The following is a 55,256-nucleotide window of genomic DNA, read 5'->3' on the forward strand; positions in this document are numbered from 1 at the left end:
GGAGCGCTTCGGTTTCGATCCTGCGCTGGAATGGCACGCCGAGCTGGTGGAGGCCGACGGCAGCGTGTTCGTGGTGCACCATCGCGGCGCGCGCGTCGGTGAAGTGCGCTGGTCGCTGCTCGGCCGGCACAACGTGCTCAACGGGCTCGCTGCGCTGGCCGCCGCGCATGCGGTAGGTGTCGAACTGGCCAGGGTGATGCCGGCGCTGGCCGCGTTCCGCAGCGTCAAGCGCCGCCTGGAAGTGATCGGCCAGGCACGCGATGTCACCGTCTACGATGACTTCGCGCATCACCCCACCGCGATCCGCACCACCCTTGAGGGCCTGCGTGCGAGGGTTGGTGAAGCCCGCATCGTGGTGGCGATGGAACCGCGCAGCAATTCCATGCGGCTGGGCGCGCATGCGCAGGCGCTGGCCCCGTCGCTGGACGGTGCCGATGCCGTGGTGTTCCTGCACCGCCCCGAGCTGGCCTGGGATGCGGCCGGCGTGATCGCGGCCGTGCGAGGCGACGCGTATGCCGTGCCGGATACCGATGCGCTGCTGGCCCGCCTGGACGCGATCGCCATGCCCGGCGACCACGTGGTGTTCATGTCCAATGGTGGCTTCGACGGCGCGCCGCGGCGCTTCCTGGCACAGCTGCAGCCGTCCTGAGCGGGCCTGGCCATGACCGACACCGCGTCACTGCCCCTGTTCCCGCTGCACACCGTGCTGCTGCCCGGCGCCGCGCTGGGCCTGCGCGTGTTCGAGCGGCGCTACCTGGACATGCTGCGCGAGTGCAGCCGCGCAGGTACGGCGTTCGGCGTCTGCATGATCCTGCAGGGTGAGGAAACCGGCGCCCCCGCGGTGCCGGCCGCCTACGGCGTGGAGGCGCGGATCGAGGATTTCGACGTGGGCGCCGATGGCGTGCTGGTGCTGCGCCTGCGTGGCCAGCGTCGCTTCCATGTCGATCGCACGCGCGTGCGCGACAACGGGCTGATCATTGCCGAGGTGACCTGGTGTGCGGCCGACAGCGACGATGAGCTGCAGCCCGAACATGCGCTGATGGCGACCGTGCTTGAGCACATCATCGAACAGGCAGGTGCCGCGTTTGCTCCGGTCAGCCCGGCGCAGATGGAGCAGGCCAGCTGGGTCGGCTGGCGCCTGGCTGAGCTGCTGCCCCTGGAGGATGCGCAGCGCCTGCAGCTGCTGCAGCACGATGACCCGCACCAGCGCCTGCAGGCGTTGCTGGACTGGATGCCGTAACGCGGGGCGAGCGAGGCCCCGCTGCACGAACGGCCGGGATGATCCCGGCGCTGCCTCATTCGGCCGCGGGCATGCGCACGCGCAGCACCGGCATCTGCGTATCCGGATGGGTGTCGACCTGCTGTGGCAGGCCATCCAGTGCCTGGCGCACTGCATTGAGCGAGGGGTCGATGCCACGCATCGGGCGCCACATCCCGATCAGATTGAAGTGCTGCTGGTAGTGCAGGGTCTGCGCACTGCCGAGCCACAACGGCTCATCCACCGGCGCTGACAGACGCGCCGGTGCCGGCCACAGGCGCAACGCGAACATCTCGTTGGGGGCATTGCCGGCGCGCAGCATCAGCAGCGATTCGACCTGCGTGTCCAGGGTGGCTGGCAGGACCGGCACCTTGTCCTTGTCCGACGACTTGTCGAGCATCAACAGCGCCTGCTCCCAGCCGGCCTGCGGCTGAACGCGCCAGCCCTGGCTTTCCAGGCGGCGCTGCAGCGGTGGCAGCGGGCCGGCCACCTGCACATCCAGCGGCCAGCGCTGGTCGTCATCGAATTCATTGCGGCGCGAGGGCAGGTGCTGCCACTCGGTCGTCCACCAGGCCTGTGCATCCAGCGGCGCCGGGCTCGGCTGCGCCGGTTCGAAGCGCGCCAGTTTCACCGGGATGTTGCGCGGGGCGTACCAGAGCGCGGCCACGGCGAAGGTACCGTAGAACAGCCACGCCACCGGCTTGACCCAGAACGAGCGGTTGAAGCGGCGGCGGTACGCGATGCCGAGCACCAGCAGCCAGAACAGGCCGAACAGCATGCCGCCGATCACATCGCTCAGCCAATGGGCGCCGAGGTAGATGCGGGCGAAGCCGATCAGGCTGACGATGATGCCCGACAGCAGGTAGGGCCACACGCGGGTGCGGCCGGGCAGTTCGCGCGCGATCAGCACGGCGAAGAAGCCGAAGGTGATCGTGGCCATCGTTACCGAGACCGACGGGAAGCCGAAGCCGCTGCTCGCATCCGGCGGCCGGACCACGTCCACGGTTGCGCCGAGCAGCTTGCACAGGGCCAGGCCGAAGGCCAGCGCGGCCAGCCAGTGACCGGCCGCCATCCAGCGCCGGCGCCAGACCAGGTAGCCCATGCCGGCGGCCGTGGCCGGCAACAGGACCTGCCAGGCGCCCAGCGAGGCCAGCGCGGCCATCGGGTAATCGGCCAGCGGATTGCGCAGGGCCAGCATGGCGTGGTGCACGGCCAGATCGACCCGCAGCGGTTCGCCATGGGCGACCACCGCCATCAACAGGGCGAACCAGCCCCAGCCAAGCAGCAGCAGCATCACCGCCAGCATCGCCAGGGGCACCGATTCACGCCGCTGGGGATCGAACACCGCCACCGAGTAACGGCCCAGCGTTGGATGGCGCTGCGACCAGTTCAACAGCATGGCCAGCCAGCTGTCCATGCGCGAGGCCGACCAGCGGTAGCCGTACAGCACGATCGCCCAGACCAGGCCCATGATCACGCCGAGCAGGCCCAGCACCATCACCAGCCGGCCGGCAACGGCGGCGACCGCGTCATACGCCTCGCCGAGCACCCAGCCGGGGGCCAGGAACAGCACCGCCCAAGACAGGCTGGCGATGCCACTGGCCTGGAAGTAGCGCGAGAGCGGCATCTTCATCATGCCGGCGATGGCCGGCACGAACGGGCGGATCGCGCCGACATAGCGCGCCACCAGGATGCTCTTGAACGCGTTGCGGCGGAACATCGTCTCGCCGCGGTCGAGCAGCTGCGGATACTTGCTGAAGGGCCAGAAGCCGCGCAGGCGATCCCCCCAGCGCCGGCCTACCCAGTAGCTGATGCCGTCGCCGGCAAACGCGCCCAGCGCTGCGCAGGCCACCGCGTACGGCCCGGAGATCTGGCCCAGGCCGATGAACACACCCACGGCGAACAGCAGCGGCAACGCGGGCACGATCGCGCCCAGCACGATGACCGCATCGCAGAAGGCAATGAGGAAAATGACCGCACCGGCAAGCACGGGGTGAGCTGAGATCCACGCAAGCGTGGCATCGATCCATGACGAGTCCATCGGAGGATTATAGGGGGGGCAAAGTGACTGACTGCCGGCCAGCGGCGGGCAATGTGCGGCATCTGCAGTGAATGAGCGCGATCAGCCGCCTAGAATGGCGCCATGACACGCCCTGCCGATCCCGCCCCGACCGCCCTCAAAGCCGACAGCTTCGGCCGCATCCTGCTGATGGAGCAGGACGGCCAGCGCTTCGTGCGCCGTGATCTGGAGGCCACCCCGTGGTGGCTGCGCCTGCCGGCATGGTGGCTGGCCCGGCGCGAGGCGCGCGCGCTGGCGCATCTGGATGGGATGCCCGCCACGCCGCGGTTGCTGGGCTGGAACGGGCGCTGGCTGGACCGCAGCTTCATGGCCGGCGATGCGATGTACCAGCGTCCGCCGCATGGCGACCTTGCCTATTTCCGTGCGGCGCGCCGTCTGCTGCAGCAGGTCCATCGCCACGGCATCGCGCACAACGACCTGGCCAAGGAAGCCAACTGGCTGGTGCGCGAAGACGGCTCGCCGGCCCTGATCGATTTCCAGCTGGCGGTGATCGGCAATCCGCGCTCACGCTGGATGCGCCTGCTGGCCCGCGAGGACCTGCGCCACCTGCTCAAGCACAAGCGCATGTACTGCCGGCCGTCGCTGACGCCGGTGGAGAAGCGGCTGCTCAAGCGCACCTCGTGGGTGCGTGACCTCTGGTTCCGCACCGGCAAGCCGGTCTACCGCTTCGTCACCCGCAGGATCCTGCACTGGGAAGACAACGAAGGGCAGGGCCCCAAGCCGTAGCAGGGGCCGATGCCTGGCGCTCAGCGCAGGTCGAGGATCTGCTTGCCGGTGAAGCGGCGTTGCGCGTCGAACTCGTAGGCGACCCGCAGCATGCCCTCGTCCGCGCAGGCATGGCAGGTGCGCAGCGGCGTGCTGTAGATCAGGCGCAGCCCGCCGTTGGGCAGCGCTTCACTGCCGCTGGCCTCGGCGGGGGCGAACGGTGAGGCGTCCGGGTGCGCATCAAGGAAGGGTTTGACCGTTGCATCGGCGCGCGACATCTCCGGCAGGACATCCGCATCCACATCCACGGTATGCCCGGCACTGTCGACCAGCAGCGTGCCTTCATTGGTATTGGCACGGAACGGGTACTCGATGGTGGCAATGCCCACGCCGTCCTGGTCACGCCATGCGCTGACGTAGCCGGGATTCCCCTGCGCGCCCAGCTGATGGGCCGCGGCGATCGCCTGCGGGCTGGCCTTGGCCGCCTGCATCGCCTTGGACAGGCAATCATCGGCAACCGGCGCCTGGCCGCGGCAGGCGTCCACCTCGCCGTCCCAGATCGCCGCTTCGCTGAAGGGGGAGGCGCCGCCGGCCGTACCGGGAACGGTGGCGGCCGCCTGCACAGGGGCGGTGGACGGGTCGCCGGCGGGCTGGCAGGCAGCCATGGCCAGTACCAGCGCCAGCGCGGTCAGGGGAAGGCGGATCGCCGTCATGTCGCTCATTCCATGCAGAACGTGAATGCCCAGTATCGACGCGGCGCATGAATCCGGTGTGTGCGCCGGGGCGGCATAATGCCGGTTAACTGCAATCGCATCGAAGGAATCCGCGCATGGCCAGTCTGCAAGGCAAGACCCTGTTCATCACCGGCGCCTCGCGCGGCATCGGCCTGGCCATCGCACTGCGTGCTGCACGGGACGGGGCCAATATCGCCATCGCGGCCAAGTCCTCGGTGCCCAATCCCAAGCTGCCCGGCACCATCCACAGCGCAGCGGAGGCGGTCACCGCCGCCGGCGGCCAGGGGCTGGCGCTGAAGTGCGACATCCGCGAAGAAGACCAGGTGCGTGCGGCCGTCGCCGCCACCGTGGATACCTTCGGTGGCATCGACATCCTGGTCAACAACGCGAGCGCGATCTGGCTGCGCGGCACGCTGGACACGCCGATGAAACGTTTCGACCTGATGCAGCAGGTCAACGCGCGCGGCAGCTTCCTGTGCGCGCAGGCCTGCCTGCCGCACCTGCTGCAGGCACCCAATCCACACATTCTCACCCTCGCGCCGCCGCCAAGCCTGGACCCGAAGTGGTGGGCGCCGCATACCGGCTACACGCTGGCAAAGATGGGCATGAGCTTCGTCACGCTTGGCCTGGCCGCGGAGTTCGGGCCACAGGGCGTGGCGGTCAATGCGTTGTGGCCGCGTACCGTGATCGCCACTGACGCAATCAACATGATTCCCGGCGTGGACATCGGCGGCTGCCGCACGCCGGCCATTCTTGCCGATGCCGCACACGCGGTGCTGACCCGCGAGGCGGCCGGCTTCAGTGGGCAGTTCCTGCTGGATGACGAGGTGCTGGCGCAGGCCGGCATCACTGATCTGAGTGGCTATGCCGTCGATCCGTCGCGTCCGTTGATGCCCGATCTGTTCCTGGATTGACGCGCGCGCGGTGCGCGCCGCGTGCGCGATGACAAACGCTGCACAGGCCGGGCTGCTATGGTGCGGGCCCCAAATCGTATGGACACATGCATGTCATTCCGCACACGGACCGCACCGCTCGCCGCCGCCATCGCCTTGATCAGCCTGCTCGGCGCCTGCAGCAAGGGCCCGGGCAGCGTTGCCGATACCCAGGGCGTGGAAAAGGTGAACGCCTACATCGCCTGCTTCAACGCCGTTGAACAGCCGATCCACGAAGGCTTCCAGCAGTACATTGGCTGGATGCAGGATCCGGAGGCTGGCCCGACCGGCAATGAGAAGCAGGTGCGTGGGCCGGGCACGGTGTTGTCGCATCGCGTGGAGGCGTGCAACGCCCCGATGGTCGCCGCGCTGGCGATGACGCCGGCCGAGCCCGAGCTGGATCCGGCGGCGAGCGCTTACCAGAAGACGTTCGTCGACCTGTACGCCCTTATCGAGCAGGCCGACCGTTACTACAGCCGCGAGGACTACCTGCGCGATGACCATGCCGGGATGCGCAGCCAGCATGCCCCGCTGATGAAGGCCTACACGGCGTTCTTCGACGCAGGCACCGCGCTGGACGCCGCGCTGGAAAAGCGCGAAGACGAACGCCGTGCGGAACAGCTCAAGGAGATTGAAGCTTCCGAAGGCCGCTCGATGGCGTACTACCAGATCAAGATTCTCGGTGATGGCAAGCAGCTCACGCAGCTGCTCAACAGCGAGACGCCCGATCTGGCGGTGGCACGCACCCAGCTCGCGGCGTTCCAGGCGCTGCTGCAGCAGGCGCAGGATGACAAGATCGGCAAGGGCGATGCGATGTGGGGGCACGTGGAGCGCGCCGCCGATGCGCTGGCCCGCGATGCCGGCCGCCGTATCGAGCGCGTCGAGTCGAAGAAGCCGTATACCCGCAGCGAGCAGATGCTGATGGAGAGCGGTGGGCGGATCAGCAACCCGCAGGGCTCGGCCGAAGCGTTGCTGGCCAGCTACAACGACCTGGTCGACATGAGCAACCGCCTGGCGCGGACCAGCGGCGCGCGTTGAGTGATCGCGCGGCGGGCTGCCTGGCGGCCCGCCGCAAGCATCAGACGTTGAAGACCGGTGGCAGTTTTTCGCCGCAATGGCGGCAATGCACGGCGTCCGGTTCGTGGCCTTCCAGCCCGCAATGCGGGCAGCCGCGCGCATCACGGCGCGCGGCATGCTCGGCATCGCGCATGGTGTTGGCCAGTTCGGCGGTGTAGATGCCGGTCGGCACGGCGATGATGCTGTAGCCGATCAGGATCAGCACCGAGGTGACAAAGCGGCCGAGCACGGTCTGCGGCACGATGTCGCCGAAGCCCACCGTGGCCATGGTCACCACCGCCCAGTACATGCTGCTGGGGATGCTGGTGAAGCCGTGGTTGGGGCCTTCGATCACGTACATCATCGTCCCGGCGATGATGGTGATGGTGATCACCGTGAACAGGAACAGCAGCACCTTGCGGCGGCTGCGCCACAGCGATTCCATCAGCACGCCGCTTTCTTCGATGTAGCGGGTCAGCTTGAGGATCCGGAACACCCGCAGGATGCGCAGCGCGCGCACCACCAGCAGGCTCTGCGCGCCGGGGATGAACAGCGACAGGTAGGTGGGCAGGATCGAGGCCAGATCGATGATGCCCCAGATGCTGAATGCGTAGCGCAGTGGGCGTTTGACCACCACCAGCCGCAGCAGGTACTCGGCGGTGAATACGATCGTGAAGCCCCATTCCAGCACGTACAGCCAGTCGGCGTAGGCTGCATGGAAGCGCTGCACGCTGTCGAACATGACCACCACCACGCTGGCGATGATCGCGTAGACCAGCAGCAGGTCGAAATTGCGCGAGGGCCGGGTGTCGTGGCGGTAGATGATGTCGAACCACTGGCGGCGCCAGCCGGTCTCGGTGGCGGGGTTGAGCTGGGGGGCGGTGAACGGTCGCATGGGCCGCATTGTGCCCCACCGGCCCAAAGCGCGAGAATGGGATCTTTCCTGAGGCCCTGACTGCCATGACCGCCGCTGCCACCGATCCGCTGTTGTCCCTGTCGCATTACTACCTGCCGGTCTACAAACCGCGCCAGGTGGTGCTCGAGCGCGGCCAGGGCGCGCGCGTCTGGGACAACCAGGGCCGCGAGTTCATCGATCTGGCCGCCGGCATTGCCGTGTGCGGCCTGGGCCACAACGATCCGGACCTGAAGGCGGCGCTGATCGAGCAGGCCGGCAAGCTATGGCACACCAGCAATGTGTTCTACAGCGAGCCGCCGCTGCGCCTGGCCGAGGAGCTGGTCACCGCCTCGCGCTTCGCCGAGCGCGTGTTCCTGTGCAACTCCGGCGCCGAAGCCAATGAGGTGGCGATCAAGCTGGTCCGCAAGTGGGCCTCTTCGCTGGGCCGCCCGGCGCACCAGCGCGTGATCGTGACCTTCCGCGGCAGCTTCCACGGCCGCACGCTGGCCGCGGTCACCGCCACCGCCCAGCCGAAGTACCAGGAAGGCTACGAGCCGCTGCCCGGTGGCTTCCGCTATGTCGACTTCAACGACGAGGTCCAGCTGGAAACCGCGATGGCCGCCGGTGATGTGGCCGCGGTGATGCTGGAGCCGATCCAGGGCGAGGGCGGCGTGATGCCGGCCAAGCCGGGCTTCCTGCAGCGCGTGCGCGAGCTGTGCGACCAGCACAACGCGCTGGTGGTGCTCGATGAGATCCAGGCGGGCATGGGCCGTACCGGCACGTTGTTCGCGCATTGGCAGGACAACATCAAGCCGGACATCGTCACCCTGGCCAAAGCGCTGGGCGGCGGCTTCCCGATCGGCGCGATGCTGGCCGGCCCGAAGGTGGCCGAGGTGATGCAGTTCGGTGCCCACGGCACCACCTTCGGCGGCAACCCGCTGGCCGCGGCTGTCGCCCGCGTGGCGCTGCGCAAGCTGTCCTCGCCGGAGATCGCACACAACGTCAGCCGTCAGTCGCAGGCGCTGCGCGATGGGCTGGGCAGGATCAACGACGAGTTCAAGGTGTTCAGCCAGGTCCGCGGTCGCGGCCTGATGCTGGGCGCGGTGCTGGACAAGGATTTTGCCGGCCAGGCCGGTCCCATCCTCGACCACGCCGCCGAGCACGGCCTGCTGACCCTGCAGGCCGGCCCGGACGTGCTGCGTTTCGTGCCGTCGCTGAACATCACCGATGAAGAAATCGCCGAAGGCCTCAAGCGCCTGCGCGCGGCGGTGCAATCCTTCATCGCCTCGCGATAACCAACAGCGGTAGAGCCGACCGTTGGTCGGCTCTACGCCAGGGCGTACCGCTTCAACACCTTGCCGATGCTGCGACTGTCGGTGGCGGTTTCCGCCCGCAATCCTGCCTGACGCGCACCGCGCACGTTGGTGAACAGGTCATCGACGAACAACGTGCGCCCGGCGCGTGCGCCCAACAGCGCCATCGCCTGCACGAACACGGCCGGGTCCGGCTTGCGAGCGCCCAGCGCGCCGCTGCACAGGATGCGCCCGCGCAGCGCTGCGGCAAGGGTGGGCAGGATGCGCGGGATGGTGTCCACCATCAGCGCGCCATTGTTGGTCAGGATCGCGATCGGCATGCGGCGTGCAACCTGTTCGATGCGTTCGATGACCCCGGCCTGTGGCATGGACGCGGCGATGCGGGCGTCCTGCCACTGCGTGATGCTCACCGTGCTGCCCAACGCCGCGCCCAACTGTTGCAGGTACAGCGTGCTGTCCAGGCCGGCGTCATGCTGCTGCTCCAGGCCACTGTCGAACAGGGCGGCGTGCACCTGTGCGACGCTGCAGCCGGTGCTGGCGGCCAGGTGACGCACGCGCAAATGCCGCGCATGGCGCACCAGCACGCCATCGAAATCCAGCAGCAGCCCCTCCACGGCATCGGTCATCGCGCACTCTTGTCCGGGTCCAACGCTGACCGTACCGCAGTCGGGGCGCTTGCTGCGACATCGCGTCGCAGGCCGGGCGTGGGCACGGACTCTAGAATCGCGTGGACTGTTCGATGGAGATCGCCGTGAAACTGCTTGCCCCCGTGTTGCTTGCCGGCCTGATGCTGGCCCCGGCCGCCCATGCGCGCGTCTGCGCGATCGCCATCGACAGCACCGACCAGATGAGCTTCAGCCAGAAGGAGATCAAGGTTGCGGCGGACTGCACCCAGGTGAAGCTGACCCTGCGCCACACCGGCAAGCTTGCCGCGACCGCGATGGGCCACAACTGGGTGCTGACCCGCACCGCGGATTACCAGCCGGTGGCGATGGCCGGCATGCGCACGACCTTGTCCGACAGCTACCTGCCCAAGGGCGATGCGCGTGTGCTGGCGCATACCCCGGTGATCGGGGGCGGGCAGACCACCAGCGTCACCTTCTCGACCGCGAAGCTGGCCAAGGGCGGCGACTACACGTTCTTCTGCTCGTTCCCGGGGCACTTCGCGATGATGAAAGGCCGATTTCTGTTCGGCTGAGCGCCGAAGCCGGCCGGTGGACGGCGTGACGACCAACGGTCGTCACCTACCCGGGGTGATCGGCACGCACGCTGTGACGACCAACGGTCGTCACCTACCGCCTCCGATCAGCCTTTGACGACCTTGAAGGCTTCGCGCGCGGCCTCGATGGTCGCATCGATGATGCTGTCGTCGTGGGCGCTGGACAGGAAGCCGGCCTCGTATGCCGAAGGGGCCAGGAACACACCGCGCTCCAGCATCGCGTGGAAGAAGGTGTTGAACGCGGTGATGTCGCACGCCGTCGCCTGGGCGTAGGTTTCCACCTTCTGGTCGGTGAAGAACAGGCCGAACATGGCGCCGACCTGGGTGGTCGTCACCGCCACGCCGGCCTCGGCCGCCGCGGCTTCCAGCCCGGCGCAGAGGCGCGCAGCGGCGGCACTCAGGCGATCATGGAAGCCCGGTTCCTGCACCAGTTCCAGCATCGCCAGGCCCGCGGCCATCGCCACCGGATTGCCGCTGAGCGTGCCGGCCTGGTAGATCGGGCCAGCCGGGGAAATCTGCGACATCAGCTCGCGGCGGCCGCCATAGGCACCCACCGGCATGCCGCCGCCGATGATCTTGCCGAAGGTGGTCAGGTCCGGGGTGACGCCGTAGTGCGCCTGCGCGCCGCCGAGGGCCACGCGGAAGCCGGTCATCACTTCATCGAAGATCAGCACCGTGCCGTACTGCGTGCACAGCGCGCGCAGGTGCTGCAGGTAGCCCTCGCGCGGCGGGATGCAGTTGGCGTTGCCGACCACCGGCTCGATGATCAGGCCGGCGATGTGCTCGCCCTGTTCGGCGAACAGCGTGGTGGCGGCCTCGAAATCGTTGTAGGGCAGGGTCAGGGTGAGTTCGCTCAGGCCGGCCGGGACGCCCGGTGAGGTCGGCACGCCCAGGGTCAGCATGCCGCTGCCGGCCTTGACCAGGAACGAATCGCCGTGGCCGTGATAGCAGCCTTCGAACTTGACGATGCGGCTGCGGCCGGTGGCGCCGCGCGCCAGCCGGATCGCCGACAGTGTGGCCTCGGTACCGGAGTTGACCATGCGCACCATCTCGCAGGACGGCACCAGCCGGGTCAGCGTTTCGGCCATGGTCACTTCCGCTTCGCACGGCGCACCGAAGGACAGGCCGTTGCCGATCGCCTGCTTGACCGCCTGGCGCACCGCGGTGTGGTTGTGGCCGACGATCATCGGGCCCCAGGAGCCGACGTAATCGATGTAGCGGTTGCCATCCACGTCGTACAGGTACGCGCCATCGGCACGCTGCACGAAGAACGGCTCGCCGCCGACCGACTTGAACGCGCGCACGGGCGAGTTGACGCCGCCCGGCAGCAGTTTCTGGGCGCGGGTGAACAGGGCGTGGGACTGGTCGTGGTTCATGGGGTGTCCTGGGTCTTACGGAAACTGGGCGAGGAAGGCGCGCTGGGTGGCAACCGGATCGGGGGCGGCGAAAATGCCGCTGACCACGGCCACCAAGTCGGCGCCGGCCGCGATGATGGGACCTACATTGTCCGGGCTGAGCCCGCCGATCGCCACCCGCGGCACGCCCAGTGCGGCGCTTTGCCGCAGCAGGTCCGGCGTGGCACGGCTGGCGGTGACCTTGGTGGTGGTGGGGAAGAACGCGCCGAAGGCCACATAACTGGCCCCTTCGGCCACGGCACGCGCGGCATTGGCCAGCTGGTCGTAGCAGGACGCGCCGATGATGGCGTCGGGGCCCAGCAGGGCGCGCGCCGCGCCGATGTCGCCGTCGGTGCCGCCCAGGTGTACGCCAGCGGCGCCCACGGCATGGGCCAGTGCCGGGTCGTCATTGATGATCAGTGGCGCGCCGTGCGGCGCGCACAGCGCCTGCAGCGCGGTCGCCTGCTCCAGGCGCAGGGCGGCATCGGCGGTCTTGTTGCGGTACTGCAGCCAGGTGGCGCCGGCCGCCAACAGCGGCGCGGTGCGCGCCAGCAATCGTGCGGTATCGGGTTCGTCGGGGGTGATGAGGTAGACGCCGCGGGGCGGCGTGGGGGCTGAAGCGTGATTCATCAATGGCTACCGGTAGCGCAACGGGAGTGGGACAATGAGCGCTGTCAGCTCTTGTCCTGCCGTGATTATCCGATGACCGACGCTACCGCCACCACCTTCCGCACCTGGATGTGCGTTGTCTGCGGCTTCCTGTACCGGGAAGAAGACGGGTTGCCGGAAGAGGGCATCGCCCCGGGCACGCGCTGGGAAGACATTCCCGATACCTGGACGTGCCCGGACTGTGGCGTGACCAAGGACGATTTCGAGATGGTCGAAGTCGACTGAGGCCGGGCCGGCGCCGCGTCATGGCGCCTTTCAATGCAGGCGCGGCACCGCGCCACCCAGGCTGACCAGCTTCTCGCGCACGTACTGGGCGTCGCTGGCCTTGGCATTGCGCTTGAGGTACAGCCCCAGGTCGTTGCGCGCGCCCGCCTCGTAGTCCAGCTGCAGGTAGGCCATGCCGCGGTCGCGCAGCGCATCGTCCTGTTCGGGCGCCAGTTTCAGCAGGCGATCGGCACTGCGTGCGGCACGGTCCCATTCACCCCGTTCCACATAGACCCCATGCAGGTTGCGCAGCATCCGCATCAGGATCGCGCGCGCCGGGGCCGGGTCCAGAATCTGTGCCAGCACATCGTCGTCGGGCACTTCACCGCCCAGGTGCGAGCGGGCGCGTTCGCGCAGTTCTTCCACGCCGAGCGGGCGGCCGCCGTTGAACGGGTCCATCACCAGTACGCCGTCGTTGAGCGGCAGGCGCACCAGGAAATGGCCGGGGAAGGACACCCCGTCCAGCGGGATGCCGAGCCGGCGCGAGACTTCCATCTGCACCAGCGCCAGTGAAATCGGGTTGCCCAGGCGGCGCTCGAAGACCTGGTTCAGATAGCTGTTGCGCGGGTCGTAGTATTCGCCATGGTCGCCGCTGTAGCCCAGTTCGTCGAACAGATGGCGGTTGACCGCGGCGATCTTCAGCGGCCACATGTCGATCGTGGCGATCTCGGTGCGCAGGTGGTCGGCGTGGCTCTGCAGGACCGCGTCGTAGACGGCAGGGTCCAGGTCCGGGTATTCGTCCCGGGCGATCAGCAGCGCGGTCGGCAACAAAGGCAGCGCCTCGTCATCCAGCTCGGCCAGCGATTCCCACGTCGGCAATGTGATCTGCCCCTGCATGGGACAAGACTGGCGACAAACGCGCCGCGATTCAAGGGCGCGGCGCGTTTATCGGGTCCCTTTTATTTACCGTCGGCGATGCCGGGGCCGAACTTCAGTTCGGTACCGTCCTTGAGCGCCATCTTTTCGGCCTGACCGGCATTGAGTTCCAGCACGTAACGGGCCGGCTCGCTGCTGGGGTAGGGCGGGCAACGGTCACCGGCCGAGCACGGCGGCACGTCACGCTGCTGGCTGACCAGGCGGCGCTGTGCATCGAAGTACAGGATGTCCAGGGCGATCTTGGTGTTCTTCATCCAGTACGCCTGCAGCTCTTCGCGTTCATGGATGAACAGCATGCCGTGGTCCTCCGGCATCTGGTCGCGGAACATCAGCCCGCGGGCGCGGGTGTCGTCATTGGTGGCCAGTTCAACGTGGTAGCGGTTGCCGTCCAGCTCCACCCAGTGACGGGCGTTGGTGCTGGCACAGCCGGCCAGGGTGAGCAGCAGAAGCAGGGGCAGCAGGCGCGACAGGGACATGGGATTGCCTCGTTGGGGGCAGCCGGCGCGGGCGCCGGCCACGGGGGTCAGATCACGACCGGCGGCTCGCCGCCGATGATCACCACATCGGCCGGGCGGCGCGCGAACAGGCCGACGCTGACCACGCCGGGCAGCTGGTTGAGCTCGCGCTCCAGCTTGACCGGATCGGTGATCTCCAGGTGGTGGATGTCCAGGATCACGTTGCCGTTGTCGGTGACCACGCCCTCACGCCAGGCCGGCTGGCCGCCGGTCATGTCCATGATGCGGCGGGCGACCAGGCTGCGTGCCATCGGGATCACTTCCACCGGCAGCGGGAACCTGCCCAGCACCTTGACCTGCTTGCTCGGGTCGATGATGCACACGAAGCGCTCGCTGGCCTCGGCGATGATCTTCTCACGCGTCAGCGCGGCGCCGCCGCCCTTGATCAGGTTCTTGTTGCCATCGCATTCGTCGGCACCATCCACATACAGCGAGAGGTTGCCGGTGTGGTTGAGCTCGAGCACCTCGATGCCGTGCTGCTTCAGGCGCGCGGTGCTCTGGTCCGAGCTGGAGACAGCGCCCTTGATGCGGTGCTGGATCCTGGCCAGGGCGTCGATGAAGTAGGCAACGGTGGAGCCGGTGCCGACGCCGACGATCATGCCGTCTTCGACGTATTCGATGGCTTTTTCAGCGGCGAGGCGTTTGGCTTCGGACATGGCGGGCAACTCTTGGAGGAAAGGGAATCAGTGCTTTTCCAGCGACAGCAGCAGCTTCCACTGCGCGGCGGTCACCGGGAGGATGGAGAGGCGGTTGCCGCGCGCGGTCAGCGGGAAACCTTCGCCCAGCGCATCGGCGTGCAGCTTGATCTCGTCCAGCGAAATGGTGTCGCGCAGCTTGCGCTCGAACGCCACGTCCACCAGCATCCAGCGCGGTTCTTCGCGGGTCGCCTTGGGGTCGTAGTAATCGGACCTGGGGTCGAACTGGGTGTCGTCCGGGTAGGCCTCGCTGGCTACCGTGGCCAGCCCGACAATGCCCGGCACCTTGGTGTTGGAGTGGTAGAACATCACCCCGTCGCCGACCTTCATGCCATCGCGCATGAAATTGCGCGCCTGGTAGTTGCGGACGCCGTTCCAGGGCTCGCGGCCCACGCGCTGCAGATCATCGATGGAAAAGGCGTCCGGTTCGGACTTCATCAGCCAGTAGCGCTTGCGTGCGGTCATGCGGAGTCTTTGATTACGGTAGGTGCCGACCGTTGGTCGGTACGCAGACAAGGGTGGAGACGTCGGTGCAGATCGCATCCACCGCGACGTCCCACGGTTGCACCGGCAGGTCATCGACCTGCTGGACCGAGAAGCCGACCCCGACCAGCCACGGTGGCGCCGGGCGCTGGTGGCGGAATGCGAAGCTGCGATCATACCAGCCGCCTCCCATCCCCAGCCGGCGGCCCTGCGCGTCGAAACCGACCAGCGGCGCGACGACCAGCGCCATCTGTTCCGGCGCGAGCGTGTCGTCCAGCGACAGGTCGGGTTCGGGAATGCCGAAGCGGTTGGCGGTCAGCGCCTGCCCCGGGCGCCATGGCGCGAAGCGCAGCGTCTGCTCGTGCAGCACCGGCAGGCAGTAGGTCAGGCCGGCGGGCAACTGCATCTGCCAGCGGTGCAGTGCGATCTCGCCATCCATCGCCCAGTACCCGGCAACATGCCCCTGGGCAGGCGCAAACGGCAGGGCGAGCAGGGCATCGGCCAATTGTTCGGCGGCGGCCAGGCGCACGGCGGCGGGGAGATCGCGGCGGCGTTGGCGCAGCTGCAGGCGCAGTGCGGAGCGCGGGTCGGTCATGCCTGGGTCCGGAGCGTGCGGAGGAAGCGGATAAAACAAGAGCGACGTCCCAGGGGAACGCCGCTCTTGCTGGAATATTGCATTCTCCGCCGTGACGATGCATGCGAAACGACCTTGAACCCGGGGTTCAAGTGGGTACGCTGGGGTTCCATCGGGCTTCCCGCTACAAGGCGGACTTGCACTCCCGGCGCCGTCGCGCACCCGTGGTCGTAATTAAGGGACAAGGCGAATGTTTGCACACGCCGTCGTTCACAGCAGAGAACGCGACGAGGATTATAGCCTTCTTGGGCAATTCGACCAGTCCGTTCGTCGGTCGAATTGCACATCAATTCAGATCGATGAAGGCCACGCGATGTACGTGTGCAATCGAATGGCGTGGAACCACGACCGTGGATCACCCGGCGCTGTCGAACGCCCGGTCCAGGCGGCGGTTGAGATCGCTCAGCGTCTGCTGCAGCGCGATCGCCTGGCGGGCGTGCTCATCGCGCAGCTGCTGCAGCTCATGGGCCAGGTTCAGCGCGGCCAGCACCGCGACGCGGTCCACGGCGGCCATCCGGTTGCTGCCCCGGATCTCGCGCATCTTGGCGTCCAGCAGCCGGGCGGCGGCGGTCAGGCTCTCCCGTTCCTCCGCGCCCACGCCGACCGTGTATTCACGGTCCAGGATGCGGACACTGACCGGTTCGGTCTGGCTCATGTGTGCTGCTCCAGGGATTTGAGGCGGGTGATCATCGCTTCGACCCGGGAGCGGGCCTGCTCGTTCTTGGCCAGCAGCTGGGAGCGCTCGGCCACCAGTTGTTCCTGCTGATGGCGCAGGCTGCGGTTCTCGTCGGCCAGGCGCTGGTTGCGCTCAAGCAACGCCTCCACGCGGGCAGCGAAGGCCTGCAACTGGGCGATGGCGTCGGCGGGTTCCATGACCGGCACGATAGGCAAGGGCGGACGGGGCGGTCAAGCGAATAATGACGGGGCCTGGGGGCGGTCGCCCCCGGGGTGCCGGGGCCGGCCGCGGGGACGGCCATCGCAACCCGGCGGACACGGGTGGATTGGTACACTGTGGCGCTCACAAACCGTAGCCCCAAGATGACCGAACTCCCGAGTGTCGACGACGTAAACCAGGCCAGCCAGGCCCTGGGCCTGGGCGCCAGCGCCGCTGAACTGCACGGTGGCCTGTGCGGCTGGCTGTCTGCCGGCGGTGCGCCGGTGCGTGAATGGCCTGCCCGCGTGCTGGCCGATGACAACCTGCCGACCCCGGCCGAGGGCGATGCGTTGGCACGCCTGCTCGATGCCAGCGTGGCGCAGCTGGAAGACCGCGATTTCGCGTTCGAACTGCTGCTCAGCGATGCCAGCGACACCGCCACCCAGGCCGATGCCCTGTTCACCTGGGCGCGTGCGTTCCTGGGCGGTTTCGGGCTGGGCTCGGGGCAGAACCGCCCGGCCTTGTCCGAAGAGGGTGACGAGGCGCTGACCGATCTGGCCAAACTGGCGCAGGCCTCCAGTGAAGACTTCGAAAGCGGCAACGACGATGACGAAGACGCGCTGGCCGAGATCGAGGAGTTCATCCGCGTGGCGGTGCTGCTCCTGCACGGCGACTGCGTCATGGCGGCGCGCCATCGGCAGCGCCTGAACTGAGATGGATATCCGGCAGCTGACCGGCATCTCCGCCGCCGAATACACGCGTCGCCGCCAGCAGTTGATGGAGATGGCCGGCGACGACGCGATCCTGGTGCTGCCGGCCGCCGCCGAGCGGGTGCGCAGCCTGGATACGCATTACCCGTTCCGGCAGGACTCCGATTTCTGGTACCTGAGCGGCTTCCCGGAGCCGGAGGCCGTGCTGGTGCTGATCCCGGGCCGTCGCCATGGCGAGGTGATCCTGTTCTGCCGCGAGCGCGACGCCGACCGTGAAGCCTGGGATGGCGCGCGCGCCGGCCAGGAAGGGGCGGTCTCGCAGTACGGCATGGACGATGCGTACCCGATCGACGATCTGGACGACATCCTGCCCGGCCTGCTGGAAGGGCGCTCGCGGGTGTACTACCACTTCGGCCGCGATGCCGAGTTCGATCTCAAGCTGATCGGCTGGGTCAACCGCGTGCGTTCGCAGGTGCGGCATGGCGCGCAGCCGCCGCATGAATTCCTGGAACTGGGCCACCTGCTGCACGAACAGCGGCTGTTCAAATCCACGGCGGAAATCGCCGTGATGCAGCGCGCTGCCGATATCAGCGTGCAGGCGCATCGCGCCGCGATGCACGCGGCGCGGCCGGGCATCCACGAGTACGAGCTGCAGGCCGACCTGGAGCGGGTGTTCCGTGCCAATGACGCGTGTGCGGCGTACAGCAGCATCGTCGGGACCGGTGCCAACGGCTGCATCCTGCATTACCGCGACAACAACGCGCGCTCGCAGGACGGCGAGCTGGTCCTGATCGATGCCGGTGCCGAGTACCGCGGGTACGCCAGCGACATCACCCGTACCTTCCCGGTCAACGGCCGCTTCAGTGCCGAGCAGCGCGCGCTGCATGATCTGGTCGGCGCCGCGCAGGCCGCGGCACTGGCGCAGGCGCGCCCGGGCAATGCCTATGAGGCCGGTCATCTGGCTGCGGTGGAAACCCTGACCGAGGGGCTGCTGCGGCTGGGCCTGCTCAAGGGCACGCTGGAAGAAAACATCGCCGAAGCGCATTACCAGCGTTTCTATCGGCACAAGACCGGGCACTGGCTCGGCCTGGATGTGCACGACGTCGGCGATTACCGGTTGGCGGGCGATTCGCGGATGTTGGAGCCGGGCATGGTGTTCACCATCGAGCCGGGGCTGTATGTCTCACCGGACGACCGCAGCGTGGAAGCGCGCTGGCGCGGTATCGGCATTCGTACCGAAGATGATGTGCTGATCACCGAGGACGGCCATCAGGTGCTCACCGCTGCGTTGGCGCGCAGTGCCGATGAGATTGAAGACGAGATGGCCAAGCGCTGATCCGCTTCAGGGTGCAGCCACCGCATGGGTGGCTGCGCGGTGCAGCCACCCGGTAGTGCCGGCCGCTGGCCGGCTCCTCATGAAATCCCGGCATCCTGGGGAGCCGGCCAGCGGCCGGCACTACCGCGATGTCGCGCAGGTGCCGACCGTGGGTCGGCACCTGCATGTCCGCTCAGCTGGCGGACGCGAACACCGGGCGGGTCAGGTTGTCGGCATCGCCTTCGGTGCACAGCACTTCATCCTCGATGCGCACGCCGCCATACGGGCGGAAGAAATCCACGCGGTCCCAGTTGATGCTGGCCCCGTGGCCGGCCTGCTTCACTTCGTCCAGCAGCATGTCGATGAAGTACACGCCCGGTTCGATGGTGACCACCATGCCCGGCTCCAGCACGCGGGTCATGCGCAGGTACGGGTGACCCTGCGGGCGCTCGATGCGGCCACCGCGGTCGCTGGCCGCGAAACCCGCCACGTCGTGCACCTGCAGGCCGATCAGATGGCCCAGGCCGTGCGGGAAGAAGGCCGCGCTCACGCCGGTGGCCAACGCTGCTTCCGGCGAGACGTTGAGTACACCGAAGTCCTTGAGGATGCCCATCAGCGACAGGTGCGCATCGATGTGCAGCTGCTTGTAATCCACCCCGGCGCGTACGCCCGCGCCCATCGTCTGCTGGGCCGCGTCCACCGCGTCGATGAGGGCCTGGAATTCGTCGTGGCCGCCGGCCGCATAGGTGCGGGTGATGTCACTGGCGTACCCGTAGGCACTGGCGCCGGCGTCGATCAGGAAGCTGCGCAGCGGGGTCGGCGCGCTGCGGCCCAGGTCGGTGTAGTGCAGCACTGCGGCATGCTCGTTGAGACCGATGATGTTGCCGTACGGCAGCTCATTGGCGTCCTGGCCGACCGCCCGGCAGTAGGCCATGTGGATCTCGAATTCGCTGGCGCCGGCGCGGAAGGCCGCCTCGGCGGCACGGTGACCGCGCACGCCCAGTCGCTGCGCTTGGCGCATCAAGGCGATTTCATAGGGGGTCTTGTAGCCGCGCTGCCAGTCTAGGTAATCGATGACCGGCGCCGGGTTGTTCGGCACGAACGCGCCCAGCGCGCTCTGCGGCTCGCCGAGAATCGCGCAGCGGGCCGCGTCCTTGGGCAGCAGTGCCAGCGCATCGTCGGGTTTGCGGATGATCTCGATATCGACATGCTCGACCCACCAGCCGTTCGGCGCATCCGGCACTACGTGCCAGTAGTCGAACGGCTGGTAGAAGATCACTTTCGGTCGTTGGCCCGGGGTGTACACCAGCCAGCTGTTGGGCAGCTTGGTCAGCGGCAGCCACGCCTTGAAGTTCGGATTCACCGCGTACGGGTAGTCGCGATCATCGAAGGCCTGGTAATGCTGGGTGCCGCTGGGAATCACCAGATGATCGAAGCCGCCACGCGCGAGCGCTTCGTCGGCGCGCTGGCGCATGACGCTGGCGTGGTGGGAATACAGGGCGCCGAGGTCTGGCTGGTTCATGGCATGAAGCTCGCTGGCAGTGCGGAATGCAGCCTTGGATTCTGCCGCAATCCGCCCGCGGGCGCTGTGCCGGAACCGGCGCTCAGACTGCCGAAGTTTCCTCGGCGATCCAGTGGCGCAGCTGTTCGCGTGCGTCGCGTGCCAAGGTCAGGAAGCGGAAACCCACCCAGGCCTGGCCCGGCGCATGGGTCTGCTCGCTCCAGAGCAGGTGCACGCCCACGTCGATCCGCAGTGGCTCTCCCTGCGGGCCGGGAATGGCGAAGTGCAGCTGGTACAGCGCGTCTTCGTGCATCGGTACCGAGGCCAGCATCAACATCCCGGTTTCGGAGACATTGCCGAGCCGGCCGATCACGGTCTCGGCCATCAGGTCGGTGACGGGCACCAGCTCGGTCACCTGGCGGCGCGGTGCACGGCGGGTATCGGGCGTGGTCATCCAGCGTTCTCCACGGGGCTGCCGGCGAGCGAGCGCAATGTGCGCAGGGTGGCCTGCCAGGCGCGGTCGATCAGCCGGCCCTTGTCTTCGGTGACGATCCGCACCTGGCCGTGCGCCATCAGCCGGGCCAGTGCGTCCAGCGAATGCTCGCCAACCTTCTGCCCGCGCTGATTGACGAACAGGGCGTTGTCGGTGATCAGGCTGTACCACGAGAGCCGCTGGCGGCGGACGTCGCCCTGCTGGTTGGTGGTGAACTCGAACCAGGTACCGAACGGCAGTGTGCGCAACTGGCGATAACAGTCATCTTCCGCGGTGCTGCGCGCGAGCGGGGCGACCTTGCGCGGGTCGCTGGCGTCGGCCTGTTCGCCCAGCCGGGTGCGCGCGCGCAGGCGCGCGGTGAGTTCGGTGCGCGAGCTGCTGTCGTCCCCGCCGCCCGGCGTGGACAGGCGACGCGCGATCGCGGCCGCTTCATCCTGGTGATAGCCGACCTGCAGCAGGGCGGCCTCGACCTGGTTGCCCAGCGCGTCATCGCGCGCGCCTGCGCCCGGGGCCAGGCAGGTGACCTCGGCGATCCGGGTGGTTTCCTGCTGGCGCTGCTGCCACTGCGGCGAGGTTTCGCCGTTGCGCAGCAGGGTCAAGGTCAGCACATCCGACCACGCCTGCTTGAGCAGCGCCTGCACGAAGCGCGGGGGCGCGGCCTGCGTGCACAGCTGCTCGATGCTGGCACTGGCCTGCTGTTTGGCCGCCTCCAACCGTTCCTTGCCGCGGGCGGCTTCGACATGACGACGCTCGGCCAGCTCGGCCTTGTGGGCCAGCGCGCGAAAGTGCTGCTGGATCTCTTCATTGGCGGTGTCGAACACCGCCACATCGCCGTCGTAGTCGTTCACTACCTGGTCGACCGCGTGGCCGAGCTTCTGCACCAGCAGCGGGTCCACGTCCTCCTCGCCCAGCCAGTTGGCACCGGCCTCGGCGACGGCGTTGAGCAGTTCCCGCGCCGGGTGCTGGTCGCGCACGAAGAAGGCCGGATCGGTCAGGGCCGCGCGGGCCACCGGTACCTGCAGGCGGGTCAGCAGGTCGGCGGCCACGGCCTCGGGCCGCACCTCGCGCTGGATCTGCCCGTACAGCATGTCGAGCAGGTCGAAGGTGTCGCTGTCCTTGACGGTCAGGGCCGCGTGCGCGCCATGGTCGGCGCGGACCTGGGCGAGCAGTGCGTTGTGGAGGTCGGCCATGCTGCGGCGGGCGCCGCCGGGGGGAATGGCCTGGCTCTGCAGGCGCGCCAGCGTGGCATGCACCGCTTCGGCGGGAACCGCCAATGCCGGTGGGGCGTCCGGGGCGAGAAACGCGTTGTCGGCGGCGGGCGTGGGCGCGCCGGTCGTCGCGGCGACAGCCTGTGCGGCCATGGCATCGCCGCCCGGCACGGTGCCGGCGGCGTGCGCCTGGCGGGCGGCACCGAGCATCTGGTGCAGGGCCGACATCGCCGGTGCACCGAGATCGGTTGCCGCAGGCGGGGCGCTGGTGGCTGGCGCCGATGCAGACGTGGCGGCTGCTGGACCTGGCGCTGCTGCGTCGCCGTTGGACATGCCATGGGCCGGCCCAGCGGCCGGCGGCACCATTGCCGCCTGGGTCATCGCGGCCCAGCCCGCGCTGGGGGCGCTGCCGTTCCAGGCGGTCAAGGGCCGCGCGGCGGCGCCGCCGCGCGCGCCGGGCAGGCCGCGCTCGGGCCCGGTGATGATCCGGCGGGTGGTGGCCGAGCGCGTCAGGTACGGGGTGTAGACCAGCCCGGGCAGCACGCCTTCGTGCGCGAGCAGGATGTTGGCGCGCTCCAGCAGTTCGCCCAGCCGCTCCAGCAGTTGGCGGTCGAACACGCGGTACAGCGCCAGCTGTGTTTCCAGCCCGAGCGCGAACTGCTCGCCCAGCTCGCGCACGATCCGGCACAAGGCCTGGGGGCCGAACGGCAGGTCATCGACATCGAAGGCCGGGCCGGCGGCAAGCACGCCGAAGCGCTGGCCCAGCAGCTGCAGGGCGGTGGCCGAGCGCTGGGCCTCGCGGCGGATGATGTCCACCAGCACGATGTCGCGGTCCACGTCGGTGTCGTTGACCAGGGTCAGCGCGGTCGCCGACACGGACACCTCGGTTGGCACGATGCGCTGGGTATGGCGCGGGCCGCGCAGGGTGGCCAGGCGGTCACCGAGGGCGTCCAGGAAGCGCGGGCCGAACTGCGCGTTGACCTCGTGCAGCTGGCGGGCCTGGGCGAAGATGTCGGCCTGGATCTGGCTGTTGCGCGCGCGCTCGGCGTCGCGGAACAGCTCGCGCTCCAGTTCCACGATGGTCAGTCTGAGCGGTGTGGTGAGGGTCTGTACCGCCAGCCCGTGCAACGCGGCCAGCAGGCGGCGCACGCGCGGTGGTGCGGCCACGTCCGCAAAGCGCGTCATGTCGGGCTGGGACGACGAAAGTGCGGGCGCAGACATCCGATGTGCTTCCAGCTCCCCTGAGAACACGGAATCTAACGGTTTCGCTGGATGCCTGCCATAACGGCCCGTCGGGAGGTCTGGCGCCGGCCAGCGGCCGGCACTACCGGGGCGTGTGGGGAGCCGGCCAGCGCGTGGGGAGCCGGCCAGCGGCCGGCAGTACCGGGGTGTGGGGGAGCCGGCCAGCGGCCGGCACTACAGGGGGGCGTCGTGCCTTCAAGGCAGGAACAGCTCGACGACATCGTTGGTGAAGCGCCGGCCCAGTTCGGTCGGGGTGGCGCGATCGCCGCTGACGGTCATCCAGCCGTTGGCCACGGCCACGCCCAGCGGCGCGGCGATCTGCGCGCGGCCCAGGCCGGTGCGCGATTCGAAATCCTTGAGCCCGAAACCCTCGTGCAGGCGCAGCAGGTTGAGCATGTACTCGAACGGCAGGCGTTCGGCGCTGATCACATCGTCCCCACCGATCGAGGCCAGGGTGCCGGCAGTGTCCATGAAGGTCTGCGGATGCTTGTGCTTCCATCGGCGCAGCACGTGCTGTTCGGCACCGCTGCTGATCTTGCCGTGCGCACCGGCGCCGATGCCCAGGTAATCGCCGAAGCGCCAGTAATTGAGATTGTGCTGGCTCTGCTGGCCCGGCTTGGCGTAGGCGCTGACTTCGTACTGTGCGTAGCCGGCCTCGGCCAGCAGGCGCTGGCAGTGCTCCTGGATGTCCCACGCCGAATCCTCGTCGGGGATGCCCTGCGGCGGCCGCGCGAAGAACACGGTGTTCGGTTCCAGCGTGAGCTGGTAGTGCGACAGGTGCGTGGGCTGCAGCGCGAAGGCCCGTTTCAGATCATGCTCGGCCTGGGCCAGCGTCTGCTGCGGCAGCGCGTACATCAGGTCGATGTTGAAGTTGTCGTAGCCGGCGTCCTGCGCCAGTTTCACTGCGCGCTCGGCCTCGCCACTGTCGTGGATGCGGCCCAGGCGCTTGAGCGCCTCGTCGTTGAACGTCTGGATCCCGAAGCTGATCCGGTTCACCCCGGCGGCGCGGTAACGATCGAAACGGCCATGCTCGGCGGTGCCCGGGTTGGTCTCCAGGGTCACTTCCAGGTTCGGCGCGAAGCGCAGCCGGGCCGAGGCTGCCTGCAGGAAGCGGTCGATCGCTTCGGGCGGGAACAGGCTCGGCGTCCCGCCACCGAAGAACACGCTGCTCACCACGCGTCCCCAGACCAGCGGCAGATCCTGGTCCAGGTCGCGGATCAGTGCGTCGATGTAGGCATCGAACGGCAGTTCGCCCTTGGCCGCGTGCGAGTTGAAATCGCAGTACGGGCATTTGCGCACGCACCACGGCAGATGCACGTACAGCGCCAGCGGCGGCGTCACCAGCCGCGGGGCGGGGTCGTGATCGCCGGCGCAGGCTTCGCCGGGCAGGTGGGAGCAGTGGTCGTGTGACATCAGAGCAGGGCGGGCAGTTTCTGCTTGAGCAGCTGCAGTGCCTTGGCGCGGTGACTCATCGCGTTCTTCAGGTCCGGCGCCATTTCGGCCGCGGTCTGGGCCAGCACCGGGTCCAGGAACAGCGGGTTGTAGCCGAAGCCGTGGCTGCCACGCAGTTCGTCGAGGATCACGCCTTCCCAGCTGCCTTCGCAGATCAGCGGCTGCGGATCATCGGCATGGCGCAGCAGCACGATCACCGCGTAGAAGCGGGCCGTGCGGCGTTCGGCCGGCACCTCGCGCATCGCCTCGAGCAGTTTGGCGTTGTTGGCCGCATCGTTGGTCGGGCTGCCGGCATAGCGCGCGCTGTACAGGCCGGGCGCGCCGTCGAGTGCGTCCACGATCAGGCCGGAGTCATCGGCCAGCGCCGGCAGGCCGGTGCTCTGGCAGGCGTGGCGTGCCTTGATCAGCGCGTTCTCGACAAACGTCAGGCCGGTTTCCGGCACGTCGCTGACGCCCAGCGCGCCCTGTGCCACGATCTCCAGCGGCAGGCCGCCGAGCATGGCCTGCAGTTCCTTCAGTTTGCCGGCGTTGCCGCTGGCCAGTACCAGTTTCATTGCTTGGGCTCCAGCAGGTCCCACGTGTTGCCGTACAGATCGCGGAACACCGCGACCGTCGCGTAGACCTCTTCGCGTGGGGTTTCGAGGAAGACCACGCCACGCGCGGTCATTGCCGCGTGGTCGCGCCAGAAATCATCGGTGTTCAGGAAGAAACCGACCCGGCCACCGGTCTGGTTGCCGATCCGCGCGCGCTGTTCGTCGTTGCTGGCGCGTGCCAGCAGCAGGGCTGCCGCGTTGCCGTCGGCCGGACCGACCACCACCCAGCGCTTCTCGCCCTGGTCGATGTCCTGGAGCAGGCTGAAGCCCAGCGCGCCGGTGTACCAGGCGATCGCCTCGTCGTAGTCGGCCACCACCAGGGTAGTCAGGGCGATGCGACGGTTCATGCCTGGGCCAGGGCCGCCTGCTGGGCGGCGAACAGATCCTTGATGCCCTTTTCGGCCAGTGCCAGCAGCGCATCCAGTTCATCGCGGCGGAAGGCATGGCCTTCGGCGGTGCCCTGCAGTTCGATGAAGCCGCCGCCGTCGTTCATCACCACGTTCATGTCGGTATCGCAATCGCTGTCTTCGGCGTAGTCCAGGTCCAGCACCGGGGTGCCGCGGTACACGCCCACCGACACCGCCGCCACCGCGCCGAAGATCGGGTTGCGCTTGATGTCGCCGCGCTTGATCAGGAAGTTCACCGCATCCACCAGGGCCACGTAGGCACCGGTGATGGCCGCGGTGCGGGTGCCGCCATCGGCCTGCAGCACGTCGCAATCGAGCGTGATGGTGCGCTCGCCGAGCGCGCCGCGGTCGATGCAGGCACGCAGGGTACGGCCGATCAGGCGCTGGATCTCCAGCGTGCGGCCACCCTGCTTGCCGCGGGCGGCTTCGCGGTCGTTACGGGTGTGGGTCGAACGCGGCAGCATGCCGTACTCGGCGGTCACCCAGCCTTCGCCCTTGCCACGCAGGAAGCCCGGCACGCGGTTTTCAACGCTGGCCGTGCACAGTACGCGGGTCTGCCCGAAGCTCACCAGGACCGAGCCCTCGGCGTGACGGGTGAAGGCGCGCTCGATGCGCACTTCGCGCAGCTGGTCGGCCTGGCGGCCGCTGGGACGGGAATCAGTCATGCTCAAGTTCCGGTAAGACGGGGGATGCGGGGCCACGCCCGGGCCAGAGACCGGCGGGCGAGGAGGCTCTAAGGAGACCGCTAGGGTACCATTTGCACTTTGAGAGCACCGGAAACCCGCATGATTCGAAGCATGACCGCCTACGCCAACGGCGAGCGCGCCACCCGCTGGGGGACGCTGGCCTGTGAGCTGCGCTCGGTCAACCACCGGTTCCTGGAGGTCGGCGTGCGCCTGCCTGAAGAACTGCGTGCGTTGGAGCCGCAACTGCGCGAGCGCGTCGCTTCGCGCTGCAGCCGCGGCAAGATCGATCTGGTCATGCGCCTGCGTGCGCCGGACGTCACCGGTGCCCTGGTGGTCAACGATGCGCTGCTGGGCCAGCTCGGTGAGCTGGCCACCCGGTTGTCCTCCGGCTTCCCCAGCCTGCAGGTGAGCTTCACCGAACTGCTGCAGATGCCGGGCGTGATGCAGGGCGAGGCAGTGGATGCCGCCGCGCTGCATGCCGAGGCCCTGGCCCTGCTGGATACCGCCCTGGATGGCTTCGTGGCCGCGCGCGAGCGTGAAGGCGACAAGCTGGCCACCGCGATCCAGGAGCGTGTGGACAGCATCGAGCGCATCGCCGCGGAGGTCACCACGCTGATTCCGCTGATCCGTGAAGGCCAGCGCACCAAGCTGTCGGCCCGCCTGGCCGATCTGCCGCACCCGGTCGATCCCGGCCGTGCCGAGCAGGAGCTGGTGATGTGGCTGCAGAAGCTGGACGTGGATGAGGAACTGGACCGCCTGGGCAGCCACATCGCCGAGATCCGCCGGGTCTTCAAGCAGCGCGAGCCGGTCGGCCGCCGCCTGGATTTCCTGCTGCAGGAATTCAACCGCGAGGCCAACACGCTGGGCTCCAAATCGGTGGACAGCCGTACCTCCAATGCCGCCGTCGAGCTGAAGGTGCTGATCGACCAGATCCGCGAACAGGTGCAGAACATCGAATGAGCAGCCAGACCCCTCCGGCCGCCGAGCCCGCGCGCGGCACCCTGTACATCGTGGCCGCGCCCTCCGGGGCCGGCAAGAGCAGCATCGTCAACGCCACCCTGGCCCGTGACCCGCAGATCGCGCTGTCGATCTCGTTCACCTCGCGCGCCACCCGCCCGGGTGAGATCAACGGCGAGCACTACCACTTCGTCAGCGCCGCCGAGTTCGAAAAGATGATCGCCGCCGGTGACTTCTTCGAGCATGCCTGGGTACATGGCGACTGGAAGGGCACCGCGCGGCAGTCGGTCGAGCCGCAGCTGGCGGCTGGCCAGGACGTGCTGCTGGAGATCGACTGGCAGGGCGCGCAGCAGGTCCGCCAGCTGGTGCCAGGCACGGTCACCGTGTTCATCCTGCCGCCGTCCAAGCAGGCGCTGCAGGACCGGATGCGCAAGCGCGGGCAGGACAGCGAGGCGGTGATCGCCCAGCGCCTGGCCGCCGCGCGTGAAGAGATGCTGCACTTCAACGACTTCGACTACGTGATCGTCAACGAGGTCTTCGAGACCGCGGTGGACGAGCTGTGTGCCATCTTCACGGCCAGCCGCCTGCGCCGGGAAGCCCAGAAGGTCCGCCACGCGGGCCTCATCCAGGCCCTGCTGACCCAGGACCCGGCCACAACTGACTGATTCTCAACGGGGTGCTAGCCGGTTGGCTTGATTTTGTCCAGCCCTGGCCGGTACAATCCGTCCCCTTTCCCTCATTCGATTGAGCAGCCCTCACCGGCTGCCGGGAGCCCGCATGGCCCGCATCACCGTAGAAGATTGTCTGGAAGTCGTGAACAACCGTTTCGAACTGGTCATGATGGCGTCCAAGCGCGCCCGTCAGCTGGCCAATGGCGTCCAGGCCACCCTGGACAACAGCGAAACCGAAGACAAGCCGACCGTGCTGGCGCTGCGCGAAATTGCCGCCCGCAAGATCGACAACGCCCTGATCGACGAAGTCGAGAAGGCCGAGCGCGAGCGTGCCGAGCGTGAAGCACTGGAATGGGCCGCTGCCGAAGTCGTCGCCGACGAAGACATGTCCAAGAACGACGACTGATCGCCTCGCGCGTCCGTTGTTGTTGCTGCGAACAGCCCGCCGTTTGGCGGGCTGTTTCGTTTGGGCCGCCGGTGGATCCGGTGCAGGCGTGTTGTTGCAGGTGAAACTCCCTGTTCAGGGGTTTGCCGATATCACGCCGCTGGCATAGTCTTTGAGCATGAACCCAGGCCCCACTGCCAAGGTCGCCACGCCCGCCGGCGCGGCCGTACCCGATTATGTCCTCCAGCTTGAGCGCGCAGCGCACTATCTGCCGCCCGACCAACTGCCGCTGCTGCGCCGCGCCTGGGAAGTAGGCGCCGCCGCGCATGCCGGCCAGACCCGCAAGTCGGGCGAGCCCTACATCACCCATCCGGTCGCCGTGGCCCAGGTCCTGGCCGAGCTCGGCCTGGACGTGGAGGCGCTGATCGCGGCGATCCTGCACGACACCATCGAAGACACCCCGCTGACCCGCGAAGAGCTGGCCGCCGAGTTCGGCGAGGCCGTGGCCGAGCTGGTCGACGGCGTCACCAAGCTGGACAAGCTGAAGTTCCGCGACCGCCAGGAAGCGGCCGCCGAGAGCTTCCGCAAGATGCTGCTGGCGATGTCGCGCGACCTGCGCGTGATCATGATCAAACTCGCCGACCGCCTGCACAACATGCGTACCCTCGGCGCGCAGAGCCGCGAGGCGCGTGGCCGGATCGCGCGCGAGACGCTGGAAATCTACGCGCCCATCGCGCAGCGGCTGGGCATGAGCCTGGTCAAGAGCGAGTTGCAGAACCTGGGCTTCAAGGCGCTGTATCCGTGGCGCCACGCCATTCTGGAAAAGCACATCCGCAGCCAGCCGGTGGTCCGCCGCGAGGCGATGGCGCAGGTGGAGGTGCAGTTGAGCCAGCGCCTGGCCAAGGAAGGGCTGGAGCACCGCCTGGTCAGCCGCATCAAGACGCCGTGGAGCATCTACAACAAGATGCGCGACGAGAACAAATCCTTCGATCAGGTGATGGATGTGTTCGGGTTCCGGTTGGTGGTGCGCAACGTGCCCAACTGTTATCACGCGCTGGGCTCGGTGCATGCCACCTTCAAGCCGCTGGACGGTCGCTTCCGCGATTTCATCGCCATCCCCAAGGCCAACGGCTACCAGTCATTGCACACGGTGTTGTTCGGGCCATATGGTTCGCCGATCGAGGTGCAGATCCGCACCGAAGAGATGGACCTGATCGCCGAGCGCGGTGTGGCGGCGCACTGGACGTACAAGTTCGGTGGCGATTCGCCCAACAGCGCGCAGAGCCGTGCGCATGCCTGGATCGTGGAACTGATCGATTCCCAGCGCGCCGCCGGTTCGTCGCTGGAGTTCCTGGACAACGTCAAGGTGGACCTGTTCCCGGACGAGGTCTACCTGTTTACCCCGAAGGGCAAGATCCTGGCCCTGCCGCGCAACTCCACCGCGCTCGATTTCGCCTACGCGGTGCACACCGATGTGGGCAACATGGCCGTGGCCTCGCGCGTGGACAAGAAGCTGGTCCCGCTGCGCACCAAGCTGGTCAGTGGCCAGACGGTGGAAGTGATCACCGCGCGCTCGGCCACGCCCAAGCCGCAGTGGCTGGAATTCGTGGTCAGTTCCAAGGCGCGCACCGCCATCCGCCACCAGCTCAAACAGCTGGAGCACGAAGACGCGGTCCAGCTGGGCCACCGCATGCTCGACCGCGCGCTGGAGGCGATGGACAGCTCGCTGGAGCGCCTGCCGAAGGGGCGCCTGGATGCCTTCCTGGCCGAACACCGCTACCCCCGCCTGGAGGCCCTGCTGGCCGAAGTGGCGCTGGGCAACTGGATGCCCAACCAGGCCGCGCAGGCGCTGATGGCCTACGCCGAGCTGCGCGGTGGGGCGCATTCGAAGCATTCGCAGGAGAAGATCCTGATCAATGGCAGCGAGCGCGGCGTGGTCAGCTTCGCCAACTGCTGCCAGCCGATCCCGGGTGACGACATCATGGGCTACCACACCGCCGGCAAGGGCATCGTGGTGCACCGTCTGGATTGCCCGAACCTGGCCGAGCTGCGCAAGTCGCCCGAGCGCTGGGTGCCGATCGGGTGGGATACGACGGTGTCGGGTGATTACGACACGTCCTTGATCGTGGAAGTGGAGAACGGGACCGGCGTGCTGGCCCAGTTGGCGGCGGCGATCGCGCAGAGCCATTCGAACATCGAACGGGTCGATTACCTGGATCGCGATTTCAATGCGGCGGTGCTGGCGTTCAATATCCAGGTGCGTGATCGGAACCATCTGGCGGAAGTGATGCGGCGTCTGCGGCGGTTGTCGGTGGTGCAGTCGGTTCGCCGGCAATAAACCGCGTTCCGCGGGGCGATGATGGGCCCCGGCGCTCTTGGCGCACCACCGGAGTAGAGCCGACCGTTGGTCGGCTACCGTGCACCGCGCGGCGATGATCGGCTCCAATGCCTCATCGCCGGGCAATGGGCACACCCCCGGGGGTAGAGCCGACCGTTGGTCGGCTGCTCGCACACCGCGCGGCGATGATCGGCTCCAATGCCTCATCGCCGGGCAATGGGCACACCCCGGGGTAGAGCCGACCGTTGGTCGGCTGCTCACCCACCGCGCGGCGATGATCGATATGGTCGGCCAGCCGACCAACGGTCTTCGTCATTTTCCGGCCAGCCGACCAATCGTCTTCGTCATTTTCCGGCCAGCCGACCAATCGTCTTCGTCATTCTCCGGCCAGCCGACCAATCGTCTTCGTCATTTTCCGGCCAGCCGACCAATCGTCTTCGTCATTTTCCGGCCAGCCGACCAACGGTCGGCTCTACCAGAGATTGCGGCTTCGATTGCGGCTTCGGATGCTTCTCGGGGAGGGCGAGTCCGGCGGTACAATGGTGGGCCCATTTTTGTCCCCCTGGAGCTTCCATGTCCCGTCAGATCATTACCAGTGCCAAGGCCCCGGCGGCCATCGGTCCGTATTCGCAGGCTGTGCGTGCCGGCAATACCGTGTATTTCTCGGGCCAGATTCCGCTGGATCCGGCCACCGGTGACATCGTGGGTGAAGGCGATATCGAGGCGCAGGCGCGTCGTGCGTTCGACAACCTGAAGGCCGTGGCCGAAGAGGCCGGTGGCTCGTTGGATCAGATCGTGCGCCTGGGCCTGTACCTGACCGATCTGGGCGAGTTCGCGAAGGTCAATGCGGTCATGCAGGATTACTTCAAGGCGCCGTTCCCGGCACGTTCGACCATCGAAGTGGCGGGTCTGCCGAAGGCCGCCAACTTTGAAGTCGATGCGGTGATGGTGCTCGACCAGGCCTGACGTGGCACGGTCACGGGCTCCTGCACCGGCACCGGCCCTGGCCGCGGCCGGGGAAGCATCGCTGTCGATGCTTCCCGGGATCGGCCCGGCGGTGGCCACCAAGCTCGAGGCCCGTGGCCTGTCCTCGTTGCAGGACCTGTGGCTGCACCTGCCCCTGCGTTATGAAGACCGCACCCGGCTGACCACTATCGCCCAACTGCAGCCCGGCGTGGCCGCGCAGGTGGAAGGGCGGGTCAGCGCGGTCGAACGCGGCTTCCGTGGCCGCCCAGTGCTCAAGGTCGCCATCGAAGACGACTCCTACGGCACCCTGGTGCTGCGCTTTTTCCATTTCCGCTCGCAGCAGGTGTCGCAGTTCGCCGTCGGCGCGCGCATCCGCTGCTATGGCACCGCCAAGCCCGGCCATACCGGGCTGGAGATCGTCCACCCCAGTTACCGGGTGATGGGCGTCAACGACGATGACGATCTTGGCGACAGCCTCGACCCGGTCTACCCGGCCATCGAAGGCGTCGGCCCGGCCACCCTGCGCAAGTTCATCGGGCTGGCGTTGGACCGGTTGCCGGAAGAATCCACGCTGGAACTGGTGCCGCCGGGCTGGCTGTCCGGCATGGGCCTGCCGTCGCTGCGCAGCGCGCTGCTGACCGTGCACCGGCCGCCGCCGACGGCCGACTTGGCCGCGCTGGCCGCCGGCCGCCACCCGGCACAGCGCCGCCTGGCCATCGAAGAACTGCTGGCCCACCACCTCAGCCTGCGCCGCCAGCGCATGGCGCTGCAGGCCCATCACGCGCCTTCGCTGCGCGGGCAGGGCGCGTTGGTGGCCCAGCTGCGCGACAGCCTGCCGTTCCAGTTGACCGGTGCGCAGCAGCGCGTGTTCGAGCAGATCCGCAAGGACTTGGCCAAGGCGCATCCGATGCTGCGGCTGGTGCAGGGCGATGTCGGCTCGGGCAAGACCGTGGTCGCCGCCCTGGCGGCGATGCTGGCGGTGGAGCGGGGCAAGCAGGTCGCGCTGGCCGCGCCGACCGAACTGCTGGCCGAGCAGCACATGAACAATCTTCGCGCCTGGCTGGCACCGCTGGGCGTGCGCACCGCATGGCTGGCCGGCAAGGTCACCGGCAAGGCGCGCGCCAAGGTGCTGGCCGAGGTCGCCTCGGGCGAGGCGCAGGTGGTGGTCGGCACGCACGCGCTGATGCAGGAAAGCGTGGTGTTCAAGGACCTGGCGCTGGCGATCGTCGATGAGCAGCACCGCTTCGGTGTGCATCAACGCCTGGCCCTGCGCGACAAGGGCGCCGACGGACGCAGCGTGCCGCACCAGCTGGTGATGACGGCCACGCCGATTCCGCGCACGTTGGCGATGTCCGAGTACGCCGATCTGGACGTGTCGGCCATCGACGAACTGCCCCCCGGGCGCACGCCGGTGCAGACCGTGGCGCTCAACAACGACCGTCGCCCGGAGCTGATCGAACGCATCGCGGTGGCGTGCCGCGAAGGCCAGCAGGTGTACTGGGTCTGCACGCTGATCGAAGAAAGCGAAGAACTCGATGCCACGCCGGCCCAGGCCACGTTCGAATCGCTGCAGGCGTTGTTGCCCGGCGTGCGCGTCGGGCTCGTGCACGGGCGGCTGAAGGCGAGCGAGAAGCTGGCCACGATGGTTGCCTTCAAGGCCGGCGAGATCGATCTGCTGGTCGCCACCACCGTGATCGAAGTGGGCGTGGACGTGCCCAATGCGTCGTTGATGATCATCGAGAACGCCGAGCGCCTCGGGCTGGCCCAGCTGCACCAGCTGCGCGGCCGGGTAGGGCGCGGCTCGGCGGTGTCGCGCTGCGTGCTGCTGTACCAGGCGCCGCTGTCGAACATGGCGCGCGAGCGGCTGGAGACGATGCGGCAGACCAACGATGGTTTCCTGATCGCGGAGAAGGACCTGGAACTGCGTGGCCCCGGCGAACTGCTGGGGACGCGGCAGACCGGCCTGGCCGGGTTCCGCATGGCCGATCTGGCCCGCGATGCGGACCTGCTCCCGGGCGTGCACGATCTGGCCGAGCGGCTGCTGGCGGAGGCGCCTGACGTGGCCGACCAGGTGGTGCGGCGCTGGATCGGCACGGCCGTGCGCTACGCGTCGGCATGACGCCTTGCCGCAGGGCGCCAAGGGCACCGCCTTGTATTTGTCATGGCGGGGTGCGAAAGTCCCTTGCCGATTATCAAGACGGCAACGATGACCAAGAAGATTCCGCTGTTGATCGACACCGATCCGGGTGTCGATGACGCCCTGGCCCTGTTGATGGCCTTCGCCGATGAGCGCCACGATATCGTTGGCCTGACCATCGCCGCCGGCAACGTAGGCCTGGACCACACGGTCCGCAATGCCCTGAAGCTGTGCGAAGTGGCTGGCCGTGACGACGTGCCGGTCTACGCCGGTACCGCCGACCCGCTGCTGCACCCCTCCGTCGATGCCGCCCATGTGCATGGCGCCGACGGCTTTGGCGATGTGAACCTGCCGGCCGCCAAGCGCCAGGCCGAAGCCGAGCACGCCGCGCTGGCGATCCTGCGCCTGTCGCACCAGTACGCCGGCGAGCTGTTCCTGGTCGCCCTGGGTCCGCTGACCAACCTGGCCCTGGCCCTCAAGCTCGACCCGACCCTGCCGCAGCGCGTGAAGCGCTTCCTGGTGATGGGCGGGGCAGTGACCTGCCACGGCAACATCACCCCGGCGGCCGAGTTCAACATCGCCTTCGACCCCGAAGCGGCGCACGTCGTGTTCACCGGCTTCCCGCACATCGAAGTGGCCGACTGGGAGGCCACCGTCGCCCACGGCCTGCTGCACGCCGATGTCGAGAAGTGGCTGGCCGCCGACACCGACAAGGCCCGCTTCTACGAGCTGATTTCGCGCCAGACCCGCCTGTGGTCCGAAGACAGCCGCGGCGAGCGCTGGTTCGCCGCCGATGCCCTGGCCATGGCCTGGGCGCTGCAGCCCGAAGGCGCCCTGCGGGTCGAATCGCGTCCCCTGAACGTCGAACTGGCCGGCGTGCACAGCCGAGGTGCTACCATTGTCGACTGGAACCGCCAGACCGGGCAGCCTGACAACACTCAGCTGCTGATGGCCTACGACCAGGGTCGCTTCGAGGCCCAGGTGAGGGCGGCACTCGGCGTCTGATGACGCCGCTGCGGCGGACCTTTCGCACGGTTGATGGACCCGGCTTGCCCTTTGCGGCGGCCGGGACTATAATGCCGCTCTTGACCACCAGCCCTTATTACGGTGCGCGCCCATGAAGGCCGATATTCATCCTGCTTACCGCGACGTGGTTTTCCACGACGTTACCTCTGATTTCAAGATCCTGACCCGTTCGACCATGTCCACCAAGGACACGATCAAGTGGGAAGACGGCAACGAGTATCCGCTCGTCAAGGTTGAAATCTCCTCGGCTTCGCATCCGTTCTACACGGGCAAGCACAAGGTGATCGACACCAGCGGCCGTATCGACAAGTTCCAGAAGCGTTTCGGCAAGCCGGCGCCGACCGCGGCCTGAGCTGTCAACGCAGCTGCATGAAAACAACGGTCGCCTTGGCGGCCGTTGTTTTTTGTTGTTTCCGGATTGCTGAACGCCAGGTGAGGCCCGTGCGCCCCGCCGACGGAACGCTGTGTCCGTGATCGGGCGCCATGCCTTGGGGCGGCTGCAACAGCGCCTTCGCCGCGCCCCGGAACCTGCGTCTACGACTTCCGTCCTAGGGCGTCGAAAATGTTGCTGTGCGATAATGGCGGGATCCACGATAACGATCGTGGACTTCCTTCACGTGCCTGACCCATGCGCTTGGGCGGGCGCCTTCCCTCGAGGAGCGCACACAGTGTCCGATCTTGATCAGGTCACGCTCAACGCCGGCGACAAGTCGGTTGTTCTGCCAGTCATCAAACCCACGCTCGGCAACGATTGCGTCGATATCTCGAAGCTGACCAAGGAAACCGGTCTCTTCACGTACGACTCCGGCTTCACCGCCACCGCCAGCTGCAAGTCCGCCATCACCTACATCGACGGTGACAAGGGCGTGCTGCTGTATCGCGGCTATCCCATCGAGCAGCTCTCGGAAAAGTCGAGCTACGTCGAAGTGGCCTACCTGCTGATCAACGGCGAGCGTCCGAGCGCCGAGCAGCTGAAGGCCTTCACCGACGAGCTGGCCGCCGAGGCCGATGTGGATCCGTCGATCAACACGCTGATCGGCAGCTTCGCCAAGGATGCCCATCCGATGGCCATCCTGACCGCCGCCATCGCGCAGCTGTCGGGCATCTACCACGCCTCGCTGGATCTGTCCGACGCCGAACAGCGTCGCCACGCCGCCGTGCGCCTGATCGCCAAGGTGCCGACCCTGTCGGCCCTGATCTACCGCCACGGCAAGGGCCTGCCGGCCAACAAGCCGGACACCTCGCTGGATTACGTCAGCCGCTTCCTGAAGCAGACCTTCGAGTCGGCCGATGGCCAGTACGAGCTGAACCAGGACGTGGTCAAGGCGCTGGATCTGCTGTTCATCCTGCACGCCGATCATGAGCAGAACGCCTCGACCTCGACCGTGCGTCTCGTCGGTTCGACGGGTGCCAACCCGTACGCGTCGGTCGCCGCTGGCGTCACCGCGCTGTGGGGTCCGGCCCACGGCGGTGCCAACGAAGCCGTGCTGAAGATGCTCGAAGAGATCGGTTCGGCCGACAACGTCGAGTCCGCCGTGCTCAAGGCCAAGGACAAGACCTCCGGCTTCCGCCTGATGGGCTTTGGCCACCGCGTGTACAAGAACTTCGACCCGCGCGCCAAGGTCATCGGTGTGATGACCGGCAAGGTGCTGGAACAGCTGGGCGTGCAGGATCCGCTGCTGGACGTGGCCGTCAAGCTGGAGCAGGCCGCGCTGCAGGATGACTACTTCGTCGCCCGCAAGCTGTACCCGAACGTCGATTTCTACAGCGGCATCATCTACAAGGCGCTGCAGATCCCGACCGAAATGTTCACCGTCATGTTCGCCCTGGGCCGTACCTCCGGCTGGGTCGCCCATTGGCTGGAACAGCAGGTCGATCCGGAAATGAAGATCGGTCGTCCGCGCCAGGTCTACACCGGCAGCGACGTGCGTGACTACCAGGGCTGATCGCCCCGGCAGGTTGTGATGAAAACGCCCCGCACTGCGGGGCGTTTTTTTTGGGCGCCGCCGGTCACCTCTTTTCGTACTTCTTGCATGGGCCTCACTTCGATCGAGGTACAACCTTGGCGGTCACCCTCACGCCCATGGAGTCCCTCATGAATCGTCTGATCGCCGTAGTCCTCATCGCCGCACCGCTGAGCGTGGTCAGCGCCGGCGCACATGCCCAGTACACCGGCCCTGGCGCAACCAGCGCGGTCACCACCGTCGCCGAAGCACGCGACCAGCGCGATGACCAGCCCGTCGTACTGCAGGGCACGCTGATCGCCAAGATCGGCCACGAACGCTATCGCTTCAAGGATGCCACCGGCGAGATCGACGTCGAGATCGATGACAAGGATCTGCCCGACCGGCAGCCCGTCAGCGCGACGACCGTGGTGGAGCTGCAGGGAGAAGTCGATACGCATCGCTTCAAGCCCACCGATATCGATGTGGAGCATGTGCGGATCATCGGCACGCGCTGATTCTCCTGCACCGTCGGATGCCCCGCATTGCGGGGCGTTTGGCGTTCAGCGCATGGTGATCGTCAGCGTGCTTCCGCGTAACGGCTGGGCGATTCCCCCAGCACGCGGCGGAACGCCGACGAAAACGCGCTTGGGCTGGCGTATCCCAGATCCAGTGCGATCCGCGTGACCGGCTGCCCGGCACCCAGGCGTTCGATCGCGGCGAGCAGGCACACCTGCTGGCGCCATTCGGCAAAGCCCACCCCGGTGTCCGCGCGGAACTGGCGGGTGAACGTGCGCCGGCTCATGCCCGCCTCGGCGGCGACCTCATCGAGCGAGGCGGCGATCGAGGGCGCATCGAACAGCTGCTGGCAGGTGCGCACAAGGCGCGGGTCGCGGGGCAGCGGTGCATGCAGTGACAGGCGTGGCATCGCGGCGATCTCCGCGACCAGCAGCTGCATCAGCCGACCGCCGCGACCGTCCAGGTCGTACATCGCCGGCAGGTCGACCGCATCGTCCATCAGGTGCCGCAGCAGCGCCGATACGGCATACACGCCGCAGCGCGCAGGCAACCGGACCGCCGCCACTTCGTCCGCTGCCACGAACACATTGAGCATCGTGACCGGGCCACGCATCGCCATGGCGTGGGCGACGCCTGCGGGCACCCAGCAGGCACGCTGCGGTGGTACCAGCCAGCGTCCCTCGGGTGTGGTGAGGCTGATGGTGCCGCGCGAGGCAAACGCGAACTGACCGCGCCGGTGCGCGTGATCGGGGAAGACGGATCCGGCGGCGTAGTCGTTGGCGGTGACCACCACGGCGCGAGGTAGATCTTCAAAGGGATCGAGCAGGGTATTGCGCATGGCCCGGATTCTATCGCCATCGGCCTGATATCGACGGCGGGCCACGCGCAGTCGACCTAACATCGCGGCCCGACCTCACGTCCGCACGGTGCAGCCATGCCCACTACTACCTTTCATCGCGTCGGCACTGGCGCCCATCCTGTCCTGGTCCTGCATGGCTGGTTTGGTGACGCCCACGCCTTCGAACCGATCGAGCCATGGCTGTCCGGCGAGGCGTTCAGCTACCTCTTCATGGATTGCCGCGGCTACGGTGGCATGCGCGGGGTGCCCGGTGACTACACGATCGACGAGATCGCCAATGACGCGCTGACCTTGGCCGACACGCTGGGCATCGCGACCTTCAGCCTGGTCGGGCATTCGATGGGTGGCATGGCCATCGAGCGGATCGCGGTGCTCGCCCCGGATCGCGTGCGCGCGCTGGTCGCCGTGGCACCCGTGCCGTGCGGTGGCATCGCCTACGATTCGCCCGCGCGGCAGGTGCTTGAAGCGGCCGCAGGCAGCGTGAGCATCCGTCGGGGCATCATCGATCGCAGCACCGGTGGGCGGTTGCCCGCCGCGTGGCTGGACTGGAAGGCGCAGTACTCGATGGCGCACGCGTCGCCGGAGGCATTCGCGGCGTACTTCCCGGCCTGGGCGGACACGGACTTCAGCATGGAGATCATCGGCCGACATCCGGTGAAGGTGCTGATCGGTGAGCATGATCCCGTGTTCAACGCGGCCCTCATGGACAGGACCTACCTGCACCGCTATCGGCAGGCGACCCTGGAGGTGCTGGAGAATGCGGGTCACTACCCGATGAACGAAACGCCGCTGGCCCTGGTCGCGGCGATCGAGCGCTTTCTGGTCAAGTTCGCCGAGGCCTGAAGGAGGCCGGGCGTCGTTTCAGCGACCGCCCAGATAACCCTCGATCTCGCCGTCCGCCAGCAGCTCACGCAGCTGCGTGGCCGACGCGCGCCGCATCGGCTTCTCGTCGATCGCCGAGAGCGGCGGCTGGCGCAGGCCGTCATACGGCAGCACGGCGATGTCGAAGGTCAGGTCTTCGGCGCTGAACACCCAGACCGGCGCATCCAGGCTGCGCTCGCGGTCCAGCCGCAGCCGGCGCGTCCGTGATTCGGCCGGAATGCCGTGCTCATCGAGATAGCGCTGCACGGCATCGGCATCGTCGCTGTGCACCTGCAGCTGCACGGGACTGTTGGCATCGGCGGTGCCATCGAGCACCGGGCCGCACAGGCGCGGCGAGAACGCCTTGAGGAACTCCATCGCGCGCAGGGCGGCCTCGCGGCGCTGGCGCAGCTGCGCACCGTGGTCGGCACCGGCAAACAGGCGCTGGTACTCACGCAGGGCGTCTTCGATCTCGGTGTTGCGGGGCAGGGAGGCATCGTCATGGATGCCGAGCCGTGTCGCGGCCTTGAGCTTGGCCTGGTGGTAATCGCGGATGCCGCCCTCGGCCATCAGGCGGGCGGCCTCATGCGCCAACTGGTGGCGGCGCTCACGGGTCTGCGTGGCTGCATGCTGACGGGCTCGATGCATGACCGGTACTCCTTGGCGACCTGCACGGCAATGTACACCGGCGATGTGACAGGCGGGTAGAGCCACGCCATGCGTGGCTGTGCCTGCGATCAGGGATTGCGTGCAGCCACCCATGGGGTGGCTCTACCGGGCGATGGGGCGGACGATACGCAGGAGGGGGGCGCCGGGCGTACCCGGCGCACGCAGTCAGAAGATATCGAACGCGGCGTCGTCGGCCTGCGGGGTGTGGCTGTTGAAGTCGTACTCCTCCAGCTTCTCCATGTCTTCGACCTTGACCCACTCGGTGGCGCCGTTGAGCGTGGCCTGGACCATGCCCGACGGCGGCTCGTTCTGTGCGATCGGCGTGTCCTTGAGCGCCACGCGCATGTACTCGATCCAGATCGGCAGGGCGGCGCGGCCGCCGTATTCGCGGTAGCCGAGCGAGCGGAAGTCGTCGCGGCCGACCCACACGGTGGTCGCGTACGGGCCACCGAAACCGGAGAACCAGGCATCGCGGTGATCGTTGGTCGAGCCGGTCTTGCCGCCCACGTCCTCGCGGCCGAGCACCTTGGCCGCGGTGCCGGTGCCGCGCTGGACCACGTCGCGCATCATCGAGTTCAGCTGGTACGCGGTACGCGCATCGATCGCGCGCGGCGCGACCTTGGCATCCGGGTTGACCGGCACCGGGCCCGGTGCCTCGGCAGCGGCGGTCGCCTGCTGGGGCTTGGCCGGTGCGGTGTTTGCCGCCGGCGCGGAGCCGAAGTTGAAGCCGTCCACCACCTGGCTGACCGGCACGCCGCTGTTGCCGGCGCAATCGCGGCAGGCAACAGCCGGGTTTTCCTTGAACACTTCCACGCCATCACGGTCGGTGACCCGATCGATCAGCCAGGTATCGACCCGCGAGCCGCCGTTGGCGAACACCGCGTAACCGCGGGCCACCGAGAGCGGGGTCAGCGACGCGGTGCCCAGCGACATCGACAGGTTCGGCGGCAGCTCGGCCTCGGCGAAGCCGAATTCGCTGATGTACTTGCGCGCGTAATCCACGCCCATGCCGTCGAGCAGGCGCACCGAGACCAGGTTGCGCGACTGCACCAGCGCTTCACGCAGGCGCATCGGGCCACGGAAGCCGCCGCCATCGTTCTGCGGCGACCAGGTCTTGCCGCGGCGGTCGCGGAACACGACCGGGGCGTCGAGCACGATCGAGGCCGGGTTGAAGCCCTTGTCGAAGGCCGCCGCGTAGATGAAGGGCTTGAAGCTCGAGCCCGGCTGGCGGCGCGCCTGGGTGGCGCGGTTGAACTTGTTGCCCGAGAAGCTGAAGCCACCGACCAACGCTTTCAGTGCGCCGTTTTCGGCATCCAGCGAGACCAGCGCAGCCTGGCCGCGCGGGATCTGGTCGAGCAGCCACTCGCCTTCTTTCTCGCCGGCGCGCACGCGCACGATGTCGCCGCGGGTGACCAGTTTGGCCGGAGTCTTGTTGGTCCAGCGCGCGGCGTTGGCCGGCAGCACCACTTCGCTGCGGTTGCCCAGCACCACGGTGGCGCTGCCATCGGCCGCGGTGGTGGCGACGATCGCCGGCAGCAGGCCGGTCTGCGCCGGAATGCCGGACAGCTTGGTGGCCAGCGCGGCGGCGTCGGCGTCGGCCGGGACCTCCACGTGCTGCTCCACCCCGTGCCAACCGTGGCGGTGGTCGTAGGCCAGCAGGCCGTCGCGCACCGAGAGGTTGGCTGCGGTCTGCAGTTCGGCGTTGATCGTGGTGGTCACGTGGTAACCCTTGTTGACCACGTCGCCGCCGAAGCGGGCGATCATTTCCTGGCGGACCAGCTCGGCCACGTACGGGGCCTCCACCTGCAGCGGCGGCTCATGCGCGGTGGCGTGCATCGGCACGGCCTTGGCCGCGTCGGCCTCGGCCTGGGAGATGAAGCCCAGGTTGGCCATGCGCTGCAGCACATAGAAGTCGCGGCGCTCGCGGGCGCGCTCGGGGTTGCTGAGCGGGTTGCCGCTGGAGGGGAACTTGGGGATGCCGGCCAGCGAGGCCATTTCGTCCAGGTCCAGCTCGCCCAGCTTCTTGCCGTAGTAGAACTCGGCCGCGGCGGCCACGCCGTAGGCGCGGTTGCCGAAGAAGCTCTTGTTGAGATACAGCTCGAAGATCTCGTCCTTGCTCAGCTCGCTCTCGATCTTCCGCGCCAGCAGGATCTCGGCCAGCTTGCGGGTGTAGCTGTACTCCGAGCTCAGGAAGAACTGGCGGGCGACCTGCTGGGTGATGGTCGAACCACCGGGCACGCGCTTGTCGTTGGTGGTGGCCAGCAGCCACACCGCGCGGCCGATGCCCTTGTAGTCCACGCCGCCGTGCTCGTAGAAGCGCGCGTCCTCGGTGGCCAGGAAGGCCTGCTTGAGGCGCTCGGGGACGTCCTTCATGGTGATGGGGGTGCGCCGGGTCTCGCCGAACACCGCCATCAGCTTGCCATCGCTGGCATAGACGTACATGGGCTCCTGCATCTCGACGTCGCGCAGGGTCTGCACGTCCGGGAGCTTGGAGGAGACGGCGTAGTAAAGGCCGCCGGCAACCGCGGCGCCGATCAATGCCAGGACCAGGAACGCGACCAGCATCCAGCGCAGCCAACGGCGAAGACGTGTCATCAGTGACAGATTCCGATTGCGAATTTCGTGGTCGCAGAGTATAGATTACGCAAGGGAACGGCTGGGGGTGTTCCCGGGGAGAGCAGTCGATCACCGTCTGGGGACGCGTGAAACGAGCAGTGATGCCCGTTTTACAGCTTGACGGTTGCGATTTGCAAAAAAAACGTTATTAATGCGCGGTCGCAGGTTCTGCGTCCAAGTGCCCATCGGCAGGGGAGAAACCGTGGGGCTTATCCCAAAAAGCCAGTCGCCTCTTATCGGCGTCGATATCAGCTCGACTGCAGTAAAGCTGTTGCAGTTATCCCGCAGCGGCAATCGTTTCCGCGTGGAACATTACGCCGTGGAACCACTCCCGCCGAATGCGGTCGTGGAAAAGAACATCGTGGAGGTCGAAGCGGTCGGGGAGGCCATTCGACGTGCCGTGAACCGCTCCGGAACCAAGGCACGCCATGCGGCGGCAGCCGTGGCCGGGTCGGCCGTGATCACCAAGCTGATCCCGATGCCCGCCGACCTGGATGAGAACGACATGGAAGCCCAGGTCGAGCTCGAGGCGGTCAACTACATCCCGTACCCGATCGAGGAAGTGAATCTCGACTTCGAAGTGCTGGGTGCGATTCCGAATAACCCGGAAATGGTCCAGGTGCTGCTGGCCGCCTCGCGTTCAGAGAACGTCGAGCTGCGCCAGTCGGCACTGGAGCTGGGCGGGCTGGTGGCGCGGGTCATGGACGTGGAGGCCTTCGCGGTCGAGAACGCCTTTGCCCTGGTCGCCAGCGAGCTGCCGGTGGCCAGTGATGGCGTGGTCGCGCTGGTGGACATCGGCGCCACCATGACCACCCTGAATGTCCTGCGTGGCGGCCGCAGCCTGTACAGCCGCGAACAGGTGTTCGGCGGCAAGCAGCTGACCGACGAAGTGATGCGCCGTTACGGGCTGACCTACGAAGAGGCCGGCCTGGCCAAGCGCCAGGGCGGGCTGCCGGAAAGCTACGAGATGGAAGTGCTCGAGCCGTTCAAGGAAGCCACGGTCCAGCAGATCAGTCGCCTGCTGCAGTTCTTCTATGCAGGCAGCGAGTTCAACCGGGTCGACCACATCGTGCTCGCCGGCGGCTGCGCGGCCCTGACCGGCCTGCCGGACATGGTGGAAGAGCAGCTGGGCGTGGCCACTGTGGTGGCCAACCCGCTGGCACAGATGACCCTGGGCCCGAAGGTGCAGGCACACGCCCTGGCCCAGGACGCCCCGGCGCTGATGATCGCCACCGGTCTGGCCCTGAGGAGCTTTGACTGATGGCGCGCATCAATTTATTGCCCTGGCGCGCCGAGCGGCGCAAGCAACGCCAGCGCGACTTCTACGCGATGCTCGGTGCCGCCGCCATCGGCGGTCTGCTGCTGTCGCTGTTGATCTGGTTCTATTACGACCGCCAGGTCAGCGGGCAGGTGGATCGCAACACCTTCCTGCAGGCCGAGATCGACAAGGTCAAGGAGCAGAACAAGGAAATCGAGCGCCTGGACCGCCAGAAGGACCGCCTGCTGGCACGCAAGGGCGTGATCGAGGAACTGCAGGCCAAGCGCTCGCAGATGGTGCATCTGTTCGATGCGCTGGTGCGGACCATTCCGGACGGGGTGGTGCTGACCACGCTCAAGCAGGAAGGCGACGTGCTGACCCTGGAAGGGCGCACGCAGTCCAATGCGCGCGTCAGTGCCTACATGCGCAACCTGGAAAGCTCGGGCTGGATGACCAACCCGGAGCTGTCGATCATCGAGGCCAAGGCGCCGGACAAGGAGAAGACCTCCACCGCCCCCGGGCAGCTGCTGGACATCAAGTCCCTGCCGTACATGTTCGTGGTCAAGGTGAACCTGCCCGCACAGAGCGATGCCGCCCTGTCCGCGGATGGTTCTGTGGTCGATACCACCGCCGCCGCCGCGCCGGTTGCCCCGGTCGCCCCGCTGTCCGCCGCCCCGGCCGCGCCATCGCAGGATCCGGCCGCCGCACCGGCAGGGTCGGCCGCTTCGGACGCCGCCGCACCGGCCAAGCCGGCCGGTAGCCGCATTGTTCCGACCACGCCGCCCGCACCTCCGCCGGCGCCTGCCAATGCGCCGGAGGGGAGCCAGCAATGAGCCAGAAAATCAACCTCAAAGAGCTGGATTTCAACAACATCGGCAACTGGCCGCAGCAGGCCAAGGTTGTGTTCTGCGTCGTCCTCGCCCTGTTCATCGTGGTCATGGGCTGGTTCCTGCTGATCAGCGGCAAGCGCGACGAACTCTCGGCCCTGGTCAACAAGGAAGCCGAGCTGCGCACCGAGTTCGAGAAAGAGCAGGGCCGTGCCGTCAATCTGGAGCCGCTCAAGCAGCAGCTGACCCAGATGGAGCAGGTGCTGCAGCAGATGCTGCGCCAGTTGCCCAGCAAGACCGAAATGCCGGATCTGATCATCGACATCTCGCAGACGGCGCTCTCCAGCGGGCTGGCCAACGAGCTGTTCCAGCCCGGTGCCGAGCAGCCCAAGGAGTTCTACGCAGAAAAGCCGATCGCCCTGCGCATGGTGGGCAGTTACCACCAGTTCGGTGCCTTCGTCAGTGGCGTGGCCTCGCTGCCGCGCGTGGTCATCCTGACCATGCACGACATCAACCTGAAGCCCAAGGATCCCAAGACCGGCATCACCGCCCGCAGCGGTGCGCTGGAGTTGTCCGGAACGGTCAAGACCTACCGTTACCTGGATGACGTGGAGATGGAAGCCCAGGAGAAAGCCGCTGCCGAGCAGGAAAAGGCCGCCAAGGGAGGCCGGAAATGAGCCGCTTGAACCCGACCGCACGGGTATGCGGCCTGTTGGGCGTGGTGCTGCTGGCCGGCTGCGCCCGCGGCGTGACCAGCACGCCCGGCGATGCACCGAACCTGGAAAAGTGGGTGGCCGACGTGCGTGCACGCCCGGCACCGCCGCTGGAACCGTTGCCGGTGATGCAGCAGTTCGAGACGTTTGAGTATTCCGCGCAGGGGATGCGCGACCCGTTCACCGACGCCTGGACCAATCCGCAAGGGGGATCGGGGCTGCGTCCGGATCCGAACCGCCGCAAGGAGCCGCTGGAAGATTTCCCGCTGGACAGCCTGGACATGGTGGGTTCGATCGGCCGTGGGGGCGGACTCGTCGTGCTGGTGATGGCACCGGACAAGGTCACCTATCGGGTGCGTCCGGGCGTCTATCTGGGGCAGAGCGACGGGCGGGTGACCGGGGTCTTCGAGGACCGGATTGAGCTGATTGAACTGGTGCCGGATGGCGCGGGTGGCTGGCTGGAACGGCCGGCAACGCTCGCGCTTGAAGATCAATGAATGATTATGGGGATAGCACGATGACCTTTTCCAACGCCCTGCGGCTGCGTCCGGTCCGGCGGCAGAAGCTGATCCACCTGTGCGCGCTGGGAGTCGCGCTCATGGTGGCCAACGGCACGCTGATGGCGGCCACGCCCAGCGGCGCCGTGCCCAAACCGGCGGCCACCACCGCGCCGGCGACTGCGCCGGCCTCGCTGTCGGTGTCCAAGATCGACTTCAAGCGCGGCGACGATGGCGCCGGCCGGCTGATCCTGCAGTTTGACGGTCAGGGCGCCAGCCCGGATCTGCGCAGCCAGGGCAACAGCGTCGTCATCGACGTGGGTAATGCGCGCCTGCCGGAAAGCTTGCAGAAGCCGATCAACGTGACCGACTTCGCCACCCCGGTGCAGCGCATCGACGCCAAGCCGTATGGCGGCGGCACCCAGCTGGTGCTCAACACCAACACCGCGTTCGAATCGCTTGCCTACCAGAGCGGCAACGAGTACGTGGTGGAGATCAGCCCGCGCCAGGCGGCCCCGGCAACCGGTGCGGTCAATGCCGCCACGGTCAGCCAGGCGGCGGCGTCCGTCGCCCAGCGCGGCTACAGCGGCAAGCCGGTGACCTTCAACTTCCAGGACGTGCCGGTACGCACCGTGCTGCAGCTGGTGGCCGAGGAATCCAACCTCAACGTGGTCGCCTCCGACAGCGTGCAGGGCAACGTGACCCTGCGCCTGATCAACGTGCCGTGGGACCAGGCGCTGGACATCGTGCTGCGCGCCAAGGGCCTGGACAAGCGCCGCGATGGCGGCGTGATCTGGGTTGCACCGCAGCCGGAGCTGGCCAAGTTCGAGCAGGACAAGGAAGACGCGCGCATCGCGATCGAGAATCGCGAGGACCTGGTCACCGATTACATCCAGATCAACTACCACAACGCTGCGGTGATCTTCAAAGCGCTGACCGAGGCCAAGGGTATCGGCGGCGGCAACAGCGGCAGCGGCGGCAGTGGCAGTGGCAGCAATTCGCAGGAAGAAAGTGGCTTCCTGTCCTCGCGTGGCCGGATCGTGGCCGACGAGCGCACCAATACGCTGATGATCAGCGACATCCCGAAGAAGATCGCGCGGATGCGCGAGCTGATCAACGTGATCGACCGTCCGGTCGATCAGGTGCTGATCGAAAGCCGGATCGTGATCGCCACCGACACCTTCGCACGCGAGCTCGGCGCGAAGTTCGGCATCAGCGGCAGCCGCGACAACGTGTACTTCAGCGGCGACCTCGGGCAGAACGGCAAGAACATCAACGACCGTGCGGCCAAGGACTTCGAATACCAGAAGGCCATCAACGAGTGGGTGGCCGGAGGCCGCACCGGCGCGATCCCGGTCCGTGCGCCGTCCACCATCAACAGCGGGTTGAACTGGAACCTGCCGGTGGACGCGCTCAAGAGCCCCGGCTCGCTGGCGCTGTCGATCCTCAATGCCGGTTATCTGCTGGACGTCGAACTGTCGGCCATGCAGGAAGAATCCCGCGGCGAAGTGATCTCCAACCCGCGCGTGGTGACCACCAACCAGCGCGAAGCGGTGATCAAGCAGGGTAAGGAAATCGGCTACGTCACCATCAGCGGTGGCGGTGCCGGCGGTGTGGCCCAGGCCAACGTGCAGTTCAAGGAAGTGGTGCTGGAGTTGAAGGTCACCCCGACCATCACCAACGACAACCGCGTGTTCCTGAACATGGCGGTCAAGAAGGATGAAGTGGACAGCTACATCGTCCTGGATGGCTACGGCACCGTGCCGACCATCAACCGCCGGGAAGTGAACACCGCCGTGCTGGTCGATGATGGCCAGACCGTGGTGATCGGCGGCGTGTATGAGTTCACCGACCGCAACAGCGTCAACAAGGTACCGTTCCTGGGTGACGTGCCGTTCCTGGGCAATCTGTTCAAGAAGCGCAGCCGCAACAAGGACAAGGCCGAACTGCTGGTGTTCGTGACCCCCAAGGTGCTGCGCGTGTCCCGGACCACCCCGGCCGTGAATTGATACGCACCCTCATGCAGTGAGGAAAGGGCCGCCGCGCGCGGCCCTTTCTGCGTTCAGCCAATCTTGATGTCGTAACCGGCGCTGTCCTGCCATCATGGCGATGGAACCTCTGCCCACCGTGGAGGTCACATGGATGCCATGAATCTGCCGCCCCCCATGCCCGATACCCCCACGCCCGCTCCGGTGGAGCACGACCGCCTGCACGATGCCTTCCGCGCGCTGCGCGATGGTCTGTCGTCCGAAATCGTCGGCCAGAGCGCGCTCGTCGAGCGCCTGCTGACCGCACTGCTGGCGGATGGCCACCTGCTGGTCGAAGGCGCCCCGGGCCTGGCCAAGACCACCGCGATCCGTGCCCTGGCCGCCCGGCTGGATGCGGATTTCTCGCGCGTGCAGTTCACCCCGGACCTGCTGCCGGCCGACCTGACCGGTACCGAAATCTGGCGCCCGCAGGAAGGGCGGTTCGAGTTCGTGCCCGGCCCGATCTTCCATCCCATCCTGCTTGCCGACGAAATCAACCGCGCCCCGGCCAAGGTGCAGTCCGCGCTGCTCGAAGCCATGGGCGAGCGCCAGGTCACCGTGGGCCGGCATACCTATCCGCTGCCCTCGCTGTTCCTGGTGATGGCCACGCAGAACCCGATCGAGCAGGAAGGCACCTTCCCGCTGCCCGAAGCCCAGCTGGACCGCTTCCTGATGCATGTGCGGATCGGCTATCCCGATTCGGATGCGGAGACCGAAATCCTGCGCCTGGCCCGCGAGCGCGCCCGCGAGGCGCTGTCCACGCCGGCCGCCGCGCCGGCCCGCATGCCGCTGAGCGATGTGTTCGCCGCGCGCAAGGCGGTGCTGTCGCTGCACGTGGCACCGGCGCTGGAGCGTTACCTGATCGAGATCGTGCTGGCCTCGCGCGATGCCGCCCGCTACGACCCGGCACTGGCCCGGCGCATCGCCTGGGGCGCCAGCCCGCGTGGCTCTATCGCGCTGGAACGCTGTGCGCGTGCGCGCGCCTGGCTGGCCGGGCGTGACTTCGTCACCCCGGAAGATGTGCGCAACGTGGCGCCGGACGTACTGCGCCACCGCGTGCTGCCCAGCTACGAAGCCACCGCCGAAGGCTGGGATGGTGAGCGCCTGGTCGCCGAGCTGCTGGCCCGCGTGCCGGCGCCCTGAGCGCGATGGAGACCCCCGTGCATACGGCCACGCCGCTGGAGGGTGATGGCCTGCGGCCGAGCCTGGCCGAGCTGGTGGCGCTGCGCCGCAGTGCGCATCGCGCACCGCCGGCACGCCGTGGCCGCCTCGGTCATGCCGGCAGTGCGCCGTCACCGGCGCGGGGCCGGGGCATGGAGTACGCCGAGTCCCGCGACTACGTGCCGGGGGATGATGCGCGGCATATCGACTGGCGGGTCACCGCGCGCACCGGGCGGGCCCACACCAAGCTGTTCCAGGCCGAGCGCGAACGTTTGACGCTGCTGGTCGCCGACACCGATCCGGTGCTGTATTTCGGCACCCGGGTCCGCTTCAAATCCGTGCAGGCCGCACGCGTCGGCGCGGTCGCGGCATGGCTGGCGCAGCGCCAGGGCGATCGCCTCGCCGCCGTGCGGGGCAGTACCCAGGAGCCGCCGATCGCACCGGCCGGTGGCACCCGCGGGGTGCTGCGCGTGCTGGATGCCCTGACCCGCTGGTATGCCGAACCGCCTGCCGAAGATGCCGGGTTGGATCGCGCGCTGGAGCAGGCGGCACGGTTGCTGCGTCCTGGCGCACGCGTGGTCGTGCTGGCCGATCCGGCGCGCGCCTCCACCATCACCGTTGCCCGCTGGGCTGCGCTGGCCATGCACCACGAAGTGGTGGTGATGCTGCTGGTCGATCCGCTGGAAAAGGCGCCTCCCGCCGATGCGTTGCCGTTCCTCTCGCAGGGACGTCGCGTCCTGCTTGATCTGGGCAATGCGGCAGTGCGCGAGCACTGGCGCGAACGATTCGTCGCGCCCCTGGATGCATTGCAGACCACCTTGTCCGCTCGCCGGATCCAGGTGCACGTAGTCTCTACCGATGACGCCAGCGACAGCTGGTTGAGCCCGCTGCCGACCGCGGTGGTGGCATGAGCGCGGCCGCGTCGCTGCCGCTGCGCGATGTGCAGCTGCCGCCGTCACCGCCATGGTGGCCGCCCGCACCGGGCTGGTGGCTGGTGTTCGCCGCGCTCGTGCTGGTGGTGGCCGCGATCTGGGTCTGGCAGTGGCGTGCGCGGCGCGCGCGCCAGCGGTGGCTGGAGCTGTTCGATGCCGAGGTCGACCAGGCCGGCTCGCCGGTACTGCAGGTTGCTGCGATCGCTTCCCTGCTGCGCCGTGCGGCGCGCCGGTACCAGCCAGGCGCGGAGCGTCTGCAAGGGCCGGCGTGGCTGGCGTTCCTGGATGAGAACAACAGCCGCGCCTTCTCCGACGGCGACGGCGCACTGCTGCTGGACGGTGGCTATCGGCCAAGCGTGGATGCCGAGGCGGTGCAGCGGCTGCGCGTGCTCGCGCGCCGTCGTTATCTGTCGCTGCTTACGGAGCGGCGCCGATGATCGCGATCACGCTGCCGACGTGGTTGAGCTGGGTCGACAGCCTGGCCTGGCCCTGGATGCTGCTGGCGCTGCCGTTGCCGATCCTCATGCGCTGGTGGCCGTCGCGCCCCGGCGCGGGCGCCGCGCTGCGGGTGCCCTATGCCGCCGACCAGCTGCAGTCGCTCGGTGCTGCCCCGGGCGGTGCGGGGCCACGGCTGGGGCGTGCATTGTTGTGGCTGGCCTGGGCCTGCCTGTGCGTGGCCGCCGCGCGACCGCAGCAGCTCGGCGATGCAGTGACGCCGCCACAGCAGGGCCGGCAGATGATGCTGGCAGTGGATGTGTCCGGCAGCATGAGCGAGGCGGACATGATGTTCGGCAACCAGGTGGTCGAGCGGCTGACCGCGGCCAAGGCGGTGCTCGCCGACTTCCTGGACCGCCGCGTCGGCGATCGTGTCGGCCTGCTGATCTTCGGCGAGCGCGCCTACACGCTCACGCCGTTGACCGCCGACCTCACCAGCGTGCGTGACCAGCTGCGCGACAGCGTGGTCGGCCTGGCCGGGCGCGAGACGGCGATCGGCGATGCGATCGCGCTGGCGGTCAAACGCCTGCGTGAACAACCCCAGGGCCAGCGCGTGCTGATCCTGCTCACCGACGGCGTCAGCAATGCCGGCGTCCTCGAACCGCTGCGCGCGGCCGAACTCGCCCAGGCCGAAGGCGTGCGCGTGTACACCGTGGCCTTCGGCGGCGATGGCGGCATCAGTCTGTTCGGCGTGCAGATCGCGCCGGGCGACGACCCGGTGGACGAGGCGACCTTGAACAGGATTGCCGAGCTCACCGGTGGCCGCTCGTTCCGCGCGCGCAATACCGATGAGCTGGCCGGCATCTATGCCGAGCTGGAGCGGCTGGAACCGGTCAAATCGACGGGCACGGCGGTGCGGCCGCGGATCGAGCGCTACGCGCCGCCGCTGGCATTGGCGTTGCTGCTGGCCGGCCTGGCCTGGCTGCTGCCGAGGCGCTGGATATGAGCGCGAGCTGGAACGCCCTGCATTTCATGCGCCCCGAGGCCCTGTGGGCGCTGCTCGCGCTGCCGCTGCTGGTGGCGATCTGGTGGTTGCGCCGGCGCCGGGCCAACGTGTGGCGGCAGACCGTGGATGCGCATCTGCTACGCTACCTGCTGGTCGGCCGCGACCGTCGCGCCTGGGGCGGGTTGGTGCTGTTGCTGTCCGGTACGGTGATCGCGATCGTGGCCCTGGCCGGTCCCTCGTGGCGGCAGGTCGCCCAACCGTTGTGGCAGACGCCGTCGCCGCTGGTGGTTGCGCTGGATCTCTCTTCGCGGGTGACCGCGACCGATCTGCCACCGTCGCGCCTGCTCCAGGCACGCGCCAAACTGGCCACACTGCTGCGCGAACGCCAGGGCGGTGAAGTCGCCCTGCTGGTGTACGCCGATGACGCCTACACGGTGGCGCCGCTGACCGACGACATGGCCAATGTCGCCCTCTACCTGGATGCCTTGGCACCGGACGTGATGCCACGCGATGGCCAGCGCGCGGACCGTGCGCTGGAAACGGCGGTGAAGCTGCTGCAGCAATCCGGCGCACGCGGTGGCGACATTCTGCTGCTGACCGATCGCGCCGATGCCGATGCAGAACAGGCGGCGGCCTCGGCACGCGCGCAGGGTTTCGTGGTCTCCGTGCTCGGCCTGGGTACCCCGCAGGGCGCGGCCTACCGCAATGGCGAAGGCCAGATCGTGCCCGCGCGGCTGGAAGAGGGCACCCTGCGCGGCGTCGCCAGCCGCGGCGGCGGTCGTTATGCCCGCATCGCCTCCGACGACAAGGATCTGGCCGCGCTGGACGTGTTGATCCCGCGGGTCAGTGCCGATGACAGCCGCGAAGGGCAGGGCCGCACCTGGCGCGATGAAGGTTTCTGGCTGCTGCCGCCGCTGATGGTGCTGGCCCTGTTTGCGTTCCGGCGGCGCGGCGCACTGGCGGTGCTGGTGATGATGGCGGCAGTGCCGATGGCGCTGCCCACGACGGCGCACGCCGCTGAAGGAACGTGGTGGCAACGCGCCGACCAGGTCGATCAGCAACGCTTGTCCAGCGGCGTGGATGCGTACCGCAAGGGCGACTTCAAGGCCGCGCAGCAGCAGTTCGAGGGCATCGACACCGACGCCGGCTGGTACAACCTCGGCAACGCATTGGCGCGCCAGGGGCAGTACGACGCGGCGATCGAGGCCTATGACCGCGCGTTGAAGAAGCATCCCGGCATGGCTGATGCGGTGGCCAACCGCGCCGCGGTCGACGCCGCCCGGAAGCGCAAGCCGCCGCAGAACAACGACCAGAACAACGATCAGAAGGACGGAAAGAACCCGCCCGAAAAGCCCGACGCCGGCAGGAATCAGGGACAGGGCAAGGAGGGTGACGGTTCGCCGCCGCAGGACAAGGGCGAGCCGGGGCAGTCACCGCCGCCCTCGTCCGGTGATCCGAAGGATGGCCTCTCCCAGGGCGAGAAGTCACCGCAGGCCGCCGACAGCCAGGCGCAGGCCGAGGCCGACGCCGCCCAGCGCGAGCGCATGCAGCAGGCGATGCAGCGCCAAGGGAACAACGACGGCAACGACAAGGCCCAGGGCCAGGTCAGCGGCACCCCGCAGCAGCGTGAGCAGCAGCAGGCAGTCGAGGCCTGGATGCGGCGCGTACCGGATGATCCGGGCAGCCTGCTGCGGGCCAAGTTCCAGCTGGAAAACGAACGCAGGAAACGGGAAGGGCGATGACACACTCCACGATACAGCGCTGGTTGCGCGCCGGACTCGTCCTGCTGCTATGCGCGAGCCTGGCCGCGCAGGCACAGACCCGGGCATGGCTTGATCGTGACCAGATCACCGACAGCGACACCGTCACGCTCAACATTGAATCCGATGCGGGCGGTGGTGCGCCGGACTATGCACCGCTGCGGACCGACTTCGATCTCAGCAGCCAGACCAGCAGCCGCCAGGTGCAGTGGAGCAATGGCGCGATGACCTCGCGCGCGTTGTATGCGGTGGCGCTCAGCCCGAAGCGGAGCGGCACGCTGCAGGTTCCCGCCCTGCAGGTTGGCAGCAGCCGTACGCAGCCGCTGACGCTGCAGGTCGGTGCCAGCAGCGCATCGGCCCCCGCCGCGGCCACGGGCAACGCCGCCGTGTTCCTGGAAACCGAGGTCGATGATCCGACGCCGTACGTGCAGCAGAGTGTCGGCGTGGTGGTGCGCCTGTTCTACGCCGCGCAACTGCTCAGTGGTGAACTGGTGCTCGATACGCCGGCCGGTGCATCGCTGCAGCGGGTGGGCGAAGACCGCACCCTGGTGCGCGAGGTCAATGGCCGCCGCTACAACGTGGTGGAACGTCGTTTCCTGCTGATCCCCGAGCGCAGCGGAGCGCTGGTGCTGCCAGCGGCCCAGTTCAACGGGCGCAGCGCGGGCGGCTTTTTCAACGACATGTTCGGTGGCGATGGCCGCCTGCGCGCCGCATCGGCCGAGCGCACGCTGCAGGTCCAGGCGCAGCCCGCGTCTGCCCCGCAGCCGTGGCTGCCGCTGCATGGGCTGCGCCTGCGCTACACCGCCGCGCCCACCACCGGCCGTGCCGGAGAAGCGGCCACCATCGTGGTCGAAGCCGTGGCCGAGGGCGCGACCAAGGCGCAGTTCCCGGAGCTGCCGGTGCCCGATGTCGGGCCAGGTGCGCAGGTCTTCGCCGAGCCGCCGCAGTTCGATGAAACCTTCAACGGCAGCACGCCGCAGCTCACGCTGACCCGGCGCTTCGCGATCGTGCCGCGCCAGGCCGGTGCGCTGACGGTGCCGGGGCTGCGCATGGCGTGGTGGGACGTGGCGGCCGGTCAGCCGCGCAACGCGAGCCTGCCGGACCTGCAGCTGGATATCGCCGCCGGCGTCGGCGGCAGTGCCGCAGCACCCCTGCCGGTGGACACCACCTCGGCCCTGCCGGGTGAGCCGGCCACGGCGTCCACCGATCTGCAGTTGGCGCCTGCGCAGGCCGCGCCACGTCCCTGGGGCTGGATCGCCCTGTCGGCCGGCCTGGCCGTGCTGTGGCTGTTGACCCTGGCCTGGGGCTGGCGCCGACGGCGGCGCCCGGCGGTCGTGCGGGGCACCAAGGGGGGCGTATCCATCACCGCGTCGGGGAGTCCGTACACCCGCGCCGACCTGCGCCGGGCGATGGAAGCCGGCGGATTGGACGAGATCATCGCGGTGCTGGCGGGAATGGGCGGTGTGCAGACGTTCGAGCAGGTGCTCGAGCGCCTCGACGACGCACAGCAGCGGGCGGCGCTGGTCCAGATGCAGCAGGTCCGCTGGGGCGGGCAGGGCGGCGATGTCGGCCAGGCCCGACAGGATCTGCGGCGCGCCTTCCATGACGGACCGCACTGGCGGCCCCCTGCGGCCACGCAGAACAATGGCCTGGCACCGCTGTACCCATCTGCGCATTCATAAAAAGGCGTGTCGGTCAGGGCGGCCGGCTTTGCTAAGCTGATTTCATTTTTTCGAGGAACGCCGCTCCATGACTGAGGCCGCAACGACCCGGCAGAAACTGCCTTTGCACTGGAAAATGGGCATTGGCTTCATCATCGGCCTGGTCCTCGGGCTGACCGTCCATGCGCTCGGTGGCAGCATCGACGGCCTGCAGGCCGCAGCCAAATGGGTGATGGACTACGTCACCACGCCGGCCTCGGGCCTGTTCCTCAATCTGATCTTCATGCTGATCGTGCCGCTGATCTTCTCGGCGCTGATCATGGGCGTGTCGGAGATGGGCGACATCCGCGCCCTCGGCCGCATCGGCTGGAAGACGCTGGCCTACACCATCCTGCTCTCCGGCATCGCCGTGGGCATCGGCCTGGTGCTGGTCAACGTGCTCAAGCCCGGCGCGGGCGTGGACCCGGTCGTGGCCGCGCAGATGCTCACCGAGAATGCCGAGCGCAGCAAGGAAATCGTCGCTGGCATCCATGGCACGCCCAAGGGCATGGACATGCTGCTGTCGATCGTGCCGAGCAACGTGGTCGAGGCGGCCTCCAGCAATGGCGCCATCCTCTCGCTGATGTTCTTCGCGCTGATGTTCGGCATCGGCATGGTGCTGACCGACGAGGCAAAGGTCGCCCCGCTGCGTCGCGCCATCGAAGGCATCTTCGAAATCTCGATGACCCTGATCAACCTAGTCATCCGCCTGGCCCCGTACGCGGTGGCCTGCTTCATGTTCAACCTGGCCGCGCTGTTCGGCTTCGAGCTGATCATCCGCCTGGGCGCC

General features: G+C 67.8%; 56 protein-coding genes and 1 other RNA gene (2 of these 57 running past the window's edge). 33 read left to right on the top strand and 24 right to left on the bottom strand.

Annotated elements, in window-relative coordinates:
• Both mpl and NJD74_RS00480 read left to right on the top strand, forming a co-directional pair.
• Positions 1-649, top strand: partial view of a UDP-N-acetylmuramate:L-alanyl-gamma-D-glutamyl-meso-diaminopimelate ligase gene (gene mpl, locus NJD74_RS00475; RefSeq protein ID WP_319623455.1) — the 3' portion only. 716 nt of this gene lie to the left of the window's left edge; the window shows 649 of its 1,365 coding nt (coding positions 717-1,365); its start codon lies off the left edge, out of view; the stop codon is at positions 647-649.
• Positions 650-661: 12 nt separating this feature from the next.
• Entirely contained in the window at positions 662-1,240 is a 579-nt protein-coding gene (locus NJD74_RS00480; protein ID WP_319623456.1) for an LON peptidase substrate-binding domain-containing protein, read from the top strand.
• Positions 1,241-1,295: 55 nt separating this feature from the next.
• Here NJD74_RS00480 and NJD74_RS00485 read toward each other — a convergent pair whose 3' ends face one another.
• Positions 1,296-3,299, bottom strand: a complete 2,004-nt coding sequence (locus NJD74_RS00485) for a bifunctional DedA family/phosphatase PAP2 family protein (RefSeq protein WP_319623457.1) — start codon at positions 3,297-3,299, stop codon at positions 1,296-1,298.
• A gap of 102 nt (positions 3,300-3,401) precedes the next feature.
• On the opposite strand from NJD74_RS00485, the gene NJD74_RS00490 reads away from it, so the two are divergent.
• Positions 3,402-4,064: a serine/threonine protein kinase gene (locus NJD74_RS00490; protein WP_019183840.1), complete on the top strand. Its 663-nt coding sequence runs from the start codon at positions 3,402-3,404 to the stop codon at positions 4,062-4,064.
• Between the two features lie 20 nt (positions 4,065-4,084).
• Here the strand turns inward: NJD74_RS00490 and NJD74_RS00495 are convergent, their stop codons facing one another.
• Entirely contained in the window at positions 4,085-4,756 is a 672-nt protein-coding gene (locus NJD74_RS00495) for a hypothetical protein (protein WP_070473558.1), read from the bottom strand.
• A gap of 116 nt (positions 4,757-4,872) precedes the next feature.
• Here NJD74_RS00495 and NJD74_RS00500 point away from each other — a divergent pair, with 116 nt between their 5' ends.
• Together NJD74_RS00500 and NJD74_RS00505 are read left to right on the top strand one after the other, a co-directional pair.
• On the top strand, positions 4,873-5,691 hold the full coding sequence (locus NJD74_RS00500; protein ID WP_070425847.1) for an NAD(P)-dependent oxidoreductase: 819 nt from the start codon (positions 4,873-4,875) through the stop codon (positions 5,689-5,691).
• A gap of 90 nt (positions 5,692-5,781) precedes the next feature.
• A complete protein-coding gene (locus NJD74_RS00505) occupies positions 5,782-6,747 on the top strand; it encodes a YiiG family protein (RefSeq protein ID WP_019183843.1) in 966 nt (321 codons plus the stop codon).
• 40 nt (positions 6,748-6,787) lie between these two features.
• Here NJD74_RS00505 and NJD74_RS00510 read toward each other — a convergent pair whose 3' ends face one another.
• Entirely contained in the window at positions 6,788-7,660 is an 873-nt protein-coding gene (locus NJD74_RS00510) for an ion transporter (RefSeq protein ID WP_019183844.1), read from the bottom strand.
• Between the two features lie 65 nt (positions 7,661-7,725).
• Between NJD74_RS00510 and NJD74_RS00515 the strand changes: the two genes are divergently transcribed.
• Entirely contained in the window at positions 7,726-8,955 is a 1,230-nt protein-coding gene (locus NJD74_RS00515) for an acetylornithine transaminase (protein ID WP_070473555.1), read from the top strand.
• A 32-nt stretch (positions 8,956-8,987) separates the two neighbouring features.
• Here NJD74_RS00515 and NJD74_RS00520 read toward each other — a convergent pair whose 3' ends face one another.
• A complete protein-coding gene (locus NJD74_RS00520) occupies positions 8,988-9,599 on the bottom strand; it encodes an HAD-IA family hydrolase (protein ID WP_070425843.1) in 612 nt (203 codons plus the stop codon).
• Between the two features lie 113 nt (positions 9,600-9,712).
• On the opposite strand from NJD74_RS00520, the gene azu reads away from it, so the two are divergent.
• Complete coding sequence (gene azu, locus NJD74_RS00525; RefSeq protein WP_070473554.1) at positions 9,713-10,171, top strand: azurin; 459 nt, start codon at positions 9,713-9,715, stop codon at positions 10,169-10,171.
• Positions 10,172-10,278: 107 nt separating this feature from the next.
• Here the strand turns inward: azu and hemL are convergent, their stop codons facing one another.
• Positions 10,279-11,568 carry a glutamate-1-semialdehyde 2,1-aminomutase gene (hemL, locus tag NJD74_RS00530; RefSeq protein ID WP_070473552.1) on the bottom strand — a complete coding sequence of 430 codons (1,290 nt, stop codon included), beginning with the start codon at positions 11,566-11,568 and terminating at the stop codon, positions 10,279-10,281.
• Between the two features lie 15 nt (positions 11,569-11,583).
• The gene (thiE, locus tag NJD74_RS00535; RefSeq protein ID WP_070473550.1) at positions 11,584-12,216 is read right to left on the bottom strand and encodes a thiamine phosphate synthase; all 633 of its coding nucleotides are present in this window, start codon (positions 12,214-12,216) and stop codon (positions 11,584-11,586) included.
• 72 nt (positions 12,217-12,288) lie between these two features.
• Here thiE and NJD74_RS00540 point away from each other — a divergent pair, with 72 nt between their 5' ends.
• A complete protein-coding gene (locus NJD74_RS00540) occupies positions 12,289-12,480 on the top strand; it encodes a rubredoxin (protein ID WP_037553342.1) in 192 nt (63 codons plus the stop codon).
• A gap of 30 nt (positions 12,481-12,510) precedes the next feature.
• Here NJD74_RS00540 and NJD74_RS00545 read toward each other — a convergent pair whose 3' ends face one another.
• From NJD74_RS00545 to NJD74_RS00580, 8 genes are all read right to left on the bottom strand, one after another.
• Complete coding sequence (locus NJD74_RS00545) at positions 12,511-13,356, bottom strand: tetratricopeptide repeat protein (RefSeq protein WP_019183851.1); 846 nt, start codon at positions 13,354-13,356, stop codon at positions 12,511-12,513.
• Between the two features lie 62 nt (positions 13,357-13,418).
• Entirely contained in the window at positions 13,419-13,871 is a 453-nt protein-coding gene (locus NJD74_RS00550) for a DUF192 domain-containing protein (protein ID WP_019183852.1), read from the bottom strand.
• Positions 13,872-13,918: 47 nt separating this feature from the next.
• On the bottom strand, positions 13,919-14,566 hold the full coding sequence (rpiA, locus tag NJD74_RS00555) for a ribose-5-phosphate isomerase RpiA (protein ID WP_070425838.1): 648 nt from the start codon (positions 14,564-14,566) through the stop codon (positions 13,919-13,921).
• Positions 14,567-14,593: 27 nt separating this feature from the next.
• A complete protein-coding gene (locus NJD74_RS00560; protein WP_070425837.1) occupies positions 14,594-15,070 on the bottom strand; it encodes an EVE domain-containing protein in 477 nt (158 codons plus the stop codon).
• A 13-nt stretch (positions 15,071-15,083) separates the two neighbouring features.
• Positions 15,084-15,683 carry a 5-formyltetrahydrofolate cyclo-ligase gene (locus NJD74_RS00565; protein ID WP_070473548.1) on the bottom strand — a complete coding sequence of 200 codons (600 nt, stop codon included), beginning with the start codon at positions 15,681-15,683 and terminating at the stop codon, positions 15,084-15,086.
• 79 nt (positions 15,684-15,762) lie between these two features.
• A non-coding RNA gene (ssrS, locus tag NJD74_RS00570) (6S RNA) lies at positions 15,763-15,947 on the bottom strand.
• A gap of 130 nt (positions 15,948-16,077) precedes the next feature.
• Positions 16,078-16,377, bottom strand: coding sequence for a cell division protein ZapA (locus NJD74_RS00575; RefSeq protein ID WP_019183856.1), 300 nt, complete (start codon positions 16,375-16,377; stop codon positions 16,078-16,080).
• Positions 16,374-16,595, bottom strand: a complete 222-nt coding sequence (locus NJD74_RS00580; protein ID WP_019183857.1) for a TIGR02449 family protein — start codon at positions 16,593-16,595, stop codon at positions 16,374-16,376. The genes NJD74_RS00575 and NJD74_RS00580 overlap by 4 nt, the downstream gene beginning before the upstream one ends.
• 165 nt (positions 16,596-16,760) lie before the next feature.
• Between NJD74_RS00580 and NJD74_RS00585 the strand changes: the two genes are divergently transcribed.
• Both NJD74_RS00585 and NJD74_RS00590 read left to right on the top strand, forming a co-directional pair.
• Positions 16,761-17,309 (top strand): UPF0149 family protein, encoded by a 549-nt coding sequence (locus tag NJD74_RS00585; protein ID WP_019183858.1) that lies wholly within the window; start codon positions 16,761-16,763, stop codon positions 17,307-17,309.
• A gap of 7 nt (positions 17,310-17,316) precedes the next feature.
• Positions 17,317-18,642 (top strand): aminopeptidase P N-terminal domain-containing protein, encoded by a 1,326-nt coding sequence (locus NJD74_RS00590; protein ID WP_070473681.1) that lies wholly within the window; start codon positions 17,317-17,319, stop codon positions 18,640-18,642.
• Between the two features lie 172 nt (positions 18,643-18,814).
• On the opposite strand, the gene pepQ is transcribed toward NJD74_RS00590, so the two are convergent.
• The 7 genes from pepQ to rph all read right to left on the bottom strand — a co-directional run bounded on the left by pepQ (position 18,815) and on the right by rph (position 26,182).
• On the bottom strand, positions 18,815-20,143 hold the full coding sequence (gene pepQ / locus NJD74_RS00595) for a Xaa-Pro dipeptidase (RefSeq protein ID WP_070472637.1): 1,329 nt from the start codon (positions 20,141-20,143) through the stop codon (positions 18,815-18,817).
• 82 nt (positions 20,144-20,225) lie between these two features.
• Positions 20,226-20,576, bottom strand: a complete 351-nt coding sequence (locus tag NJD74_RS00600; protein ID WP_019183861.1) for a PilZ domain-containing protein — start codon at positions 20,574-20,576, stop codon at positions 20,226-20,228.
• Positions 20,573-23,044 (bottom strand): DUF1631 domain-containing protein, encoded by a 2,472-nt coding sequence (locus tag NJD74_RS00605; RefSeq protein ID WP_319623458.1) that lies wholly within the window; start codon positions 23,042-23,044, stop codon positions 20,573-20,575. Before NJD74_RS00605 ends, NJD74_RS00600 begins: the two co-directional genes overlap by 4 nt.
• A 216-nt stretch (positions 23,045-23,260) precedes the next feature.
• Positions 23,261-24,478 (bottom strand): radical SAM family heme chaperone HemW, encoded by a 1,218-nt coding sequence (gene hemW, locus NJD74_RS00610; RefSeq protein ID WP_319623459.1) that lies wholly within the window; start codon positions 24,476-24,478, stop codon positions 23,261-23,263.
• Entirely contained in the window at positions 24,478-25,071 is a 594-nt protein-coding gene (gene rdgB, locus NJD74_RS00615; protein ID WP_167390315.1) for an RdgB/HAM1 family non-canonical purine NTP pyrophosphatase, read from the bottom strand. The genes hemW and rdgB overlap by 1 nt, the downstream gene beginning before the upstream one ends.
• Positions 25,068-25,457, bottom strand: a complete 390-nt coding sequence (locus NJD74_RS00620) for a VOC family protein (RefSeq protein WP_070473544.1) — start codon at positions 25,455-25,457, stop codon at positions 25,068-25,070. Before NJD74_RS00620 ends, rdgB begins: the two co-directional genes overlap by 4 nt.
• Positions 25,454-26,182, bottom strand: a complete 729-nt coding sequence (gene rph / locus NJD74_RS00625) for a ribonuclease PH (RefSeq protein WP_046274014.1) — start codon at positions 26,180-26,182, stop codon at positions 25,454-25,456. Before rph ends, NJD74_RS00620 begins: the two co-directional genes overlap by 4 nt.
• 120 nt (positions 26,183-26,302) lie before the next feature.
• Here rph and NJD74_RS00630 point away from each other — a divergent pair, with 120 nt between their 5' ends.
• The 10 genes from NJD74_RS00630 (at position 26,303) to NJD74_RS00675 (ending at position 37,144) form a co-directional block, all read left to right on the top strand.
• Positions 26,303-27,163: a YicC/YloC family endoribonuclease gene (locus NJD74_RS00630; protein WP_019183867.1), complete on the top strand. Its 861-nt coding sequence runs from the start codon at positions 26,303-26,305 to the stop codon at positions 27,161-27,163.
• On the top strand, positions 27,160-27,825 hold the full coding sequence (gmk, locus tag NJD74_RS00635; protein WP_319623460.1) for a guanylate kinase: 666 nt from the start codon (positions 27,160-27,162) through the stop codon (positions 27,823-27,825). Before NJD74_RS00630 ends, gmk begins: the two co-directional genes overlap by 4 nt.
• A 112-nt stretch (positions 27,826-27,937) precedes the next feature.
• On the top strand, positions 27,938-28,237 hold the full coding sequence (gene rpoZ, locus NJD74_RS00640) for a DNA-directed RNA polymerase subunit omega (RefSeq protein WP_005410877.1): 300 nt from the start codon (positions 27,938-27,940) through the stop codon (positions 28,235-28,237).
• Between the two features lie 157 nt (positions 28,238-28,394).
• Positions 28,395-30,554, top strand: a complete 2,160-nt coding sequence (locus NJD74_RS00645) for a bifunctional (p)ppGpp synthetase/guanosine-3',5'-bis(diphosphate) 3'-pyrophosphohydrolase (RefSeq protein WP_019183869.1) — start codon at positions 28,395-28,397, stop codon at positions 30,552-30,554.
• Positions 30,555-31,127: 573 nt separating this feature from the next.
• On the top strand, positions 31,128-31,520 hold the full coding sequence (locus tag NJD74_RS00650; protein ID WP_319623461.1) for a RidA family protein: 393 nt from the start codon (positions 31,128-31,130) through the stop codon (positions 31,518-31,520).
• 1 nt (position 31,521) lies between these two features.
• Positions 31,522-33,639 carry an ATP-dependent DNA helicase RecG gene (gene recG / locus NJD74_RS00655; RefSeq protein ID WP_319623462.1) on the top strand — a complete coding sequence of 706 codons (2,118 nt, stop codon included), beginning with the start codon at positions 31,522-31,524 and terminating at the stop codon, positions 33,637-33,639.
• A gap of 87 nt (positions 33,640-33,726) precedes the next feature.
• Positions 33,727-34,662 (top strand): nucleoside hydrolase, encoded by a 936-nt coding sequence (locus NJD74_RS00660; protein WP_102788190.1) that lies wholly within the window; start codon positions 33,727-33,729, stop codon positions 34,660-34,662.
• A gap of 112 nt (positions 34,663-34,774) precedes the next feature.
• Positions 34,775-35,035 (top strand): type B 50S ribosomal protein L31, encoded by a 261-nt coding sequence (locus NJD74_RS00665; RefSeq protein WP_019183873.1) that lies wholly within the window; start codon positions 34,775-34,777, stop codon positions 35,033-35,035.
• A 316-nt stretch (positions 35,036-35,351) separates the two neighbouring features.
• The gene (locus NJD74_RS00670) at positions 35,352-36,629 is read left to right on the top strand and encodes a citrate synthase (RefSeq protein WP_070471144.1); all 1,278 of its coding nucleotides are present in this window, start codon (positions 35,352-35,354) and stop codon (positions 36,627-36,629) included.
• A gap of 149 nt (positions 36,630-36,778) precedes the next feature.
• Positions 36,779-37,144 carry a NirD/YgiW/YdeI family stress tolerance protein gene (locus NJD74_RS00675; protein ID WP_070471146.1) on the top strand — a complete coding sequence of 122 codons (366 nt, stop codon included), beginning with the start codon at positions 36,779-36,781 and terminating at the stop codon, positions 37,142-37,144.
• Positions 37,145-37,206: 62 nt separating this feature from the next.
• Here the strand turns inward: NJD74_RS00675 and NJD74_RS00680 are convergent, their stop codons facing one another.
• A complete protein-coding gene (locus NJD74_RS00680) occupies positions 37,207-37,983 on the bottom strand; it encodes a helix-turn-helix transcriptional regulator (protein WP_070471149.1) in 777 nt (258 codons plus the stop codon).
• A 96-nt stretch (positions 37,984-38,079) separates the two neighbouring features.
• Between NJD74_RS00680 and NJD74_RS00685 the strand changes: the two genes are divergently transcribed.
• The gene (locus NJD74_RS00685) at positions 38,080-38,847 is read left to right on the top strand and encodes an alpha/beta hydrolase (protein WP_319623463.1); all 768 of its coding nucleotides are present in this window, start codon (positions 38,080-38,082) and stop codon (positions 38,845-38,847) included.
• An 18-nt stretch (positions 38,848-38,865) separates the two neighbouring features.
• On the opposite strand, the gene NJD74_RS00690 is transcribed toward NJD74_RS00685, so the two are convergent.
• Both NJD74_RS00690 and NJD74_RS00695 read right to left on the bottom strand, forming a co-directional pair.
• On the bottom strand, positions 38,866-39,513 hold the full coding sequence (locus NJD74_RS00690; RefSeq protein WP_319623464.1) for a hypothetical protein: 648 nt from the start codon (positions 39,511-39,513) through the stop codon (positions 38,866-38,868).
• 186 nt (positions 39,514-39,699) lie between these two features.
• The gene (locus tag NJD74_RS00695; RefSeq protein WP_070471156.1) at positions 39,700-42,129 is read right to left on the bottom strand and encodes a penicillin-binding protein 1A; all 2,430 of its coding nucleotides are present in this window, start codon (positions 42,127-42,129) and stop codon (positions 39,700-39,702) included.
• A 223-nt stretch (positions 42,130-42,352) separates the two neighbouring features.
• Between NJD74_RS00695 and NJD74_RS00700 the strand changes: the two genes are divergently transcribed.
• The 12 genes from NJD74_RS00700 to NJD74_RS00755 form a co-directional block, all read left to right on the top strand.
• Positions 42,353-43,411 carry a pilus assembly protein PilM gene (locus NJD74_RS00700; protein ID WP_019183880.1) on the top strand — a complete coding sequence of 353 codons (1,059 nt, stop codon included), beginning with the start codon at positions 42,353-42,355 and terminating at the stop codon, positions 43,409-43,411.
• Complete coding sequence (locus NJD74_RS00705; protein ID WP_070471158.1) at positions 43,411-44,241, top strand: PilN domain-containing protein; 831 nt, start codon at positions 43,411-43,413, stop codon at positions 44,239-44,241. Before NJD74_RS00700 ends, NJD74_RS00705 begins: the two co-directional genes overlap by 1 nt.
• Positions 44,238-44,912 carry a type 4a pilus biogenesis protein PilO gene (locus NJD74_RS00710; RefSeq protein WP_019183882.1) on the top strand — a complete coding sequence of 225 codons (675 nt, stop codon included), beginning with the start codon at positions 44,238-44,240 and terminating at the stop codon, positions 44,910-44,912. Before NJD74_RS00705 ends, NJD74_RS00710 begins: the two co-directional genes overlap by 4 nt.
• Entirely contained in the window at positions 44,909-45,445 is a 537-nt protein-coding gene (locus tag NJD74_RS00715) for a pilus assembly protein PilP (protein WP_019183883.1), read from the top strand. The genes NJD74_RS00710 and NJD74_RS00715 overlap by 4 nt, the downstream gene beginning before the upstream one ends.
• 20 nt (positions 45,446-45,465) lie before the next feature.
• A complete protein-coding gene (locus NJD74_RS00720; RefSeq protein WP_026069885.1) occupies positions 45,466-47,454 on the top strand; it encodes a type IV pilus secretin PilQ family protein in 1,989 nt (662 codons plus the stop codon).
• Between the two features lie 138 nt (positions 47,455-47,592).
• Positions 47,593-48,615: a MoxR family ATPase gene (locus tag NJD74_RS00725; protein WP_070471396.1), complete on the top strand. Its 1,023-nt coding sequence runs from the start codon at positions 47,593-47,595 to the stop codon at positions 48,613-48,615.
• A gap of 5 nt (positions 48,616-48,620) precedes the next feature.
• Positions 48,621-49,544, top strand: a complete 924-nt coding sequence (locus tag NJD74_RS00730; RefSeq protein WP_319623465.1) for a DUF58 domain-containing protein — start codon at positions 48,621-48,623, stop codon at positions 49,542-49,544.
• Positions 49,541-50,002, top strand: a complete 462-nt coding sequence (locus NJD74_RS00735; protein WP_019183887.1) for a DUF4381 domain-containing protein — start codon at positions 49,541-49,543, stop codon at positions 50,000-50,002. Before NJD74_RS00730 ends, NJD74_RS00735 begins: the two co-directional genes overlap by 4 nt.
• A complete protein-coding gene (locus NJD74_RS00740) occupies positions 49,999-51,006 on the top strand; it encodes a VWA domain-containing protein (RefSeq protein ID WP_319623466.1) in 1,008 nt (335 codons plus the stop codon). The genes NJD74_RS00735 and NJD74_RS00740 overlap by 4 nt, the downstream gene beginning before the upstream one ends.
• Positions 51,003-52,748, top strand: a complete 1,746-nt coding sequence (locus NJD74_RS00745) for a tetratricopeptide repeat protein (protein ID WP_319623467.1) — start codon at positions 51,003-51,005, stop codon at positions 52,746-52,748. Before NJD74_RS00740 ends, NJD74_RS00745 begins: the two co-directional genes overlap by 4 nt.
• Complete coding sequence (locus NJD74_RS00750; protein ID WP_319623468.1) at positions 52,745-54,448, top strand: BatD family protein; 1,704 nt, start codon at positions 52,745-52,747, stop codon at positions 54,446-54,448. The genes NJD74_RS00745 and NJD74_RS00750 overlap by 4 nt, the downstream gene beginning before the upstream one ends.
• A 67-nt stretch (positions 54,449-54,515) precedes the next feature.
• Positions 54,516-55,256, top strand: partial view of a dicarboxylate/amino acid:cation symporter gene (locus NJD74_RS00755; protein WP_019183891.1) — the 5' portion only. 603 nt of this gene lie beyond the right edge of the window; only the first 741 of its 1,344 coding nucleotides appear in the window; it begins with the start codon at positions 54,516-54,518; its stop codon lies off the right edge, out of view.

Source organism: Stenotrophomonas sp. RG-453 (assembly GCF_033843685.1).
In the GTDB taxonomy this organism is placed as follows: domain Bacteria; phylum Pseudomonadota; class Gammaproteobacteria; order Xanthomonadales; family Xanthomonadaceae; genus Stenotrophomonas; species Stenotrophomonas bentonitica_A.

Coding starts and splice junctions, on each gene's coding strand:
- NJD74_RS00480 (WP_319623456.1), top strand. CDS start 662: ATGACCGACACCGCGTCACTGCCCCTGTTCCCGCTGCACACCGTGCTG.
- NJD74_RS00485 (WP_319623457.1), bottom strand. CDS start 3,299: ATGGACTCGTCATGGATCGATGCCACGCTTGCGTGGATCTCAGCTCAC.
- NJD74_RS00490 (WP_019183840.1), top strand. CDS start 3,402: ATGACACGCCCTGCCGATCCCGCCCCGACCGCCCTCAAAGCCGACAGC.
- NJD74_RS00495 (WP_070473558.1), bottom strand. CDS start 4,756: ATGACGGCGATCCGCCTTCCCCTGACCGCGCTGGCGCTGGTACTGGCC.
- NJD74_RS00500 (WP_070425847.1), top strand. CDS start 4,873: ATGGCCAGTCTGCAAGGCAAGACCCTGTTCATCACCGGCGCCTCGCGC.
- NJD74_RS00505 (WP_019183843.1), top strand. CDS start 5,782: ATGTCATTCCGCACACGGACCGCACCGCTCGCCGCCGCCATCGCCTTG.
- NJD74_RS00510 (WP_019183844.1), bottom strand. CDS start 7,660: ATGCGACCGTTCACCGCCCCCCAGCTCAACCCCGCCACCGAGACCGGC.
- NJD74_RS00515 (WP_070473555.1), top strand. CDS start 7,726: ATGACCGCCGCTGCCACCGATCCGCTGTTGTCCCTGTCGCATTACTAC.
- NJD74_RS00520 (WP_070425843.1), bottom strand. CDS start 9,599: ATGACCGATGCCGTGGAGGGGCTGCTGCTGGATTTCGATGGCGTGCTG.
- azu (WP_070473554.1), top strand. CDS start 9,713: ATGGAGATCGCCGTGAAACTGCTTGCCCCCGTGTTGCTTGCCGGCCTG.
- hemL (WP_070473552.1), bottom strand. CDS start 11,568: ATGAACCACGACCAGTCCCACGCCCTGTTCACCCGCGCCCAGAAACTG.
- thiE (WP_070473550.1), bottom strand. CDS start 12,216: ATGAATCACGCTTCAGCCCCCACGCCGCCCCGCGGCGTCTACCTCATC.
- NJD74_RS00540 (WP_037553342.1), top strand. CDS start 12,289: ATGACCGACGCTACCGCCACCACCTTCCGCACCTGGATGTGCGTTGTC.
- NJD74_RS00545 (WP_019183851.1), bottom strand. CDS start 13,356: ATGCAGGGGCAGATCACATTGCCGACGTGGGAATCGCTGGCCGAGCTG.
- NJD74_RS00550 (WP_019183852.1), bottom strand. CDS start 13,871: ATGTCCCTGTCGCGCCTGCTGCCCCTGCTTCTGCTGCTCACCCTGGCC.
- rpiA (WP_070425838.1), bottom strand. CDS start 14,566: ATGTCCGAAGCCAAACGCCTCGCCGCTGAAAAAGCCATCGAATACGTC.
- NJD74_RS00560 (WP_070425837.1), bottom strand. CDS start 15,070: ATGACCGCACGCAAGCGCTACTGGCTGATGAAGTCCGAACCGGACGCC.
- NJD74_RS00565 (WP_070473548.1), bottom strand. CDS start 15,683: ATGACCGACCCGCGCTCCGCACTGCGCCTGCAGCTGCGCCAACGCCGC.
- NJD74_RS00575 (WP_019183856.1), bottom strand. CDS start 16,377: ATGAGCCAGACCGAACCGGTCAGTGTCCGCATCCTGGACCGTGAATAC.
- NJD74_RS00580 (WP_019183857.1), bottom strand. CDS start 16,595: ATGGAACCCGCCGACGCCATCGCCCAGTTGCAGGCCTTCGCTGCCCGC.
- NJD74_RS00585 (WP_019183858.1), top strand. CDS start 16,761: ATGACCGAACTCCCGAGTGTCGACGACGTAAACCAGGCCAGCCAGGCC.
- pepQ (WP_070472637.1), bottom strand. CDS start 20,143: ATGAACCAGCCAGACCTCGGCGCCCTGTATTCCCACCACGCCAGCGTC.
- NJD74_RS00600 (WP_019183861.1), bottom strand. CDS start 20,576: ATGACCACGCCCGATACCCGCCGTGCACCGCGCCGCCAGGTGACCGAG.
- NJD74_RS00605 (WP_319623458.1), bottom strand. CDS start 23,044: ATGTCTGCGCCCGCACTTTCGTCGTCCCAGCCCGACATGACGCGCTTT.
- hemW (WP_319623459.1), bottom strand. CDS start 24,478: ATGTCACACGACCACTGCTCCCACCTGCCCGGCGAAGCCTGCGCCGGC.
- rdgB (WP_167390315.1), bottom strand. CDS start 25,071: ATGAAACTGGTACTGGCCAGCGGCAACGCCGGCAAACTGAAGGAACTG.
- NJD74_RS00620 (WP_070473544.1), bottom strand. CDS start 25,457: ATGAACCGTCGCATCGCCCTGACTACCCTGGTGGTGGCCGACTACGAC.
- rph (WP_046274014.1), bottom strand. CDS start 26,182: ATGACTGATTCCCGTCCCAGCGGCCGCCAGGCCGACCAGCTGCGCGAA.
- NJD74_RS00630 (WP_019183867.1), top strand. CDS start 26,303: ATGATTCGAAGCATGACCGCCTACGCCAACGGCGAGCGCGCCACCCGC.
- gmk (WP_319623460.1), top strand. CDS start 27,160: ATGAGCAGCCAGACCCCTCCGGCCGCCGAGCCCGCGCGCGGCACCCTG.
- rpoZ (WP_005410877.1), top strand. CDS start 27,938: ATGGCCCGCATCACCGTAGAAGATTGTCTGGAAGTCGTGAACAACCGT.
- NJD74_RS00645 (WP_019183869.1), top strand. CDS start 28,395: ATGAACCCAGGCCCCACTGCCAAGGTCGCCACGCCCGCCGGCGCGGCC.
- NJD74_RS00650 (WP_319623461.1), top strand. CDS start 31,128: ATGTCCCGTCAGATCATTACCAGTGCCAAGGCCCCGGCGGCCATCGGT.
- NJD74_RS00660 (WP_102788190.1), top strand. CDS start 33,727: ATGACCAAGAAGATTCCGCTGTTGATCGACACCGATCCGGGTGTCGAT.
- NJD74_RS00665 (WP_019183873.1), top strand. CDS start 34,775: ATGAAGGCCGATATTCATCCTGCTTACCGCGACGTGGTTTTCCACGAC.
- NJD74_RS00675 (WP_070471146.1), top strand. CDS start 36,779: ATGAATCGTCTGATCGCCGTAGTCCTCATCGCCGCACCGCTGAGCGTG.
- NJD74_RS00680 (WP_070471149.1), bottom strand. CDS start 37,983: ATGCGCAATACCCTGCTCGATCCCTTTGAAGATCTACCTCGCGCCGTG.
- NJD74_RS00685 (WP_319623463.1), top strand. CDS start 38,080: ATGCCCACTACTACCTTTCATCGCGTCGGCACTGGCGCCCATCCTGTC.
- NJD74_RS00690 (WP_319623464.1), bottom strand. CDS start 39,513: ATGCATCGAGCCCGTCAGCATGCAGCCACGCAGACCCGTGAGCGCCGC.
- NJD74_RS00695 (WP_070471156.1), bottom strand. CDS start 42,129: ATGACACGTCTTCGCCGTTGGCTGCGCTGGATGCTGGTCGCGTTCCTG.
- NJD74_RS00705 (WP_070471158.1), top strand. CDS start 43,411: ATGGCGCGCATCAATTTATTGCCCTGGCGCGCCGAGCGGCGCAAGCAA.
- NJD74_RS00710 (WP_019183882.1), top strand. CDS start 44,238: ATGAGCCAGAAAATCAACCTCAAAGAGCTGGATTTCAACAACATCGGC.
- NJD74_RS00715 (WP_019183883.1), top strand. CDS start 44,909: ATGAGCCGCTTGAACCCGACCGCACGGGTATGCGGCCTGTTGGGCGTG.
- NJD74_RS00720 (WP_026069885.1), top strand. CDS start 45,466: ATGACCTTTTCCAACGCCCTGCGGCTGCGTCCGGTCCGGCGGCAGAAG.
- NJD74_RS00725 (WP_070471396.1), top strand. CDS start 47,593: ATGAATCTGCCGCCCCCCATGCCCGATACCCCCACGCCCGCTCCGGTG.
- NJD74_RS00730 (WP_319623465.1), top strand. CDS start 48,621: ATGGAGACCCCCGTGCATACGGCCACGCCGCTGGAGGGTGATGGCCTG.
- NJD74_RS00735 (WP_019183887.1), top strand. CDS start 49,541: ATGAGCGCGGCCGCGTCGCTGCCGCTGCGCGATGTGCAGCTGCCGCCG.
- NJD74_RS00740 (WP_319623466.1), top strand. CDS start 49,999: ATGATCGCGATCACGCTGCCGACGTGGTTGAGCTGGGTCGACAGCCTG.
- NJD74_RS00745 (WP_319623467.1), top strand. CDS start 51,003: ATGAGCGCGAGCTGGAACGCCCTGCATTTCATGCGCCCCGAGGCCCTG.
- NJD74_RS00750 (WP_319623468.1), top strand. CDS start 52,745: ATGACACACTCCACGATACAGCGCTGGTTGCGCGCCGGACTCGTCCTG.